Raw genomic sequence first — 55,975 nt, forward strand, 5'->3', positions numbered from 1 at the left:
CACCGGGTTGATAGGCCGGAGGTGTAAGCGCGGCGACGCGTTGAGCTGACCGGTCCTAATCGTCCGAGGTCTTGACCTTTTTCTGCACTCATCGACCAGGACGGTCACCACTTCCTACATCCCACTTCCCAACCACGTCACGCCACCGAACAGATCCACTCGGGAATCAAACGAACAACATCGGATTCCCCCCGTGCCCATAGCGGCGTGGTCCCACCCGTTCCCATACCGAACACGGAAGTGAAACACGCCAGCGCCGATGATACTTGGACCGCAGGGTCCTGGGAAAGTAGGGCGGTGCGGGGGGTTTTTCTTTTGCTTCAACCCAACCCCCCAAACTCAAACCAACCTCCAAAGCAAAACCCGGGACCCAATCCCAACCCGGCCCACGAACCACGAGCCCGTGGGCCGTAGCCTGTAGCTTGTGGCCTGTAGCCTGTGGCCTGTAGCCTGTGGTGTCTCGTCGTAGGGACGGACCCGCGGGCCCGCCCCGTGGTTTCGTGGTGCGTGGTTCGTGGTGATGGTGACGAGACGGGCCCGTACACGTACCTGGCAGCGAACGGCTCTGTGGCGCGCGCCCGCGGCCTGCGGCCTACGCAACAGCGCCGTGACCCGGACGAACAAGTAGGGGAAGGTTTGAAACCTTCCCCTACATCCCAGCGTTCCAGCATCGGTGGCGGCCGAACCCCGGCCTCCCCCGCGGCATGGACCCCGGGTCTCGCCCGCTTCGCGACCTCCCCACCTACCGACGAACAACCCCCCTCCGGCCTGCGGCCACCTCCCCCCAAGGGGAGGCAGAAACTCGCAGCCCCTGCTTGGGGCCCATAACTCATGACCTGCGGAACGAACCTCCCTCTCCATTGGGGAGGGCAGGGGTGGGGGTTTGGAAAGCGGCCTCTGGCCCGTGGCCTGTGGAAACCCTGTGACGTAACGTTTTGCGCGTCCCGGTCGCAACCACCGCTCCCCTGGCTTCCATACCCCACACCCCACCACCTCCTTCACCCCCTCCCTTTCCCGTCATCCCCGACGAGGCGCGAAGTGCCGGGGTCGGGCGTCTTGGTGCGGCTGTGCAAGCCAAACGAACCGACGCCCCTTCGCCGCCGTCCGCATTACGAGCCCCGTCCTCCTAACGGCGCCCCCACTAAGATTCCGGATCTCGCCAACCCTGGGGTTGGCTCGCCCGGAAGGACGGGTGTTCGCGGCGCGCGTTGAGATTCCGGGCTGCCCCGGACTTGACCCGGGATCTCGGAGGCCATGCGGCCCCCTTGCCCGGAAGGACGGGAAACAGCGGTGCGCAGCGCATGATGGGCGGTACATGGCGCGCGGCGGGCGATTGGCGCGAGTTTGAAAGAGAAGGTGTAAGGCGTATTGGGTAGCCTCCGCATGCCGTTAAGGCTTTCATCGCCGCCCCCAGGCCCCGCCGATTGTTGCGCCTTTCGTCATCCACACCCCACCTTCCACGCCCACACCTTCATCGTCACCCAGGCGGAGCGGTGAAGCCGCGTGCCCCCGAAGTTCGCTGGCTGCCGCGGCTTGCTTCCTTTTCGCCCCCGTTCACCCCCGGGCGAACCGGTGAGTGCGGCAGCTTCCGGAATGGCCTGGAGCGGACCAGATGGCGCGAGTGGAACGGCGAAGACGCAGCGCACAGGCGGCAAGGCGTAAATTCGCCGAGGCTGATCCTTGGGTGGAGTGTGCGCGGGGCCGCGCCGGCGCGGCTTACACCTCGCCGCGTTCGAGCAGGCGCAGGAAGGCCTCCACTACCTGGGGGTCGAACTGCCGGCCGGCTTCTTTGCGGAGGTAGCCGATCGCCTTGTCCACGGGCCAGGCCGGGCGGTAGGGGCGGTCGGAGGTGAGCGCGTCGAAGACGTCCGCCACCGCGAAGATGCGGGCGAGGAAGGGAATGGCCTCGCCGGTGAGGCCGTGGGGGTAGCCCGAACCGTTCCAGCGCTCGTGGTGGTAGAGCGGCACCTTGAGCGCCCGCCTCAGGAAGGGGATGTCCCGCAACCACTCGTAGGCGTGCAGCGGGTGCTGCTTCATCGTCTCCCACTCTTCGGGGGAGAGCGGGCCGGGCTTGAGCAGGATGGCGTCGGGGATGGCCAGCTTGCCCACGTCGTGGAGGATCGCGCCGCGGCGGAGGTCTTCCAGCTCGTGCGCCCCCAGACCGAGCTCGCGCCCGAGCTTGAGGGCCAGCTCGGTGACGCGGCGGGTATGGCCGGCCGTTTCCTGGTCGCGCAGCTCGACGGCGCGCGCCCAGCCCCAGAGGGTGAGGTCGTAGGCGTTTTCCAGCTCGGCCTGGGTGCGCTGCAGCGCCTCGAAGCGGCGCAGGTTGTCGATGGCGATCGAGCCCTGCGTCACCAGCGTTTCCAGGAAGTCCTGATCGTCGGAGGAAAGCTCCCAGGCCCCGCCGGTGAAGGCGACGAAGACGGCGAGCAGCTCTCCCTTGGCGAGCATCGGCCAGGCCCGCAGGGCGCGCAGCCGCAGCGGCGCGAACGGGGTGGAGCCCAGATCGTCGAGCGCCACGGGTCGGCGCAGCAGCGCCGCCTGCCCCACCGCCGTTTCGCCCAGGGCGAGCTTGCGCAGCGGCTCGGGAGGGCCCCCGGCGAGACCGCGCGCGGACTGGAAGCGCAGCGCGTGCTCCTCGGGGGCGTACATCCAGAGGGCGACCGCGTCGACGGGCAGGCGCACGGCCTCGTCCAGCAGCGCCTCGATGCTCGCTTCCAGGTCGAGGCTGTGGGCGATGACCTGGTCCAGGGTGCGAAGCGATTCGAGGTTCTGGACGCGGCGCGCCAGCACCTGCCTCAGCGAGGCGCGCTGGATGGCGTTGCCGATGGTTTCGGCTGCGAGCTCGAGCCGCGCGATCTCACGTTCCCTGGGCGGAGGCTTGGGCCAGGCGAGGGCCAGCGCCCCAACGAAGCGGCGGCCCGCCGGCAGGGGCAGGTAGACGCCCGACCAGCCGTGCGGCACCTGTGGCCGCACGGCCTCGCGCAGCCGTGGGTCGGTGGCGATCTCCTCCACCACCAGGGGGCGGCCGTCGCGCAGCACCGCCGCCACCAGGCTCGGGTGTTCGAGCTGGGGAGCGGGGCGCAGCGAGCGCATCCAGCCGATGGCGCTGAAGGCCTCGGTGCGGCTGCCCTCCTCGCCGTAAAGGACGATGGCTCCGGCGGGCGCGTGGAAGAACGAGGCGACCGCTTCCAGGCCCTCGCGCATCATCGTTTCGAGCTCTTCGGAGCGGCGCAGCGCCTGCGCCACCCGGGCGAAGAGTTCGAGGTCGAGCTCCTTTTCCTTGGCCTCGGTGATGTCGAGCCCCACGCCCAGCACCGCGGGCTCGCCGCGGATCTCGATGCGGGCGGCGGAGTAGTCGAGCCAGCGCACCTCGCCCTGCTTGTTGACGATGCGGAAGGCGTAGCGCTCGCTGGGGCGCTTGCCCCGCAGGCGCTCGAGCCCCCGGTGCCTGACCCGGTCGCGGTCTTCGGGGTGCACGAACTCCCAGACGGGCCGGCCCCTCAGCTCCTCGTCGTCGTAGCCGGTGAGCCGCCGGGTGGCCTGGTTGGCGAAGACGAGGCGGTCGCCCTGCCACATGAGGATGACCGCGGGCGCCGTCTCGGCCAGGGTGCGGAAACGGGCTTCCGACTCACCGAGGGCACGACCCCGCTCGACCTCCTCGGTGACGTCTTCGGTGTAGCCGCTGAGCAGCTGGGTGGCGGGGTCGTAGCGAACGGTGTCCGCCAGCCAGATCCAGGTCCCCTTGCGTCCGTGCAGGAAGCGGTAGCGCGCGGTGTGGAAGACCCCGGGCTCGCGCAGGGCCCGGCGCGCCAGTGCGACGGCGTCCGCGCGGTCGTCGGGGTGAACGTAGTCGTAGTAGAGGCCGGGGCGCGCCAGCTCTTCGGCGTCGTAGCCGAGCACCGCGGTGCTGCGCGGCGACTGGTAGAGGGTGGGCGACCGCAGCGGGTCCTGCGTGGGGGCGACCCGGGCCTGCCAGGCCACCCCCGGCAGGGTGGCCACCAGGTTGGCCAGCAGCTCGCTCTCCTCCTGGAGCCGCCGCTCCAGCGCGTCCTCGCGGGTGACGTCGCGCACGTGCAGGACCAGCCCGCCCACCGCGGGTACGTGGCTCAAGTTCTTGCCCCAGACGCGGAAGACGCGGTCGCGGCCACGCGCGTCGCGCCCCCGGAAGCGGAAGGTCAGGGCCTGGCCCGGTTCTCTGGCCAGGGCCTCGAGCGCTTCGCGGGCCTGGCGCTGGTCTTCGGGCTGGAGGAAGCGCAGCAGGTTGATCCGCACCCCCGGGGGCGGGGGGCGGAAGCCCAGGCGGCGGACGCTGGGGCTGACGTAGCGGATCGTACCTTCGGGGTCGATGACGTAGACCACGTCGCGGCCGTTCTCGAGCAGCGTCTTGTAGCGCTCCAGCGTGTGCGCCCGCAGGGTCTCGAGCAGGTCCGGCAGCTCTTCGGCGTGTTCGAAGGCGTAAACGGGCAGGTGGTCGAGGCCGCGGAAGGCCTCGAGGAACCCCCGTTCCACGACGACCCCGTCGAACGGCTCCGCCGCGAGCGCCGCCAGCGCCCGCGCGGGCGAGTCGACCCGGTGCAGCCCTGCGGCGTCCTGGAGGGGGACCTCCCCCCGGGCGACCAAGAGGATTCGGTACACTGCCCTCACTATAGGCCAGGCGTATGAGCTCCGGGGTTCGTTTTCGGCCCCGCCGGGGCCCGCCCCGCCCCCGCCGGCCGTTCCCCACGCGCGCCGCCGCCGTCCGCGCGCTCATCTTCGCGGACGCCCGCCGAGCCGCGGCGCGGCGCTCAGCCGAAGACCCGGCGGGGCTGGGGTTTTTGCGCCGACTCGAGGTGGGGCACCTCGCCGAAGGCGATGCGGTCCTCCCCGGCGTAGTCCAGGCCGTGCATGCCTGCGAAGTAGACGGTGTCGGGGCCGTAGAGGGCGTTGATGCGGTCGAGGGCGTGGGAAAGGCGGTAGCCGCGGCGCGCCTCGGGCCACAGCGGCGGCGAGGTCTCGCGCTCGGGCACCAGGTGCCCCAGCACCAGTCCCACCTTGAAGGGTTGGGGCGGGGGCCCCGCGTCCCAGAGGCGGGCGAGGGCGTTCAGGAGCAGGCGGGTGTCCTGGGTGGTCTCGACCCAGGTCTTGCGCACCCAGGTGGGGGCGTGCAGCTGGGTGGCGTAGACGGTGAGGTGGCGGGTCCAGTAGCCCTTGCGCCGCAGGCGCACCGCCGCCTTGTGCAGGAGGCGCACCAGCGTCTTGCGCGCGCCCTCGGGGTGGCGCAGTTCGGGGGAGAGCACGTGCGAGTGGCCCACGGTGCGCCGCCGCGTGGGTACCGGAGGCAGGTCCTCGCCGCGCAGCGCGCGCCAGAGCCGTTCGCCCACCACCCCGCCCCAGATGCGCCGCATCGCCGGACAGGAGAGCCGGGTGAGCTGACGCACCGTGAAGATGCCGTGGCGGTGCAGCCGCGCCTCCATGCGGCGGCCGATGCCGTGGAGGTCGCGCAGGCTCAGGGGCCAGAGCGCCTCGGGCAGGTCTTCCGGCCGCAGCTCCACCAGGCCGTCGGGCTTTTCCAGCTCGGTGGCCACCTTGGCCAGGTAGCGGTTGGGGGCGAGGCCCGCCGAGGCGCGCAGCCAGGCGCCGACCTCGCGCCGGATCGCGGCCTTGAGCTCGAGCGCCAGCGCGCGGGCGTGGGGGCGCTCGTTCTTCATGAGGGCGAAGCGCATCTCGTCGATCGAAAGCACCTCTTCTACGGGAAGCACCCGCTCCACGGCCTCGAGGATGCGGTGGTGCACCTCCACGTAGACCCGCGGGCGCGCCTGGACCACCGCCAGGTTCGGGGCCATGCGCCGCGCCTCGCGCACCCGGGTACCGGTCTTGACGCGGTAGAAGCGGGCCTCGTAGCTGGCGGCGATGCAGAAGGTGGTCTCGGCCTCGAGGGGCACGACGCAGACCGGCCGCCCCCGCAGCTCGGGGCGCAGCTGTTGCTCCACCGAGGCGAAGTAGGCGTTCATGTCGAGAAAGATATACTTTGCAGGCATACTTGCCTCCCGGAATTACGATATTAACATAATCCAGTACCCCCAGGGTGAGGGGCGGTCGGGTCGCAACGGTTTCGCAACGCCGCGGTGGCTACGCTGCGGCCGGAGGTGAAAAAACGTGCGAACGACGATCGTGTGGTTGGCGTTGCTGATGCTCCTCGCGGCCTGCGGGACGGCAGGAAGCGGTACGGGTGGGTGCCCCACCCCGGCGGAGTTTGACCATGCCGGATGCGGTTACGACGACGCCGGAACGACGTTTGGCCCTTAGACCCCTCGAGGCTTAGTGAAACACCGGATTGCGAAGGAGACCCCCATGATGCAGAAGACCAAGTACGTATTGATCGGCCTGTTCATTTCCGCCCTTGGCCTGTGGGGCCTGGCGGTGACGGTTCCCAACAGCTTTTCCAGCGGCGACGTGGTGAGCGCGTCCAAGATGAACGAAAACTTTCAGGCGCTGAAGAGCGCGGTGGACGCGCTCGAGGCCAAGGTGGCCTTCGCCGCGGTGGGCCGGGCGTTGATACGCTGGAACGACCCCGACGCGACCGTGGATACGGACTGGAGCTTGAACACCTCGGGCGGCGCCATCGAGGTGGAGCGCCTGAGCGCCGGCCGGTACAACGTCACCTTCAAGGACTTGGCCGCCTCCCAGCCCCCCTACGGAACCGCGCTGGCGGGATCCAGGGACTTCTCGGGCGGCCACTGCAACGTGACCGTGGTGAAAGAGGAAAGCACCTACCCCGACGTGGTCTTGGGCGTGCGTTGCTTCGACGAAGCGGGCACCCTGCAAGACGGCGTGTTCCGGGTCGTCTACCTGCGCTAGCCTTCCCGCGATGGAAAACGCCCCCGAACCGGGGGCGTTTCTTGGTGGGCCCTGCAGGACTTGAACCTGCGACCGATCGGTTATGAGCCGACTGCTCTAACCAGCTGAGCTAAGGGCCCGCGTCCGGTTCTTCATGGTAGCAACCCGCCGGCAGGCTGACAACACGGCGGGGGCGTATGCTGGGAGCATGAAGATCGTGACCGTCGTGCTCGACTCCGTGGGGCTCGGTTACCTGCCCGACGCGCCCGCATTCGGCGACGAGGGCGCCGACACCCTCGACCACACCGTCCTCAAGACCGGGATCGAGCTGCCCAACCTGGCCCGGCTGGGCCTGGGCCGCGTACCCGGCGTCCACACCCTGCCGCTCGAGCCCGAACCCCTGGGCGCCTGGGGCCGCATGAAGGAGAAGAACCCCGGCAAGGACAGCTCCACCGGCCACTGGGAGTTCGTGGGCATCCACCTGGACCACCCTTTCCGCACCTTTCCCGAGGGCTTCCCCGAAGAGCTGATGGAAAAGTTCTCCGAGGCCATCGGCGGCCGCGGCTGGCTCCTCAACAAGCCCTACTCGGGCACCGACGCCATCCGCGACTACGGCGAGGAGCACCTGAAGACGGGCAAGCCCATCGTCTACACCTCGGCCGACTCGGTCTTCCAGATCGCCACCCACGTGGATGTGGTGCCGCTCGAGACCCTCTACGAATGGTGCGAGAAGGCCCGGGCGCTGCTCACCGGCGAGTACGCGGTGGCCCGGGTCATCGCCCGCCCCTTCGCCGGCGAGCCGGGCAACTTCTACCGTCTCAACGAAAAACGCCACGACTACGCCCTGGTGCCGCCCGACAACGTCCTCGACGCCCTCAAGGCCGCCGGGCACGAGGTGGTGGGCGTGGGCAAGATCCCCGACCTCTACGCCCACAAAGGCTTCACCCGCGAGGTCGCCTCGGGCAGCAACACCGAGGGGATCGAGAAGACCCTGGCGCTGATGGACGAGGCCATCCACGGCCTGGTCTTCACCAACCTGGTCGACTTCGACGCCAAGTACGGCCACCGCCGCAACCCCCAGGGCTACGCCGAGGCGCTGGTCGAGTTCGACCGGGCGCTGCCCGCGTTCCTCGAGAAGCTGGGGCCCGAGGACTACCTCTTCATCGTCAGCGACCACGGCAACGACCCCACCTACCGCGGCACCGACCACACCCGCGAGTACGCCATGCTCCTGGTTGCGGGGCCGGGGATGGCGGGGCGCGACCTGGGCACCCGGGAAACCTTCGCCGACCTGGGGGCTACCTGGGCCAAGCTGCTGGAAACCCGCTGGGAAGGGCCGGGGGATTCGGTAATCTAGAGCTACGAGCGTTCGCTATTCGCCGCGAAGCATTGCGGGTGCGGAAAGGACGGGATGAACCTCAGCTGGCGGGACGTAATCGACATTTTGGCGGTGGCCACGGTGCTCTACTACACCTACGGCCTCCTCGCCGAAACCCGGGCCATGAACTTGGTCCGGGGTTTAATCGTCTACGTCCTGGTCTGGTTCGCCGCCGAGCAGCTGGGCCTCACCACCCTCTCCTGGCTCCTGGGCAACGCCGCGACGCTGGGGATGTTCGCGCTGATCGTCGTCTTCCAGCCCGAGCTGCGGGGGGTGCTCGAGCGCCTGGGGCGCGGCCGCCTGCGCGAGAACCGGCTCGACGTGGAGGCCGCGCGCGAGCTGCTGCGCGCCGTCGAGCGCATGGCCGCGCGCCGCCTGGGCGCCATCGTGGCCCTGGAGCGGCGCACCCCGCTGGGCGAGTACGCCGTCACCGGCGAGGTGCTCGACGCCCGCGTCTCGGCGCGGCTGCTCGAGACCCTGTTCACCGTCGGCACCCCGCTGCACGACGGCGGCGCGATCATGCGGGGGCGGCGGCTGGTGGCCGCGGGCTGCGTCTTCCCGCTCTCCGAGCGCGACGACCTCAAGTACCTGGGCACCCGCCACCGCGCCGCGGTGGGGCTTTCCGAGGTCTCCGACGCCTTCGTGATCGTGGTCAGCGAGGAGCGGGGGACGATCCGCATCGCCGAGCGCGGCGAGCTCTCCCCCAACCTCACCCCCTCCGAGCTCAAGGACCGGCTGCGGGAGGTGCTCGATGAGGCCCTCTGAGCTGCTGCGGCGCACGCTCCACAACTGGCCCATCAAGCTGGCGGCGGTGCTGACGGCGCTGGTGCTGTGGTACCAGCTGCGCGAGGTGGAGCCGGTCGTCGAGCGCAGCCTGGAGCGGCCGCTCGAGGTGGTGGGCCTGGGCGAGGACCGCGCGGTGGTGGGCCTGCCCAAGAGCGTGACCGTGCGCTTCCGCGGCACCGCCCGCATCGTCGAGAACCTCAACCCGGGCGCGGTAATCGTCTTCGTCGACCTTTCCGGGGTCAACGAGGGGTCCTTCGCCGCGAACGTGCAGGTGCGCGCCCCCAGCGGGGTCCAGATCGCCGAGGTGGTGCCGGCCAAGGTGGAGGCTCGGGTCGAGCGTCTGGGCGCGGGGGTGCTGCCGGTCGAGGTCTACGCCCCCGGCAGCGTCGTGACCTTCGAGCCCGACAGCGTGGAGATGCGCGGCCCGGCCGGTCTGGTGGAGCGGGCGCGGGCGGCCGTGGGGGTGGACCTGACCGCCGAGGGCACGGTGCGCCTCGTCGCCTTCGACGAGGCGGGAACCCCGCTGCCCGAGCTCACCCTCGACCCCGACACCGCCCGCATCACCTTCCGCTCCCCCACCCTGGCGCGCAAGGAGGTGGACCTGGTGCTGCTGCCGGCTCCGCGCGACCTGCACCCGGTGCGGGTCGAGGCCCCGGCGAAGGTCACGCTGGTGGGCCCGCCGGGGGTGCTGGGGCAGATCACCGCGGTCCAGGCCGAGGCCGAGTGGCGCGTCGGCGAGTACACCGCCCCGCTCGAGTTGCTGCTGCCGCCCGACGTGGACGCGATCGGGGTGGTGCTGGCCAAGCTGAAGGTGGAACCCGCCAAGCCGCTGGAGTAACCCGCCCCTTCGCAAAACCGCCGGCAGGTGGCAGAATGTAAGGGATGGCGGAAGTGCTGCCCATTCGGCTCTACGGCGATCCGGTGCTGCGCAGGAAGGCGCGGCCGGTGCAGGATTTCTCGGACCTCGCGGAGCTCGCCGAGAACATGGTGGAGACGATGTTCGAATACGGCGGGGTGGGCCTGGCCGCCCCCCAGGTGGGGCTTTCGCGCCGCCTCTTCGTGGCCGCGGAGTACGCCCTCGAAGAGGAAGAGGCCGAGGCCGACGAGGAGGAGCGCCCGAAGAGCGTCCTCAAGAACCTCTACGTGATGGCGAACCCCCGCATCACCCACCGCGAGGGCACCCAGGTGGGCACCGAGGGCTGCCTCTCGATTCCCGGCGTCTACTCCGACGACGTGCCCCGCGACCTGCAGATCCGCGTCGAGTACCAGGACGTGACCGGCGAGCCGCGCACCCTCGAGGCCGAGGGCTACCTGGCGCGGGTGATCCAGCACGAGCTCGACCACCTGGAAGGGGTGCTCTTCCTCGACCGCATCCCCGCCGAGCTGCGCCGGCCCTTCATGGAGGAGCACCGCGCCGAGCTCGCCGAGATGCAGCGCAAGGCCAAGGCCTTCCTGCGGGAACTCAGGGCCGAGCGGGGGTGAGCGCGGTGCGCCGCCGGCTCGCCTTCTTTGGCTCGCCCGCCTGGGCCGTGCCGGTGCTCGAGGCGCTGGCCCGCGAGCACGACGTGGCCCTGGTGGTCACCCAGCCCGACCGGCCCAAAGGCCGCGGCCTCAAGACCGCCGAAAGCCCCGTGGCCGAGGCCGCCCGCAGGCTGGGGGTCGAGGTGGCCAAGCCGCGGCGGCTGCGCAAGGATCCCGAGATCGCCCGGCGCCTGCGCGCGCTCGACCTGGACGCCGGGGTGGTGGCCGCCTACGGCCAGATCATCCCCGAGGCGCTGCTGGAAATCCCCCGCTACGGCTTCCTCAACATCCACCCCTCGCTCTTGCCCAAGTACCGCGGCGCGGCGCCGGTCAACTGGGCGCTGATCCGCGGCGAGCCCGAGACCGGGGTGAGCATCATGCGCCTCGACGCCGGCATGGACACGGGTCCGGTCTTCGTTCAGGAACGCACCCCCATCGGCGCGGACGAGACCGCGGCGGGGCTTTCCGAGCGGCTGCGCGACCGCGGCGTGGAGCTTCTGCTGGACGTGCTCGCGCACCTGGAGGAACGCCAGCCCGAACCCCAGCGGGGCGAGCCCAGCTACGCCCCGCTGCTCACCAAAGAGGACGGCCGCATCCGCTGGAGCGATCCCGCCCGCAAGATCTACGACCGCCACCGCGGGGTCCAGCCCTGGCCCGGCAGCTGGTTCGAGCACCAGGGCCGGCGGGTCAAGGTGCTCGAGCTGCGCCCGGCCGAGGGCCGCGGCGCGCCCGGCGAGGTGCTGGCCGTGGGGTCCGAAGGGGTGCGCGTGGCCACCGGCGAGGGGGCGGTCCTGCTCGTCACCGTCCAGCCCGAAGGCAAGCGGCCCATGCTCGCCGCGGACTGGGCCCGGGGCCACGGAGTGGCCCCGGGCGTCCGCCTGGGCGGGGGTTAACGCGAATCCGAGCCGGCCGGGGGCGCCGGTTCGGACGGGGGGTTCTACGGCCGGGCGGGGGTGAGCCCGCAGGGAACCGGCACCTTGTCGGGGTCGATCCCCTTGGCGTGGTACTGCAGGTACTTGGTGATCCAGGCGATCTGGGTCTTGTCCAGCGGGGTGCGCGAGGTCATCGACTTGAGCACCTGGGGCCACTGGTTGGCCGTGTACTGGGCCGGGTCGTGCAGGGCGTGGCAGGCGGAGCAGTTCTTCTTGTACAGCGCCTCCGCGGTGGCCCAGGGCTTGCGCAGGTCCTGGGAGAGCGCCTTCGCGGGGACCCAGAAGCCGGCGAGGCGGACCTGGCTCCACGTCTGGCCGGTGTTCTCGTCGGTGACCGTCTGGAGCACCTGCAGCTTCGCCAGGGCGCAGTCCTTTAGGATCGCCTCGCGGATGCGCACTCCCTCGAGGGCGTAGAGCACCGTGGAGCCGGGTTGGCGCCAGCCTTCCAGCACCACCCGCACCCAGCCGTCGCGGGCTTCGGCCGCCTGCAACGGCACGGCCAGCTCGAGCACGCCGCAGCCGTCGCCCGACCCTCCGGGCGCGGGGTAGAGGTGGGTGGTCTCGACGGTGCAGTAACGGTTCGTCTCGGGGTTGCCGCTGGCCGCCAGCAGCGCCAGCGCGGCCAGCGCCAGCACCGCCCCGACGACCGCCCCCCATGCACGCGGTTTGTTCAATCGCCTCACCGCCTTTCGCGCGGGCTCCCCGGGCGGGCCTTGGCCCGCCCGGGGGTTTCGGGTCAGCTCTGGGCCTGCGCCGGGGGTTCGAAGGCCGTGACCCGCGGAACCGGCCCTTCGTACTTCTCGATCTCCACCAGCACCGTGTTGGCCACGTTCCCCTGGGCCAGCTTCGAGGTGCCCTTGTCCATCGTCACGGTGTTGACGTTGCCGTGCTTGCACAGCGCGCCGGGCTTGCCCGGTTCGTCGGGGTCGTACCAGGCACCCTCGTGCACCGCGATCACCCCGCGGCGGACGCGGTCGGTCACGTAGGCGCCGGCCAGCAGCGCGCCGCGGTCGTTGAAGATGCGCACCACGTCGCCGTGCGCGATCCCGCGGGCGCGGGCGTCGTCGGGGTGGATCCAGACGGGCTCGCGCTCGTTCACCTCGTACCAGTCGCGGATCCAGGTGTTGTCGAGCTGGGAGTGCAGCCGGTACTTGGGGTGGGGCGAGACGAGGTGCAGCGGGTAGCGCTTCGCCTTGGCGCCGCCCAGCCACTCGGCGGGCTCGAGCCAGGTGGGGTGCGGCGGGCAGTCGTCGTAGCCGAACTTCTCGATGGTGCGCGAGTAGATCTCGATCTTGCCCGAAGGGGTGCCGAGCGGGTTGAGGTCGGGGTCCTTGCGGAAGTCGCCGTAGCGCACGTACTGCTTGGCGCTCTCGGGCACGGGGAAGGCCACGTAGCCGGTCTCCCAGAAGGTGTCGAAGTCGGGCATCGAGAGCTTCATCGCCTTGGCCTGCTTGCGCGCCTCCTCGTAGAAGGAGCGGATCCAGCCCATCTCGTCCTTGCCCTCGGTGAACTTCCTGCCGAAGCCGAGGCGGTCGGAGAGCTCGGCGAAGATCTCGAAGTCGCTGCGCGCCTCGAAGAGCGGGTCCACCGCCTTGTGCATGGCGAGGATGTACTGGTTGGTGTACTCGCTCATGTTGTCGATGTCGTTGCGCTCGAGCGTCGTCGTCACCGGCAGGACGATGTCGGCGAACTTGGCGCTCGAGGTCCAGAAGATGTCGTGGACGATGGTCACCTCGGGCCGCTGCCAGGCCTGGATCAGCCGGTTCTTGTCCATCTGGTGGCTGAAGGGGTTGCCGCCCGCCCAGTAGACCAGCTTGATGTCGGGGTAGGTCACCTTCTCGCCGTTGTAGTCCACCGTCTTTCCGGGGTTGAGCAGCAGGTCGCTCACGCCGTGGGCGAAGGGGATGGCGGTCTTGACGGGGTTGTCCCCGGCGGAGATGCCGCTGAGCACCGGGGCGTTGGCCGCGGGCGCGCCGCCGCTGGCGTAGTGGTAGCTGAAGCCGAAGCCGCCGCCCGGCAGCCCCACCTGGCCCAGCATCGCCGCCAGGGTGACGAGCATCCAGGGGGCCTGTTCGCCGTGGTCCTGCCGCTGGATCGCCCAGCCGCCCATGAGCATGGTGCGGCCGCGGGCCATGCGGCGGGCGAGGTCGCGGATCGTGGCCGCGGGCACCTCGGTGATCTTCGCGGCCCATTCGGGGGTCTTGGGCTGGCCGTCGCTCTTGCCCAGCAGGTAGTCGAGGAACTTGTCGAAGCCCACGGTGTAGCGCTTCAGGAAGGCCTCGTCGTACAGCTTCTCGGTGTAGAGGGTGTGAGCGATGGCGAGCATCAGCGCCACGTCGGTGTTGGGGCGCAGCGCCACCCAGTCGGCGTCCAGGAAGCGGGCGGTGTCGGTGAGGCGCGGGTCGACCGAGACCACCTCGATGCCGCGCTCCTTCACCGCCTGCAGCGCCGGGTAGGCGTAGTGGTCGGGCGGCGTCCAGCCGATCTGGTTGTTCTTTATCAGGTCGGCGCCGAAGAGCACGATCAGGTCGGTGTTCTCGATGATCGTGGGCCAGGCCGTCTGCTGGTCGTAGACCTCGATGTTGCCGGTCACGTGCGGCAGGATCGTCATCGCCGCCTGCACGCTGAAGTCGCCGGTGTTGTCGGTGTAGCCGCCGAAGAGGCCCAGCATCCGCCGCAGCAGCGTGGGGGCGTTGTGCAGCTTGCCGACGCTGTGCCAGTCGAGGCTGCCGGCGAAGATGCTGGCGTTGCCGTAGCTGGCCTTGACGCGCTCCAGCTCACCGGCGACGAGGTCGAGGGCGTCGTCCCAGCTCACCCGTACGAACCGTTCCGCGCCGCGCTGGCTGCGGTCGCTGCGGGCGCCCTTCTTGAGGAAGCCCTCGCGCACCATGGGGTACTGGATGCGCGAGCGGGCGTAGACGCGTCCCGGCAGCGCCTGCAGCATCGGCACCGGGGCGCGGTCGCCGCCGAACGGCTTGACGCCCACGAGCTTGCCGTCCTCGACCTGGGCCAGGAAGGCGCCCCAGTGCGAGGCGGTGAGGCGGGTGCTGGGGGTGAGCGGCCCCGCCCAGTCCAGCGAGCGCGCGTACCGGGCGGCGGCGTTCGCGGCGGGCGCCGCCTGCGCCGACGCCCGCGAACCCAGCAGCGACGGGGCCATCAGGCTTGCGGCCCCGGCACCCAGCACGCTCTTGAGGAAGGTCCTGCGTTCCATACCCTTGCGATGCTTGCTTCCCATGGCCAACCTCCTAAATTCTGGAACGCGACGCAGTGCTAAACGAGGCGTTTACGTCTTTATTGTGCTCCGGGTTCGCTACGCATGAGACCTAAGAAATACGCTTTTCTTTACTTGGCCATAGCTACTGTTCCAGGCCCCTGCTTCCGGCGTTTGGACAAAAGGCCAAAATGTCTCTCAGGGCACGCTGGCTTCCCTCGCTGCGGGGGTGGAAAGCAAAGCGTCACCGCCGCGGTCGGGTAACCTGAGGCATGGCGGATCCCGATCGCTTGCTCGACGCGCTGCTCGACCTGCCGCAGCTGTTCGGCGCCCGGCTCGAGCCCTCCTCGGGGGCCCTCGCCTGGACCTGGCTGGGGCGCGACCCGGTCCCCCACGTCTGGGCGCGCACCCCGGACGGCGAGGTGCGGCGCCTGAGCGAGGGCGACGAGAAGAGCTACTTCGCGGGCTTCTTGCCGGGAGGGCGCGGCGTGCTCTACGAGACCGACCCCGGCGACGAGCGCACCGCCCTCTGGGCGCGCCCCTGGGAGGGGCCGGCGCGCCGGCTGACCGAGGCGCACCCGCCCTACTACCTGCGCGGCGGCGAGCTGCACCCCCAGCGCCCCTGGCTCGTCTTCGGCGCCAACTACGACTTCGAACGGGGCGAGCCGCTCGAGCCCACCTGGATCTGGCGGCGCGACCTGGAGACCGGCGAGCTGCGGGCGCTGGCGCGGCCCGAGCGACCGGGCACCTGGGCGCCCCAGCTCGACCCCGACGGTCGCTGGGTGCTCTACGACCGCGCCACCCGTCACCCCGGGGGACAGGAACTCTGGGTCGTGGACGTGGAGGGACGGGAGGACCGCCGGCTTTTGAGCGCCGGCGAGGAGCGCAAGGTCCACGGCCTCTGGGCGGGGCCGCGGGTGAACTATGTGGCCGAGGGGGAGGGAGCGCAGGTCTGGGGCTGGCGCGACCTGGAGGGCCGCGGGCGCGTCCTCCTCGAAGACGCCCACCTGGAGCGCCCCCTGCGCCTGCCCGGCGCGCCCTTCCTGGCCGCTTTGGCCGTGCGCGAGGCCCGCAGCTACACCCTGCTGGCGGACCCCCAAGGCGGCGCGGTGCGCGAGGTGCGGCCGCCGCGCGGCAACCTGATCCTGCTGGGGCAGGGCGCCGGCGGCTGGGTGGGGGCCTACGCCTCCAGCACCCGTCCCGCCGACCTGGTGCGGCTGGACCCCGACCGCCCCGACCCCGAGGCCTTCGAGAGCCTCACCGGGCTGGAGGCGCTGCTGCCGCCCGGGCTGCTCGCGGGGCTGGTGCCCGCCGAGGACTTCGAATGGACCTCCAGTGACGGGCTGCGCCTCCACGGCGTCGTCTACCGCACCCCGCACCGCCCCAGAGGCACGATCGTGCTCGTCCACGGCGGCCCCACCGCCCACTACGGCGAGCGCGTCAACCCCGAGGTGCAGCACTACCTGGCGCGGGGGTTCCACGTCTTCCTGCCCAACTACCGCGGCTCGACCGGTTACGGGCTGGCGTTCCGGGAGAAGATCAAGGAGACCGGCTGGGGCGGGCTCGAGCAGGACGACATTCGCACCGGCATCGAAGCCCTGATGGCCGCGGGGCTGGCCGAGCCGGGCCGGGTGGGCGTGACCGGCACCTCCTACGGCGGCTACTCGAGCTGGTGGCAGATCACCCACGCCCCGCCCGAGCTGGTGGCCGCGGCCGCCCCCATCTGCGGCATGACCGACCTGATCGTCGACTACTACAGCACCCGCCCCGACCTGCGCCCCTACTCGGAGGAGATGCTGGGCGGCAGCCCCGAGGAGGTGCCCGAGCGCTACCGCGAGCGCTCGCCGGTGCACTACGTGGAGCGCATCCGCGGGAAGCTCCTCATCGTCCAGGGCGCGCTCGACCCCAACGTCACCCCTGAGAACCTGTCCGCGGTACGCCGCGCCCTCGACGCCGCGGGCGTGCCCTACCAGGTGCTGGTCTTCGAGGACGAGGGGCACGGGATCGAGAAGAAGGCCAACCGGCGGTTGCTCTACCGCCGCCTGGCCGACTTCTTCGAGGCGGCCTTCGCCTAGGGCGGGGCCACCAGAGGGACGGTGCGTAGTGCGTTGTGGGCGGTACGTGGTGAGCCGGGCGAGAAACGGCGGCGGACATCGGGTTCATGCAGCGCCCACAACCCCCCAGCGTTTTCCCAAGGGTAGGGGGCGTTGTTTTGCGGTGACCGGGCCGTGGGCTCATGGCGCGGTACGGGTCCCGGATCAAGCCCGGGACCGATTCGGAGTCTTGAAACACGGGTGAGGAAACACCGGTTCAAAGCGCAGGCGGTGACGACAACGGCGCGACGGTTCGCCTTCGTTTTGAGCGCGCAGCAGCCCCGGCAAGATCCCCGACCCCGGCGCTTTGCGCCTCGTCGGGGATGACGGCAGGAGGGGATGGGTAGCCATCACAAAACCCCGACCGGCGCGAGCTTCGCCCGTTTGATCGGGGACACGTCCGGCTCCTCTTTTTCCTGACCCGCTACTTCCGACGCACGGCTCCCGACGCACCGCCGAGGTCCGGGACCTATGCTGGGAAAACAGCCGAAATTACACTACCGTTGATAAGGCCGCCACACGCCACGAGCCACTCGCCCCTTGCCCCCTTTCCCGTATCACCGGACGAGGCCCACCCGCCTGACCAAGACCAGTGGTTCGTGCAGTGAGTGACGCCGAAGGCAGGGCTACCATCAACAGGCCAACCACAGGCCACAGGCCTGCCTGCCTCTTGGCATAGGCCGGGCGGAGCCGCCCTACGGTGGAGGCGTTTGCAGGCCGGTGTTTTGTCGTCCCAGCCAGGCGAGTACACAGCGCGCGTGCTGGAATTCAGACCGGCGCACTCTCCGGTGGCGCGGCCCTGGAGTCATAGGGGATTGGTGCGCAGGCGCCGCCGACGCAGAGCCCTCGCCACCGCTTTTGAAACGGCCCCGCTCCGGCGTTCGCCGGGCTGGCGAGGGAAGATGCCGGTAGCGGGGTGGCGTGAACAACGTGGTGAGGCCGCACAGCTAGCGCAGGCGGTCCCGCTCACGACAGGAGGCCACCCCAAATGGGGTGGCCTCCTGTCGTGGCCGCATCCTAGAGGATGCCCAGCTCCTTCAGCTTCTCCTCGGGCACCACGCCGTTCTTCCAGCCGCGCAGCTGGTAGTACTCGGCGAGCATCTCGTCCAGCTCGGTGACCTGGCCCTTGGAGCCGCCCGAGTCGGAAGGTTCCTTGAGGAAGCGCTCGGGCAGGTAGTCCGAACCCTCGGCCCAGCCCGCCTGGTTGTTGAAGTAGCGCTCCAGGTTGTAGATGCGCTCGCCGATCTTCATGATGTCGTCGGGGGTGACCTTCATCCCGGTGTAGGCGGTGTACTGGTCGGCGTACTCCTCGGGACCCTCGGCGAACTGGCTGAACTTGCAGAGGTCCATCGAGTCGGTGAAGGCCGAGAGGTCCTGGAAGGTCTTGGTCAGCTCGGCCTTGCCGCGCCACTCGATGGGGTCGGTCTTGAAGGGAACACCCAGCAGCTCGGAGGCCGGGGTGTAGGCGCGCAGGTGGCAGGCGCCGCGGTTGGAGGTGGCGTAGGCGATGCCCATGCCCTTGAGGCCGCGCGGGTCGTATGCGGGGATGGCCTGCCCCTTGACCTCCATGGCCAGCTCGGGGTGGCCGATCGCCTTCATGAACCTGGCCGTGCCCTCGGCGGCCTTGTCGCCCAGGCCCTGGCGGTGGGCGATCATCTCCAGGAACTGGCACTCGCCCTGCACGTCGCCGAACTTGAGGCCTTCCTGCTCGGCGACGTAGCCCTTCTCGGTGGCTTCCATCAGCGAAGCGATCACGTTGCCCGCCTCGATGGTGTCCATCCCGAAGGCGTTGCAGAGGTAGATGGCGTAGCTGACCCAGGTGCGATCGGCCGCGCCCGAGTCGGGACCGAGCGCCCAAGCCGACTCGTACTCGACCGACTCGAAGCGGATCGGCTTGCCGTTGAGGTGGATCTCGACCATCTTCTTGCAGGCCACCGGGCAGGCGTGGCAGGTGTTGTCCTTGACCAGAATGTGCTCGCGGATGGCCTCGCCCGAGACCTCGCCCGCGGGCTCCCAGCTGGTGTGCTGGGCGTTGAAGGTGGGCAGCGCGCCGATGGAGTTGGTGATGTTCATCAGCACGTTGGTGCCGTAAACGCTCAGGCCCCCCTTGCGCGGCGCGGTGACGTTGTTCTCGTCCATGATCGTCGCCAGCGCCCGCTCATCGGCCTCGTGCCAGGCGGCCTTGTCGGCGGGCTGGTAGACGCCCTTGTCGCCCGGGACCATCACGATCGCCTTCAGCTTCTTGGAGCCGGCCACCGCGCCGGTGCCGCCGCGGCCCGAGGCGCGTTCGTCGTTGTTGAGCCAGGCGGCGAACTTGACCAGGTTCTCACCGGCAGGGCCGATGGCCATTACGTCGGCGTCCTCACCGTGGCGCTTGCGCAGGATCTCGTGGGTCTCGTGGGTGGTCTTGCCCCAGAGGTCGGAGGCGTCCTTGATCTCGACCTGGCCGTCCTGCAGCAGCAGGTAGACCGGCTTTTCGGCCGCGCCCTTGATGAGCAGGCCGTCGAAGCCGGCCCACTTCATCTTCGCCGCGGTCCAGCCGCCCATGTGGCTGTCGGTCACCGTGCCCGTGAGCGGGCTCTTGGTTACCACCGCCAGGCGGCCGCTCATCTTGGCCTGGGTGCCGGTGAGCGGACCGGTCATGACCGCGAGCAGGTTCTCGGGGCTGAGCGGGTCCACCCCGGGGCCGTTTTCAAAGACGTACTTGACGCCGAGCCCGCGGCCGCCGATGTACTTTTTCAGGTCCTCTTCCTTGGGGGCCTCGTACTCGACCGTGCCGGTGCTCAGGTCGATCTTGGCCAAGCGATGCGCATACCCTTTGAGCATGGCTCCCTCCTTCCGGCGAAACGCCGTGTTTGTTGTGTCTAACGCTTATGCTACCGCCGGTGGTTTTTGAAAGCAATCCCGTATTGCAACAGCATGCAACACGCAGGGCTCACCGTTCTCGCCTCGGTTCCGAAGTAATCTGGGGGGGTGAGCGCGAAGGTTCCCGAAGTTATCGAGCTCGAGCCCCAGTTCAAGCCCCGCGTCTGGGGTGGGCGACGCTTGGCCGAGCGCTTCGGGCTCGCAACCGACGAGCCCATCGGCGAGGCCTGGATGGTCTTCGACGAGAACCGGGTGGCCTCCGGCCCCTACGCGGGCCGGGTGCTGGCCGAGGTGCTCCCCGAGCTGGGCGAGGCCTTCCTGGGCCGGGCGGTGGTGGAGCGTTACGGCCCCCGGCTGCCGCTCATGGTCAAGTTCCTGGATACCGCCGACTGGCTCAGCGTGCAGGTGCACCCCGACGACGCCTACGCCCGCGCTCACGAGGCGCAGACCGGCTGGCTGGGCAAGGCCGAGGCCTGGGTGGTGCTCGAGGCCGAGCCCGGCGCCCAGGTGATCTACGGGGTGAAGCGGCCGGTGACGCGCGAGGAGCTGCGCGCGGCGGCGCAGGACGGCACGATCCTCAAGCTGCTCAACTTCGTGCCCGTCCAGCAGGGCGACGTGATCTACGTGCCCCCGGGCACGATCCACGCCCTGGGTCCGGGCCTCCTGGTCTACGAGGTCTCCCAGCGCTCCGACCTGACCTACCGGCTCTACGACTACGGCCGGGGGCGGGAGCTGCACCTGGACCGGGCGCTGGACGTGGCGCGGCTCGAGCCACCTACGGCCGAGATGTGCCGGATGCAGGCGGGGCCCCTTCTGGAAACACCTTGGTTCAAGCTCTATGCCGCAGGCCGACACCTTCAGGCCCCGGAGCGCTCATTGCTGGCCGTGGTGCCCCCTTCCATACCGTGCCGTGGGTTGGTGCTGGGTGCTGGACAGCAGCATCACGTCGATGCCCCGGTTCAGCTCGTGGCCCACATATAAGCACAAAAAGGCTTTGCTAGGCTGTATCGTATGAGGCGGAGGGCTGTGTATTGAAAGGTGTTCTTGAAAAGCTCCGAGACCGTTCTGCCCGCGTAGGCGTCGTCGGGCTTGGCTACGTTGGGCTCCCTTTCGCTCTGGAGGCGGCCCAGGTCGGCTACCACGTTACGGGCATCGAGCGCAATCCGGAGCGGGTGGCCAAGATCAACCAGGGTAAGAATTACATCGACGACATCCGTGAAGAGGATCTCGTCCGCGAGGTGGAGGCGGGGCGGTTGCGCGCCCAGGTGAGCTTCGACGGTGTCGAGAAGCTGGACGTCTTGATCATTGCTGTGCCCACGCCGCTCGACAAGAACCTGGTGCCCGACCTCCAGTACGTACGTCACGTTACCGAGGAGCTGGCCCGGCACCTGCGCCCCGGGCAGCTGGTTAGCCTCGAGTCCACCACCTACCCGGGCACCACCGAAGAGGTCATGCGCCCCATCCTGGAGCGCTCGGGCCTCAAGGCCGACCGAGACTTCTTTCTAGCCCACTCCCCCGAGCGGGTGGACCCCGGCAACAAGCGTTGGCAGACCAAGAACACCGCCAAGGTCGTGGGTGGGGTGGGGCCTAGCTCGCTCGAGGTTGCGCTTACCTTCTACGGCAGCGTTCTGGAGAGTGTCGTCCCCATTTCCTCGGCCAAAGCGGCCGAGATGGTCAAGGTCTTCGAGAACACCTTCCGCGCCGTCAACATCGCCCTCGTCAACGAGCTGGCGCTGCTATGCGACCGTATGGGGCTGAACGTGTGGGAGGTGCTCGACGCCGCTTTCACCAAGCCCTTTGGCATCATGCCCTTTTACCCGGGCCCGGGCGTGGGGGGGCATTGCATCCCCCTCGATCCCCACTACCTGGAGTGGAAGGCGCGCGAGTACAACTTCCGCACCCGCTTCATCGCGCTGGCCGGCGAGGTAAACCGGGCCATGCCCGAGTTCGTGCGCACTAAGGCCTTGCGCATCCTCAACGAGCAGGGGCTTGCCCCCTCGCGCTCGCACATCCTGGTGCTGGGGCTCGCCTACAAGAAGGACATCAGCGACTGGCGCGAGTCGCCGGCCATCGAGGTCATCAAGTTGCTGCAGCACGACGGCGCCGAGGTAAGCTATCACGACCCCTACATTCCCGTTTTCAAGCACGAGGGGCTCGATCTGGAGAGCATCGAACTCGGCGACGAGGCCCTGCGTGCGGCCGACCTGGTCATTATCACCACCGACCATTCGAGCCTCGACTACGCCCGCGTGGTGCGCGAGGCCAAGCACGTGCTCGACACCAAGAACGCCACCAAGGCCGTTCCCAACCGTGAAGGGAAGGTGACGCTGCTGTGAAGCACTTCGCCCTCACCGGCGCCGCCGGCTACATCGCTCCCCGCCACATGAAGGCCATCAAGGACACCGGCAACGTGCTGGTGGCTGCGCTCGACCCCTTCGAATCGGTGGGCATCATCGACAGCTACTTCCCCGAAGCCGAGTTCTTCACCGAGCCCGAGGCCTTCGAGGCCTACCTCGAGGAAGCGCGCGCGGCGGAGGGGCTCGACTACGTCAGCATCGCCGCTCCCAACTACCTCCACTACCCCCAGATCCGCATGAGCCTGCGCCTCGGGGCCGACGCCTTGTGCGAAAAACCGCTGGTTCTCGGAGAGGACGAGCTCGACCGCCTCGCGGCGCTCGAGGCCGAGACCGGCCACCGCGTCTGGACCGTGCTGCAACTGCGGGTGCACCCGGCACTGGTCGCGCTCAGGGAAAAGCTCGCGGCCGAGGGCGGCCACAAGAAGGTCGTGCTTACCTACGTCACCGGCCGGGGCAAGTGGTACCTGAAGAGCTGGAAGAGCGACGTGAAAAAGAGCGGCGGCCTCGCCACCAACATCGGCGTCCACTTCTTCGACATGCTGGCCTGGCTCTTCGGCGACGTGCAGCAGCTGGAGGTGCATGCGCGCGAAGAACAGGTGGTGGCGGGCTACATGGAACTCGAACGCGCGGAGGTGAGCTGGTTCTTGGCCATTGACGACCGCTACGTGCCCACCGAGCTCCGCGCCCAGGGGCAGCGCACCTACCGCTCGATCACGGTGGACGGCGAAGAAATCGAGTTTTCCGGTGGCTTCACCGACCTGCACACCGAGGTCTACCGGCGCACGCTTGCGGGCCAGGGCTTCGGCCTTGAGGACACCCGTACGGCCATTCGTACGACCGAGCGCATCCGTACGCTCAAGCCGGGCGGCCGAGCGCCGCGGCACCCCTTCCTGGAGCGACCATGAGCGTATTCGTGCACGAAAGCGCTTACGTCGACGAGGGCGCCCGCATAGGAGCGGGCACCAAGGTCTGGCACTTCTCGCACGTCATGAGCGATGCTCAGATCGGCGAGCGCTGTGTACTGGGCCAGAACGTCTTCGTGGCGGGGGGCGTTCGCATCGGCAACAACGTCAAGATCCAGAACAACGTCTCGGTTTATGAGGGCGTCGAGCTGGAGGACGACGTTTTCTGCGGCCCCAGCATGGTCTTCACCAACGTCAAGAACCCGCGCTCGGCCTTCTCGCGGCGAGGCCAGTACACCAAGACGTTGGTTCGGCGGGGGGCGACGATCGGCGCTAACGCCACCGTGGTCGCCGGCGTGACCCTGGGCGCATGGTGTTTCGTGGCCGCGGGCGCGGTGGTCACCAAGGACGTCCCGGCCTACGCGATGGTGGCCGGGGTGCCCGCCAAGATCGTCGGCTGGGCCTGCGTGTGCGGCGAGCGACTCGACTTCGAGCAAGGCCGGGCCGTCTGTAGCGCATGCAGCAAGACCTACCGCATGACCGGTGAGAATCAGGTGGAGAGAACTTCGTGAGCAAGATCGAGATCCCCATCTACGACCCTCGGCCCGAGATCGCCGCCCTGCGCGACGAGATCGACGCGGCCATCCGGCGCGTCGTCGACTCGGGGCGCTTCATCCTCGGCCCCGAGGTCGAAGCCTTCGAGGAAGAGGTGGCCGACTACCTGGGCGTCAGGCACGCCGTCGGCCTCAACTCGGGTACCGACGCACTCGTCATTGGCCTGCGCGTGCTGGGCGTGGGGCCGGGCGACGAGGTGATCACCACCCCCTTTACCTTCTTCGCCACCGCCGAGGCCATTAGCCTGGTGGGGGCCAAGCCCGTCTTCGTGGACATCGACCCGCGCACCTTCAACATCGACCCCGAGCTCATTCCTGCGGCCCTTACGGAACGCACTCGGGCCATCGTCCCTGTTCATTTGTACGGCCAGGCCGCCGACATGGACCCCATCCTGGCCATCGCCAAAGAGCACGGGCTCAAGGTGCTGGAAGACACCGCCCAGGCCTTTGGTGGGGAGTACAAAGGGCGAAAGCTCGGTACCTTAGGCGACGCCGGGGCTTTTTCGTTCTTCCCGACGAAGAACCTTGGAGGCTTTGGCGACGGCGGCCTGCTGGCTACGAACGACGACGAGGTGGCCGAAATGGCGCGGATGCTGCGGGCGCACGGGGCGAAGAAGAAGTACCAAAACGAAATCCTGGGCTACAACTCGCGCCTGGATGCCCTGCAGGCCGCCGTCTTGCGGGTCAAGCTACGCCACGTCGACGCTTTCAACCAGGCCCGGCGCGAACTCGCCCACGCCTACACCGCGCGGCTGGACGAGCTTGCAGGGGTGACGCCGCCCCACGAGGCTCCCTATGGAGTGCACGTCTACCACCAGTACACGGTCCGCGTCGCGGACGGTAAGCGTGACGTGGTAGCCGCGGGCCTCGCGGAGCGCGGGGTGGGGACAATGGTCTACTACCCCACGCCCCTCCACCAACTTCCCGTTTGCGACTATGCAGAGTGCACCTTCCCGGAGGCCGAGCAGGCGGCCCGGGAAGTACTTTCCCTTCCTATGTCCCCACACATCAGTGTGGGACAGATCGAGCGCGTTGTGAGGAAGGCGGAGGAATTCTTGGTGCGTCTATGAGCCTTCACATAATGATAGAGTCAATACGAAATGATATTGCATTTCTCAAGAAGAGGGCAACCCCAGTAGTTTGGGTTACCGCTGCTACAGCGTTCAACAACCTACTGGCTTTCGTGGTTAATGTGGTGGCCGCCCGAATGCTTGGAGCGGAAGGGTATGGGGTGTTTGCTCTAGCTTTTGCCGTGGCTACCTTAGTTGGCCTTCTCGGTGACCTTGGATTCAACCTTAGCATGGTTCGTCTGTTCAACAAGTATCAATCGGAGCCGGAAAAACAATCCATGCTCCTTGGGGTTGCATTAGGTGTGAAGGGCATGCTGTTTTTGTTGCTTGCGGTGGCATTATGGCCACTAAGCAAACTGCTAGCTCTACGCTTAGTAGCTGATTACACAAGCAACTGGCTTATGGCCACTGCCCTTCTAACGGGAGGGCTCCTATTTTTATGGACATATTTGCAGTCTTATCTCCAAGCCTATCGAGCCTTCAAGTGGTTAACGACGTGCATTATTATATATTCTGGGCTTCGCTTGGTGGGTTTGCCGATCGCATATATATACTTTCCTCGCGATCCGCTGGCATGGCTTGTGACGACTTACACAGCTCCGGTCTTAGTGCTGGCATTATTTGGAGTAGCCCCCAAGGGATACAAAGCTATATCAAGCCTACTCAAGCAGCCCGACGCCAGGTCGGCAATGCTCAAAGAATTGTTAAAATACAGCAAGTGGGTGGCATTGTCGGGTATTGCGTATACGTCCATGCCCTACGTGGTAAGATTCATTCTGGCCACTCGCGCCTCTGTGGAGGATGTTGGAATCTTCTCCGCAGGTATGGCTTTTACGGCGGCTTTCTCCACACTCAACACCGCAGTCCGGGCAGTACTTTTCCCGCAAGTGACAGCTCTTGAGGGGCGCGAAGCCATAGAAAGGTACATTGGTAGACTTGTGCGGATGGCACCGTATTACGCTGGATTTGCAGTGCTGGGGATAGTAGGTCTTGGGGCTCTGCAATGGGCTGTCCTGGGAGAAGAATATCGGCTGGCGTTGCCAGTGTTTTTGGTAACATCTAGTGCCTTTGCTACTGTAGTTTTCCTGAGCTTGGGGACAATGCTTGTTCATACAATGATGCGGCCAGAAGCCGAGGCATATATTGAACTAATTAGACTGTGTTTGGTTACATTGGGTTCTATATTAGTAGCACCGAGTGGTGCAATCGGAGTTGCCGTGGTCCTAGCCCTGTTTATGGTAGGAGGCACACTAGCCAAACTGCTTATGGTAAGAAGGTGGATTAATGAACTACCACGATGAAAAACTTAGTTTTATCGAGCAGTGGAAGCATTTCACTATCGATATGGGCCCGTTAACGCTAACTTTTTATTGGGAAGGTCGTTATACCGAGGTGGGGCACGCCCTGGAAAAATGGCTCGGTATTAAATCGGCAAGCGAAATTAGCGAGGCTGCTAAGGAGAAGAAAAAACCGCATTTGAAGTTTGTGATCAGCGCATCGCTATACAACGACATGCTCATTACGAGCTCATCTCGGGAAAGTATTAGAACATGGGCTTGGGAAGCAACACCCGTTAACTCAGATTCGTTAGAATATATCTATATATGTCGGCCACGTACTACTTATAAAAAAATAATAGCAAAAACAATGCCTCAATATATAGTAAGATTTGCTAACCCGCTATTTAATTCTTATTGGGAACTACAAACTGGCTATTTATTATATCATGTTATTTTAAAAGTGTTATATGATATATTACAAAACTATAATGTTACGTTCGCACACGCCGCAGGGTTATCAAATCCATTTGGCGATGCTATAATAATCGCTGGCGCAGGTGGAATTGGAAAAACTACCACCGCTGCAGCATTAGTTTTTTCAGGGCATTGGAAACTAATAGCAGATGATTTCGTTTTGGTCACTGAAGAGGGGGAGATATACGATTCGCGGCTTCCGGCGCATATTTACAGTTATCATTCCTCCATTGTAAAAAAAATAGGTATATCAAAAATACATTCTAATCAGTTAGATAAAATACATTGGATAATTTATTCACAAATCAAAAAGGAAGGTGCAGTGCGTAGAGTTTCTCTACCAGGAAAAACCCGTCAAGGAAAGCTAAAAACATGCTTTGTTGTTGATGTTATTAATGGTTTGAAAGAGCCTACCGTGAAGAGCATAAGCCACAAGGTAGCCGCCAATTCCATAGCCCGATACACACGCGCCGAATTGAATTTACCAGAGTCACAAAGCCAATTAGAGAGTTCAGCTGCTATGCTTAGCCAGGCTTTAGCTAAAACCAGCTGTTATAGCATATCAATCAACGAAAAAGCCAGGGGGCATGGACTAGCGAGTATTATAGTGGAGATGGTAGGTGGAGGAATAAAATAAATGTTTATAATTATTAAAAACATAAAAAATATAATAGTACGGGAGGTTAGCAAATACTAGTAGCTTTGTTAATAACACTAATAATTATCGCCGGAGTGCCTTTGCTATCCTTGCGTTTAGGAGCAATTCTATACCTAATAAATAGTATATTATTTCCTTCACTATGGTTTGGGAGTTTTGCTATCCGTATTGAATTATTGTATTTAATATGGTTATTGATTGCATTAATAATATATAAGTCAGCTTCCAAATCCGTATTTAAATGGAATAAAATACTTATAAATTATGTAATTATATTAATAATTGTTATGATATCTACAATAATTACCATAATATATTATCAATATAAAATTTCCTTAATGCAACTCGCCATTCCTTTTTATGGCCTTCTTCGTCCGGTACTCGTCATGTTCATATTTCTTAACATTTCGTTTGATGAACCATTTATATGGCGTATGATTAAGTACTATATTTGGACGAGCATTCCAATAGCTATATTAAGCATCGGTCAAACTTTGGGATCAAGCGTTGCTTTACAGATCACCTTGTTGGGGTACACCTCCCCTTCTCGAGCACCTGTCTTCAAGCTTCTGGAAGAGCATGGCTCGATTCTTCGCAGTACAGGCGTATTTGAATCACCAGTTTTCAATGCTGTTTATTTTTTATCAATATTAACAATTGTAGTATTTGCTCTCGTGAGCAAATCAGCAGCATTTGGAAGCAGGCGACTACTATATATAGTATTAGGATTGGCAGCGTTGGCCGGTATTACAACTCTGTCAACTACTTTTCTCCTGGGGACAATCCTCATACTAGCGATGCTAGTTTTCTTTCTCGGCCATAAATATCCCATGCGCTTCCTTTACCTCGCCATAGGTGGCGCATTTATGACAGGTTTTGTTGTTCTTATAAGCTGGCCGTTCCTTGCGCGACAAGCTACCTTCACGGGATCATTTCGTTACCAGGTTGACAAAATTGTCACTGGCGCTATCTTTTCTACTCGCTACGACCTTGAAAGGGGCATATTTCGAGAAACATACGAGGCTATTCAGCAGAGTCCCGTCTTGGGGTGGGGGCTCACTCAGTCCGCGGACGTCTTTTTAGGCGATTCTATATATATAATTATGCTCTACAGAGGAGGAATAATCGGATTAAGCGCCTTCCTATTGCTCATCTATCGCATACTTAAATATGCATGGAAAAATCGGAACCAAAGGGGAATATATGGAATAATGAGCTGGGTTGTACTTATGTGGACTCTTCTCTTGCTAGCCACAGGCTTTGGTAGCCCTAGTTTTTTCATTCTCCGCCTTCAAGAATGGTATTGGGCCGTAGTCGGTGCAACTATGGGTCTATATTTACAGCAATATCGAAATTCATCGAGATGCGAACATAACAACTCGCAAAATACAACATGAGACCTATACGCGTTTTACATATCCTTCCCAACTTCGGCACGGGTGGCGCCGAGAGGTTGGTTGTAGATCTTATGGAGGCAATGGATAAGGGTCTTTTCGAGGTTGCAGCTATCAGCCTTTTCCCGGAAAGTCGATCCATGCTGGAAGAGGAAATCCGGGAGAGGAAGCTGAACGTATTCTTCCTCAACAAACGCCTGGGGCCTGACCCAAGTATAACGATCCCGCTCTATCGGCTGATCCGAGATTATAAACCGCATGTGGTTCACACCCACCGCTATGTACTGCGTTACTCTCTCCTCCCCACCCTATTTAATCGTGTTCCAGGCAGAGTGCATACGATGCATAACGTAGCACAAAAAGAAGTGGATGCAGTTGGTAAGTGGGTGCACAAGCTAGCCTTTACTTTCTGCCAGGTGGTTCCGGTAAGCATTTCGGAGGAGGTCGCGACCACGGTGAAAGCGCTGTACGGGTCGGATCTCTATACCCCTATTGTCTACAACGGGATCACTACGGCGCGCTTTTCCACAGGGGGCCCAGCGAGCAAACGAGGAGAGAGGCTTGTACTAATCCATGTGGGTCGATTTGCGCCTCAAAAAAACCACGACCTTCTCATACAAGGCTTTGCTCTGGCACTTGCGCGACATCCGTACTTAGAGCTTTGGCTCGTAGGGGATGGGCATCTTCGGCCACATATTCAGAGCTTGGTGCAGGAACTAAGCCTGCAAAAACACGTACGGTTCCTGGGTTTGCGAAAGGATATCCCTGAGCTTATGAAGCAGGCGGATGTATTCCTACTTCCCTCCGACTGGGAAGGGGTGCCACTTGTAGTTCTAGAGGCCATGGCTGCCGGGAAACCGGTTGTGGCCACAAGTGTAGGGGGGGTGCCCGAACTGGTAAAAGATGAAAAAACGGGCATCCTGATATCCCCCGGGGACCCTGAAACCCTGGCGGGAGCTATCCTCCGCCTGGCTAGGGATAGCGATCTGAGGAGGCGGATGGGAGAGGCGGCTCATAAGTGGGCCTTGGAGCGCTTTGACGTCCAGAAAACTGCCCAGGCCTATGGGGAACTCTACTTGAAACTTTTAAGGAGAAGGGGAAGAAAATGAGGCACCATGCGAGGAGGTGGGTCCGGCTTGTAGCCCGTTGGAGTCGAATGCTCGTGGGGCGAAGCTATTATCATATGCCTCAAAACCTGGGAAAAGCCTTCGTTCCGGGCTGGCTCGAGGGCTATTTCAACGACCTAACTGCCAAGACCGAGTGGCCAGGTCCTGTGGATAATAAGGGAATCCCAGTCAATGTTGCAGAGGACGGAAAGAGGGTCTATTTCATCACTACCATCGTCCAAAAAGCGCTTGGCCATTGGGATATGTGGCTTATTACAAAACGCCCTGGAGAAAGGGAGCACTTTTTAAAACTCTGTGACTGGCTCGTAGAAAACCAGGACAGGCAGGGGGGGTGGTCACTTTGGCCCCAGCTGGGGCTTGATTTCCCCTCCCCCTACTCTGCCATGAGTCAGGGCGAAGCCGTATCCGCGTTGGTTCGCGCCTGGAGTATAGCCCAGGAGCGCGTCTACCTAGGAGCTGCGAGCCGCGCCTTGAGCGTGATGCTTCGGACCATTCGGGAAGGGGGAACTCTTCGGACCGTGCAGGAGGGTTCCATTCTGGAAGAGGTCCCAGCCCAAACGCCAAATGGTATCCTTAACGGGTGGATATTTGCTCTTTTTGGGCTTTACGACTACCTCCTCGTACAAGATGATTCACAAGTAAGGAGTGCTATGGAGGAAACCCTTGGAACCCTCATTGCTTATTTGCCTCGGTACAGCACCGGATATTGGTCCTATTATGACCTTACTGGTATCTTGGCAAGCCCGTTCTACCACAAACTCCACATTGCCCAGCTTCAAGCCCTCGAACTTGCCTTCCCAATGCAAGAAAGGATCCTTTTCCAGATTCGTGAAGGCTGGACACGCCAGTTACAAAGCCCGGTATGCAAGGCCCGGGCAATAGGGGCCAAGGCATACCAGAAGTTGAAGAACCCGCCCGAGGTGGTCCTCAGGTGAAGTTGCTTTACATCACCTCCACGCTCCCCTTCGGGTCTGGTGAGGCCTTCTTATACCCAGAGGTTCAAGCGCTTCTGCGCCGGGGGGTAGATGTGCGGGTAGCGCCCATGCACCCTAGGGGTCCTATCGTCCACCCGGAGGCTCGGGAGATCCTAAACCGAGTAGTGGCGGCTGAACACCTCTTTTCATGGCGAGTACTAGCAGGCGCTTTGGGGGCATTCCTACGCTCTCCTCTTAGATCTCTTTTTGCGTTACGCCGTGTTTTCACCCCCCATCCCCGTCACCTTTTGAAGAACCTTGCGGTATACCCTAAGGGGCTATGGCTTGGTGGGCTGGCACGCGACTGGGGGGCGGACCACATTCACACCCATTGGGCTTCTACCACGGCCACCATGGCTATGGTGGCTAGTACGGTCTCCGGTGTTCCCTGGAGCCTGACCGCCCATCGTTGGGACATAGTGGAAAATAACCTCTTACAGCGCAAGGCAGATCATGCATGCTTTTTTCGGTGCATCTCGGAGAAGACCCGTGAATTGGCCTTAGAGCGGGGAGTTTCTGTAGGTAAAACCCTAGTCCTTCACCTAGGCGTACGCTTGCCGGAAGTCGCCTTATCTTCAACGGACAATTCTTCCCAGGGGGAGAAATTTGTTGTGCTCTGTCCGGCCGCTTTTGTTAAAAGAAAGGGACACCGCTACCTGGTAGAGGCCCTGAAATTCTTACCGGACCAAGTGGAGCTGTGGTTAGCAGGCGAAGGTGAGTTGAGGGGTGAAATTGAGAAGCAGGTGAAGCAACTTGGACTTAAGAGCCGGGTGCGCATCATGGGGTTCCTGTCGCACGAAAAGCTTTTGGCGCTTTACCGAGAAAGACGTGTAGACCTCGTAGCCCTGCCCAGCATGAACCTGGGAGATGGCCTAAATGAGGGTATCCCCGTTTCTCTTATGGAGGCCATGAGCTACGGCCTGCCTGTGGTTTCTACGAGCACGGGCGGCATTCCCGAGCTCCTACGGGATGGGGCAGGGGTTTTGGTTTCTGACAAAGACCCCATGGCCCTAGCCGAGGCCATCGCCACCCTTTACCGGGAACGAGCGTACGCTAAGGCAGTGGGGGAGAAGGGAAAAAGGCGTGTGGAGAAAGAGTTTTCTGCGGAGGCTGTGGTGGAAGAATTGATAAAACTCTGGCAGGGGTGCGTATGAAGGTGGTGGGCATCGTTGGTGCCCGTCCCCAGTTCGTCAAGGCTGCGGTTGTTTCGCGCGCACTCGCGCGCAATAAAGGCGTTCGGGAGACGATCCTGCACACCGGTCAGCACTTCGATACGGCGCTTAGCGACGTCTTTTTCCAGGAACTGGGCATCCCCGCGCCCACCTACCATCTAGGCATCGGGGGCGGTACCCACGGCCAGAACACCGGCCGGATGATCGAAGGCATCGAGCGGGCCCTCCTGGACGAACGCCCCGACTGGGTGCTCGTCTACGGTGATACCGACAGCACCCTCGCCGGCGCCTTGGCAGCGGTAAAGCTGCACCTGCCGGTGGCTCACGTGGAGGCTGGCCTACGCTCCTTCAACCGCCGCATGCCCGAGGAGATCAACCGCGTGCTCACCGACCACGCCGCTGATCTGCTCCTCGCCCCCACCCCTATGGCGGTGGAAAACCTGCGCAGAGAGGGGTTGCCCGAGGCACGCGTGCGCTGGGTGGGCGATGTCATGTACGACGCTGCCTTACACTTCGGCCAGCTGGCCGACCGCGCCAGCACGGCGCTCGAGCGGATGAGGTTGGAACCCCGTAGCTACGTTCTGGCCACGGTCCACCGTGCTGAGAACACCGACGAGCCCAAGCGGCTGGAGGCCGTCTTCGAGGGGCTTTCCAGGGTGGCCGTGGAGCTCCCGGTAGTGCTGCCCCTGCACCCGCGTACGCGCAAGGCGCTCGAGAGCCTCGGCTGGCTCGAGCGCGCCCGCGAGCGGCTAAAGCTCATCGGCCCCGTGGGTTACCTGGACATGGTGGCGCTTGAGAAGAACGCCCGCCTCATCGCCACCGACTCGGGCGGCGTCCAGAAAGAGGCTTACTTCTTTGGCGTGCCCTGCGTCACGCTGCGCGACGAAACCGAGTGGGTCGAGCTCGTGGATGCGGGCTGGAACCTCCTGGCCCCACCGCATGACGCCGAAACAGTGGCCCGCTCGATCCGCACCCACCTGGACGCTCGCGGCCACCCCGTTGAGGCCTACGGAGACGGGCGCGCGGCGGAGCGGATCGTGTCAGAATTGACGGAGCGATGAACCTCTGGCTCGTCAACCACTACGCTATCCTACCCCAACAGGCAGGAGGAACGCGCCACTACACCCTGGCTCGCGAGCTGGTGGAGCGTGGGCACCAGGTCACCATCATCGCCTCCAGCTTCGACCACACCACCCGGATGGAGCTGCACATTCCGGACGGTGCCCCCTCGCGGCTAGAGGTCGTGGACGGCGTCCGCTTCCTTTGGTTGCGAACGCCCCCCTACGAGGGCAACAGCACACGCCGCCTATGGAACACGGTGGCCTTCGCGCGCAAAGTGCTGAGCCTGCGCGCGCAGGACCTTGGAGGTCGGCCCGACGTGGTGCTGGGCTCGAGTCCCCACCTCTTCGCCGCCTGGGCCGCCGAGCGCCTCGCCCGGCGCCACCGCGTCCCCTTCGTCTTGGAAGTACGCGACCTCTGGCCCCGGTCGCTCGTCGACCTGGGCAACTTCAGCGAAGGCCACCCCTTCATCCGGTGGCTGGAGAACATCGAGCGGGGGCTTTACCGCCGCGCCCGCCACATCATCACCCTTCTCCCCGGCGCTGGCGAGCATATCGCACAAAAGGGCGGTGACCCCGACCGCATCGTCTGGATCCCCAACGGCATCGACGCCGACAGACTCCCACCGCCCGAGCCGCCCACCCCCAAAGACGCGTTCGAGTTGATGTACGCGGGTACGCACGGCCTAGCCAACGGTTTACAGGTAATCCTGGAAGCAGCGGAGAGGTTGCAGAATCGCCCCTTCCGCTTTCGCCTGGTGGGTGACGGCCCCGATAAGCCCCGGCTGGTCGAAATGGCCGCAAGAATGAACCTTACTAACGCCGTTTTCGAGCCGCCAGTTCCCAAGAGCCAGATCCCGGATCTGCTGCGGGAGGCCGGCGCGTTCTTGATGGTGCTGCGCGACTCGCCTGTTTTTCGCTGGGGGGTAAGCCCCAACAAGCTGTTCGATTACATGGCCGCCGCGCGGCCGGTAATTTTTTCAGTGAACACCCCCCTGAATCCCGTGGAGGCCGCGGGAGCGGGTGTCACCGTTCCGGCAGAAGACGCCGACGCGCTGGCCGAGGCCGCGATCCGCCTCTTATCAATGAGTCCCGAGGAGCGCTGGCGGATGGGGCTGAGGGGGCGAAAATACGTGGAAGATAACCACAATCTCAACCGCCTATCAAGTAGACTCGAATCGGTGCTCAAAGATGCGCTCGACAGCCGCTAGAATCGGTCGCTCTCCCATCCTCAAGCGGTTCCTCGATATTCTGCTGGCGTTCGCGGCACTCGTAGTCTTATCACCGCTGATGTTGCTGTTGGCGATCTGGATAAGGGTAACCATGGGGGCGCCCGTGCTGTTTAAGCAAACGCGGCCAGGCTTGCATGGCAAGCCTTTCACCATGTACAAGTTTCGCACCATGACGGACGCGCGGGACCCCCAAGGCAATCTGCTGCCCGATGAACAAAGACTGACGAAGCTTGGGCAGTTTTTACGCAGCACCAGCCTGGACGAGTTGCCAGAATTGATCAACGTTCTAAAGGGTGAGATGAGCCTTGTCGGTCCACGGCCTTTGTTGATGGCGTACCTAGATCGATACAGCCCCGAACAGTTCCGCCGGCACGAGGTGCGCCCGGGTATTACCGGTTGGGCGCAGGTCAACGGTCGCAATGCAATTTCATGGAAAGCAAAATTTAAATTGGATGTATGGTATGTGGACAACTGGAACCTTTGGCTCGATATAAAGATTCTCTTAATGACGCTGGTCAAGGTTTTCCGTCGAGAGGGCATCGGTCATGGTTCCCAGGCGACCATGCCCGAATTCAGGGGGAAGCGTGACACCTAGCGGGGTTTTCGTCATAGGGGCGGGCGGCCACGGCAAAGTGGTGGTTAGCACCCTGCAAGAACGGGGCGTGGAAGTGCTTGGTGTCTTCGATGACGATGCCGCCAAGTGGGGAGGGCGTCTGCTGGGGGTCCCCGTCCTCGGCGGACTCGACCTCGCCCCGGAATACGCAGACAGGGGCCGGTTCATCCTGGCCATCGGCAACAACGACCACCGGGCGAGGCTGGCGGAGCGCTTTGCCCGCTTCGATTGGGCGACGGCGGTCCATCCGGCCGCCTACGTCCACCCGAGCGCTCGACTGAGGGCCGGAGTGGTGGTCTTTGCGGGAGCGGTCGTCCAGCCCGAAACCGTGGTAGGGGCTCATAGCATCGTCAACACTGGCACGACGGTGGACCACGACTGCGAAGTCGGTAGCTACGTTCACCTGGCGCCTGGCGTTCATCTGGCTGGTGGCGTGGCCGTGGGTAGCCGGGCAATGTTGGGTGTGGGAGCTTCGGTTATCCCGGGCGTGCGGATTGGCGAAGGGGCGATCGTGGGAGCTGGCTCGGTGGTTCTTCGCGACGTGTCCCCTGGCGAGACCGTGGTGGGCATGCCAGCGAAGCCGCTACAGAAGGAATAAGGTGAGCGTATGACCCAACGATCGAATGAAAAGCTTGCGGGCATCCCCATGGCGGCCCCGGACATCTCCGAGGCTGACGTGCAGGCGGTGGCGGAAGTCGTGCGCTCGGGCAGGCTGGCGCTGGGACCCAAAACCGTGGCCTTCGAGCAAGATATGGCAGAATATATCGGTGTTAAGCACGCCGTAGCGGTCAGCTCCGGAACCGCAGCCCTTCACCTCCTTGTCCGCGCGTTGAACATGGGGCCCGGCGACGAGGTCTTAGTTCCGTCGTTTACCTTTGCCGCGAGCGTGAATGCTCTTCTATACGAAGGAGCCAAACCTGTTTTTGTGGATGTCGAACCCGAAACTTACAATTTAAATCCGCAAGACCTTGAAGACAAAATTACATATCGCACCAAAGCCATTATGGTTGTCGACGTTTTTGGACATCCCGTGGAGTGGGACTCTATCCTGCCGATAGCCGATAAATACGGGTTGAAGATCATCGACGATTCGTGTGAGGCTTTGGGAGCAGAGTACAAAGGGCGCAAGATCGGCCAGTTTGGAGATGCGGCCACCTTTGCTTTTTACCCGAATAAACAGATGACGACTGGCGAGGGTGGGATCATCGTCACCGATAACGATGAGATTGCCCGCTTAACTCGTTCCATGCGAAACCAGGGCCGGGGCGAGATGGGAGCTTGGCTCGAGCATGAGCGTCTGGGCTACAACTACCGCATGGATGAAATGTCCGCCGCCCTAGGCGTTTCACAACTCCACAGGCTTGAAACCTTCCTCGTTAAGCGAGAGCGGGTTGCGCAGATGTACACGGAGCGGCTCAGGGGCTTCTCCTGGGTTCGCCCACCTGTCGTCAAACCCCACGTACGCATGAGCTGGTTCGTTTATGTGGTCACCCTGGCCGAGGGATTGAACCGTGACCCCGTCATGCGGAAGATGGAAGCCCTAGGGGTGCCTACCCGCGCTTACTTTGCCCCCATTCATTTACAGCCGTATATTCGTGAGCAGCTGGGGACTGGGCGGGGTATGCTTCCCGTCACCGAATCGATTGCGGCGCGTACCATAGCTTTACCTTTCCACAACAATCTTACTAAGGAGCATGTCGAACTGGTGGTAGGCGCCCTGGCAGAGGCCGCTTCGGTCGCATGAGAAATAACCGCCTTTCCCACTTCATCGGGGCTATGCTGGGTTCGAATATGGGCCGCACGGCTTTCAAGTTCATTTCAGACCTGTTGCTCTGGTCTGCTGCAGCCCCCCTCGCCTTCATGCTTCGCCTAGAGGACCCCTGGCCGCGCTACACCCAGGTAGCCCTTGTTTATGCGCTCGCTGGCTTGCCCATCAAGGCAGTGCTTGAGGCTTCCTTTGCATTGCACTTACAGGTGTGGAGACGCATGGGCATACGCGATCTCTACAGCCTTGCGAAAGCCGTATTTTTCGGGACTGTACTTCTTTCTGCCGTCGCCTTTTTTCTTCATCTCGATCAACCCATTCCGCGCAGCGTCCCCCTCATCGAGGGTGGTCTAGCGCTGCTCCTTCTTGGCGGGGTACGCCTCGCCGGGCGTATGCTTTTCGAGCGTGCGCAGCTTGCGCAGTCTCACCTCCGCCATCGAAGCCCAAAACGGGTATTGATCGTAGGCGCGGGAGAGGCTGGCACAATGCTGGCGCGCGAAATGCTGCGCCACCCCGAATCGGGGCTCGTGCCCGTAGGGTTCTTGGACGACGATCCGGGCAAGCAGCGCCAGCGCTTCGTGGGCCTGCCCGTTATTGGGCGCATTGAGGACCTGCCGCGGGTAGCTCCCAAAGCGCGTGCCGACGAGGTACTCATCGCCATCCCCTCGGCTCCGGGCAAGGTTGTGCGCAGGGTCGTTGAACTGGCACGTGGAGCAGGCTTGCGTCACCGTATTGTCCCAGGCATCTACGAGATTCTCTCGGGCAAGGTGGCCATCTCCCAGATCCGCAACGTGGACGTCGAGGACCTCCTGCGCCGCAACCCGGTGCAGCTCGACACCTCGGAGATCTCCGGCTACCTCGAGGGACGGGTAGTGCTGGTGACGGGCGCGGGGGGCTCGATCGGTTCCGAGATTGTCCGCCAGGTGGCGCGCTTCCGCCCCCGCCGCATTCTCTTGCTGGGCCGGGGCGAAAACAGCCTCTACCAGATCGAACGAGAGCTCGAACGCACCTGGCCCGAGCTCGACTGGCGCACCATCGTTGCCGACGTACGTGATCGCGAGAAGATGCGGCACGTCTTTACCGCCTACGCCCCCGAGGTGGTCTTCCACGCGGCCGCCCACAAGCACGTTCCCATGATGGAGGCCAACCCCGACGAGGCGGTATTCAACAATGTCGGGGGAACCAAGAATGTCGTCGGATTGGCGCTCGAGCACGGTGTCGTGCGCTTTGTCAACATCTCCACCGATAAGGCCGTCAACCCCACCTCGGTCATGGGGGCTTCCAAGCGCGTAGCCGAATACCTGGTACAGTGGGCCGCGCAGCGGGCAAAGCCGGGCCAGGCGTTCGTCTCGGTGCGCTTTGGCAACGTGCTGGGCAGTCGGGGTAGCGTGATTCCGCTGTTCAAGGAGCAGATCGCCAGCGGTGGCCCAGTGACCGTGACTCACCCGGAGATGACGCGCTACTTCATGACCATCCCTGAGGCTGCCCAGCTCGTCCTTCAGGCAGGTGGGCTAGGAAACAACGGGTCGGTCTACGTGCTGGATATGGGCGAGCCAGTGAAGATCGTTGATTTGGCGAAAGACCTCATCCGTCTCTCGGGTTTTCAACCCGATGAAGATATCTCGATTGTGTTTACCGGGATGCGGCCGGGTGAAAAGCTGTTTGAGGAGCTGCTGACAGCTGAGGAAGGCACTGAGGCTACGAAGCATGAAAAGATCTTCGTGGCGCGCACTCATGGGATGCCTGAGGAGGCGCTGAGCCACTTGGTAAAAGCGCTCTTTGATGCCGCGGTTGCACGTGATGTCGAGAGAATTCAGGGCGCTTTTCGTGAGCTGATCCCTACCTACGAGCCCAAGGGCTTTGAAGCCTGAGGGGAGAATTGTCTGATCGGGAACTTATCGCCAGGTGGGGGTGGGGATTAATCCTTTGTCCCCCAGAAAGCTGTGAAACCGATTAGGACGACCCGTCCACAACGCGAAAAGCCTTACTTTTCCCAGGCAAGAATGACGGGGGCGGCTGCAGACATGGCTACAGTCTATAGGCAAAGGCGGAGGGGACCGGTGCGCGCGAGTCCGTCTGACCGCTACAGCCGCCACTCTTCTTGACGGGCGGAGACCCGGCCCCGCACTGCAGACCCAAAGCCCACACCGCGTCGGGGTACAATTCACGGCATGAGGGTATTGGTAACCGGAGGCGCGGGGTTCATCGGCAGCCACATCGTGGACGCCTTGCTGGAAAAAGGTGTGGACGTCGCGGTGCTGGATGACTTTTCTTCGGGGCGGCGCGAAAACCTGCCCGAGGGGGTGCCCGTCTACGAGGTGGACGTGCGCGACCCCGAGGCGGTTCGGGCGGCGTTCGCGGAGTTCGCGCCCACCCACGTCAGCCACCAGGCGGCACAGATTTCGGTAGCGGTCTCGGTGAAGCAGCCCCTGCGGGACGCCAGCGTCAACGTTTTGGGCGGGCTCAACGTGCTCGAAGCCGCCCGCGAGGTCGGGGTCCGGCACGTCGTTTTCGCCTCCACCGGCGGCGCCATCTACGGCGAGGTTCCCGAGGGTGAACGGGCGGACGAGTCCTGGCCGCCGCGCCCGGCCAGCCCCTACGCGGCCGCCAAGGCGGCGTTCGAGGGCTACCTCGAGGTCTACCACCGGCAGTTTGGCCTACGTTACACCGCGCTGCGCTACGGCAACGTCTACGGTCCGCGCCAGGATCCGCACGGCGAAGCCGGCGTGGTGGCCATCTTCGCGCGGCACCTGCTGGCGGGAAAACCCGTCACCGTCTACGCGCGCCGTGAGGCAGGGGACGACGGGGGAGTGCGCGACTACGTCTACGTGGGCGACGTGGTGGCGGCCAACCTGATGGCGCTCGGCGGTGATCTGGAGGGTGTGTACAACGTGGGTACCGGCCGCGGCCGTTCGACCCGTGAGGTGCTGCGGACCGTCGCCCGGGCGTTGGGGGTCGAACCCCGGGTCGAGCCGGCCGGCGTGCGGCCCGGGGACCTGGAGCGCAGCGTGCTCGACCCGAGCCGGCTTGAATCCTCGGGCTGGCGGGCCGAGGTGGCGTTCGACGAGGGCATCCGCCGCACCGTGGAGTGGTTCAAGGAAAACCCTTTCTAACCCGGGCCCGTAGTATCTTGGCCTCATGAAAGGCCTCATCCTCGCCGCGGGCCGGGGTACGCGGCTGCGTCCCCTCACCCACACCCGCCCCAAGCCGGTGATCCGGGTCGCGGGGCGGCCCATCATTCACTACGCGCTCGAGAACCTCAAGGGTGCGGGCGTGCGCGAGATTGGCGTCGTGGTGTCGCCCGACACCCACGGCGACGTGCAGGCGGCGCTGAACGGGGTGGCCGGGGTCGAGGTCAGCTACGTTCTGCAGGAGGAGCCCCAGGGGCTCGCCCACGCCGTCGGGGTGGCGCGCACATGGCTGCAGGACGACCCCTTCGTGCTCTATCTGGGTGACAACCTTTTCGAGCGCGGCATCGCCCCCTTCGTCGAGGCCTTCCGGCGGGGCGGTCCCGCCGCCGTGGTGGCGCTGGCGCGCGTGGAGGATCCGCGCCAGTTCGGCGTGGCCCAGGTGGAAGGGTCGCGCATCCTGCGCCTGATCGAAAAGCCCGCCGAGCCCCCTTCGGACCTGGCCGTGGCGGGGGTCTACGTCTTCGACACCCGCATCCACGACCTGATCGAAGGGCTCGAGCCCTCTGCCCGTGGCGAGTACGAGATCACCGACGCCATCCAGCGCCTCATCGACGACGGACACGAAGTCCAGGGCCTGCCCATCGAGGGCTGGTGGAAGGACACGGGTCGCGCCGAGGACCTGCTCGACGCCAACCGGCTGCTGCTCGCCGGCATCGAACCCGGGAACGACGGACACGTGGAGGAGAGCCGCCTGATCGGCCGCGTGGTGATCGAGAAGGGCGCGACGGTGCGGCGCTCGACCGTGATGGGGCCGGCGTTGATCGCCGCCGACAGCCTGGTGGAAGACGCCTTCGTGGGCCCCTTTACCGCCGTAGGCCCGGGGGCCGAGGTGCGCGGTTCCGAGGTGGAGTACTCCATCGTGGCCGACCGCGCCGTGATCGAAGACGTGCCCACGCGCCTGCAGGAGTGCGTGATCGGCGTGGGGGCGCGGGTTACCTCGCGCGCGGGCCTGCCGCGGGCCCACCGGCTGGTGCTGGGCGACGAGTCGCGGGTCGAGATCGGTTAGATTCCGGACGCCTGGGGAAACGGAACGGGTACAATCATGGCATGCGAAGCGCCCTCGTCGGGCTGGCCCTGCTGGTCCTTACCGCGCCGCTCATGGCGGCGCAGGTGACCACCCACGACTTCTTCCGCCTCACCCAGACGGTCTCGCGTTCGGCCAGCACCCCGGGAGCCTGGCGCTACAGCGTATCCCCGCGCACCAAGGAGGCGCGGGCCTACTGGGAGGCGGCGCTGGAGGGCTGGCGCCGGTCGCTGAAGATCGGTCTGCGCGTCAAGCTGGGGGCCTACGAGGTGGTGCCCACCGAAAAGGGGCTGCGGTTGCTTCCGTTTTGCGCCGAGGTCCACCCGGGCTGCTTCTCCCGCCCCGGGCTGCCGCCGGGTCTGCAGGCGTGGAAGCTGGACCTGGTGCTGCTCGACCTGCACAACACCCTGGACCTGGCGCTGGCGGACGCCCGGAAGCACGCCAAGCCCTACCCGGCCACGGTCACGCTCTCCAAGTTCCTGCGCTTCACGGTGCACCCGGACGGCCGCATCGAGGTCGCACCGTACGGCTGGAAGCCCTAGGAGGCGCCGGGTCGGGTCTTTACCCTGACGCGCGGGCGCCGCAGCCGCTCGGGCGTCCGCGGCGACAACCCCCCTCCGGCCTGCGGCCACCTCCCCCGAGAGGGAGGCAAAGAGTAAGCTTGTGGCCTGTGGCTTGTGGTGCGTAGTACCTCGTAGGTGCGGACCCGTGGGCCTGCCCGAGCCGTGCGGAGAAGCGAGCGGGCCTGTGGCCTGTGGAAGTACCTTGATCGACATTCGGTACAGACCGAACGGGTAGGGGACTTCAACCCCCTTGTGTTCCCGTGTCGGCAGCGACCGAGCCCCGGCATCCCTTCCGGCATGGACCCCGGATCTCGGCGGCGGGGCCGCCTCGTCCGGGGAATCGAGAGAAGCGGTGTGTGGCTTGTAGCTCGTGGCCTGTAGTTGGCCCATTGATGGTAACTCTGCCTTCGGAGTAGCCCACGGCATGGACCCAGGATTTCGGCGGCGGGGCCGCCTCGTCCGGTGACTCGGTGGTGCGTTGGGAGGGGTGGGTAGGGAAAGAAGGGCATGGCGTGCCCCGCACTTAGCGACCTGCGCCCCTCTTCGTCATCCCCGGCCGAGGGAGCGCTGGCCGCGCGGCCCGGGGTCTTGTTAGGCGCTGCCCTCATCCTCTTTTCGTCATCCCCGACGAGGCGCGGAGCGCCAGGATCGGGGATCTTGCCGGCGCGGAGTACGCCAAACTAACCGTTGTGCTGTCGTCACCGTTCGCATTGCGAGTCACCGCTCCCGTAACGACGCGCTCTAAGATTCCGGCTCTCGCGGGCCGGGTGGCCCGCTCGTCCGGAATGACGGGTCTTATTGAGGGGTACGTCAATATTCCGAGCCTCCCCGGACCCGATCCGGGCCCGTTCCGGACCGGATCCGGGATCTCGCGGGCCACATGGCCCGCTCGTCCGGAAGGACGGATAGGGGTGGTGCGCAGTTCGTAGTTCGTGGTGCGTAGTAGGTGGCGGAAGGGAGCTCGAAAGAGAAGGAGCGGGCGTAGCGGATGAGAACGGAAGCCCGCCGGCCGTTTCTTCGCGATCCCAAAGCCACGAAGACCCCCCATGCTTCCGCGCCTCTTCATCTCCTGTTCTTGCACCCACCCCCTACGCCCTCCTGCCGTCATCCCCGACGAGGCGCGGAGCCGGGACCGGGGATCTTGCCGGGGCTGCTGCGCGCCCTTCGCCCTTAGCCCTCCCAAACGGACCGGACTGACGTGCTGGGTGGGGGATCCCGTGGTCCGGTATGGTTGCGGGGGCGCTTCGGGCTCCGCCGGTGAGCGGTAGAATGCCCGCATGTCCGGCAGCGCGCGCGTTTTTCTGCTCTTCACCTTCGCCTACTTCCTCTCCTACTTCTTTCGCTCGGCCAACGCCGTGATTGCTCCCGACCTCACGCGCGAGCTGGGCCTTGACGCGGCGACCCTGGGGCTGATGACCAGCCTCTTCTACCTCGCCTTCGCGGCGGTGCAGCTGCCGCTGGGAGGCGCGCTCGACCGCTGGGGCCCGCGCTGGGTCACGCCGGCGCTGATGCTCGCAGGAGCGGCGGGCAGCTGGGTCTTCGCGGCGGCGCACACGGTGGAGGGGTTGATGCTGGGCCGCCTGCTCCTGGGGGTGGGCATGGCAGGCATCCTCATGGGAGCCTACAAGGCCTTCAGCCGCTGGTTCCCCGCCGGGCGCTTTGCCACCGTGGCCGGCTGGCTGGTGGGCATCGGCAGCGCCGGGGCACTGGCCTCGGGCACGCCGCTGGCCTGGCTGGCCGAGGTGCTGGGCTGGCGCAACGTCTTTTTCTGGGGCGGGTGGGTGATCGCGCTGTCGGCGCTGGCCATCACCCTGGGGGTGCGCAACACCCCACAGGGCGACCGCCTCGAGCCCGGACCGCGCACGGGCGGCCTGCTGGCGGTGTTCGCGAGCCCCGTCTTCTGGAGCATGGCGGGGATGAACCTCTTCGTGGTAGGCGCCTTCCTGGGCATCCAGACGCTCTGGGCCGGGCCCTACCTCTACCAGGTGCACGGCATGGACCCGATCACCGTGGGCAACCTGTTGCTGGTCCTCAGCTTCGGCGCCCTCGTGGGCTTCCTCGGCAACGGCTGGATCGCCGACCGCGTGGGCGTACCGCCAACGATCCTGGCGCTGGGCGCCGGCTTCGTGACCCTCGTGGGGGTGCTCGCCTGGGGGGCTGAGGGGCTGGGGCCGCTGGCTCTGGGGGTGCTGCTCTTCGCCCTGGGCTACACCGGGACGGTGGGGGTGATCCTGCTGGCCTACGCGCGGCTCGCCTTTCCGACCTGGCTCACCGGGCGGGCCACGACCGCGGTCAACCTGTTCGGCATCGGGGGCACCTTCCTGGTGCAGTGGGGGATGGGGGCGGTGATCCAGCGCTTCCCGCGCACGGACGGGGCCTACCCGCCCGAGGCCTTCGGCGCCGCCTTCGGAACCGCGGCGGTGCTGGGGGCGCTGGCGTTGGTGGCGTTCGCCCTGGGGCGCCGGTTCGACCGAAAGGAGGAACAAAGATGATCGTACGCATGGGACGCGGTGGGTTCCGCACGAAAAGGCCGCGGCCTACCGCGCCTTCCTGAACGAACGGGCAGTGGCCGACTACCGCGGTACGCCGGGGAACCTGGGGGTGTTCGTCCTCGAGCGCTCCACGGCGGACGCCGTCCACTTCGTCACCCTCACCTACTGGACCGACCTGGAGGCGATTCGCGCCTTCGCGGGGCGAACCCGTCGAGCGGGCCAAGTACTACCCCGAAGACCGCGACTTCCTGCTCGAGTTCGAGCCCGAGGTGGTCCACTACGAGGTGGCGGGCGGCGCCGGGGGCGTGCGGTTGGGATCCTGACCCAACGGAGGGGGGCCGCGCGCGGCGGCCCCGTTTCTGGTGGCGGTGGGCGGACTTGAACCGCCGACTCCACGATTATGAGTCGTGTGCTCTAACCAGCTGAGCTACACCGCCAGGCTGGGCCACACGGCCCATAGGCGAGTTTAGCTCAGGGCCGGAAGGGGGTCAAGGTGAGGCTTTTGCGCCGCTCGCCAGCCAACCCGCGAAAGCGTTGACCGCGTCCTGCTCCAGCAGCCATTGCGGCTGTTCGAGCGCCGCTTCCAGGAAGCGCCGCACCAGCTCGGCGTCGGCGGTGGCCATCAGCTGGGCCACGCTCTTGCCCTGAAAGGGGCCGGCGGGCAGCGGTTTGGCGAAGCGCTCGATGCGCCCGGCGCTCGGGGCGGCCGCGCGCACGGCCCCGAGCAGGGCCGCGATTAGGCGCTCCGTGCCGTCCGGGGCGGCCAGCTCCTCGGGGGTGAGCAGGGGCGTACCCCCAAGCCCCAGGGGGACGACCTCCTGCCCCAAGAGCCGCCGCGCCAGGTGGCCTTGCTCCACCCGCAGCTCGGCCTCGGCGCTCTGGCCGGCGTAGCGGACGGTGACGCGGTAACGGCCCGGCTCGGCGAGCGTCACCGGGGCGAGCTCGCGGGTCCAGTCGGAGGTGAGCGGGGGCAGGGTCACCTCGTTGCGCGCGTGGGCGACCACGCCCGCGTCCGAACGCACCTCGACCTCCACCGGGCCGCTCGGCAGGTAGCCGCTGGTTTCGGCGCGCAGCCGCGGCCGCACCGCCTCGCCAGCGCCGACCTCGAAGCCGACGTTCAGCGGCCCCAGGTGGAAGCCCAGCAGCTCGAGCCGGGTCTCGACGCGCTCCAGCGCCGCCAGGGCCTCGCGCGCCAGCGGGGCCAGCGAGTGGTCGGGGTGCTCGGCCAAAAAGCCCGCGTAGGCCTGCCGGGCCTCCCCGGCGCGGCCGGTGCGCTCGAGCAGGAAGCCCTGCCAGTAGAGCAGGTCGGTGCGGTGGGTCTTGGCCAGGTCCTCGAGCGCCATCGAGGCGACCCCTTCGTCGTCGAGGCGCAGCGCCTGCAGGTAATGCGCGAAGGCGCGGTCGTGGTCGCGCGCCAGCGCGTAGAAGAGGCCCAGGTTGTAGGCGGCCGTGGGGCCTGGGGCGATCCGCATGGCCCGCAGCGAGGCGGCGATGGCGCCGGGCAGGTCGCCCTGCAGGTAGCGCGCCCAGCCAAGGTTGGTCCAGTAGAGGTCGTTTTCGGGGTCGAGCTCCAGGGCGCGCTCGAGCGCCCGGACGGCCCCGTCCGCGTCGTCCGCGTCGAAGGCGGCGAAGCTGAGTTCCTCCCAGCCCAGGGGCAGCTCCGGGGCTGCGGCGGTGAGGCGCTGCGCCGCCTGGACCCAGGCCGGGTCGTCGAGCGCCCGCAAGAGCAGCAGCGCCCCCGCCAGGTCGAGGGCGCGGTCGGAGCCAAGGAGCGCCAGGGCGCGCTCGCGCGCGGCGGGGCGGTCGTCCTGGGTGATGGGGAAGAAGGCCTTCCACACGGGCCCCATCCCGGCGTCGCTCATGGCCTCGGGGTCCTTGCGGTGGGCCCAGTAGTCCACGACGCCCGGCGGCAGCCCCAGCGCGGCCAGATCCGCTCCGTGGGCGAACAGGCCCTTGACCGCGGCGATCTCGGCCTCGAGCCGGGCCCGCGGGCGCGGCTCGAGCTCCGCGAGCCCCCGCGCCGCAGCCTCCACGTCCCCGTCGAGCAGCCGGGTGAGCGCGCCGTCGAGCTGCGGCGTCAGAACCAGCGGACGCCGGGGCGCCTCCACCTTGAGCGCCAGCCAGTCGGCGAGCAGCTCGGGCTCGCTGAAGCGGGCGCGCTCGGGTCCGGCGGGGCCGTAGAGGTGGGCGTCGAGCCAGCCGTCCGCGGTCACCCGCCCCACCAGCACCCAGTCGGCCCCGGTGGCCTCGTAGACCAGCCGCGCTCCGCCGGGTCCGTACAGCGTCCCCACCAGGTAGCCCCAGCCCTGCGGCCAGGGGGTTTCGGGAAGGGTGAGTTCGGCCAGCACCGGCGAGGGGGCTTCCACGCGGTCGGCCAGGGCGAGCGCCAGGGCGCCGCCCCCCGGTCCGTCGAAGGGAAGCACCAGGCCCGCGGCCAGGCCGAGGCCGAAAAACGCCCCGAGGGCGATGAGCAGTCTTCGCATAGCCCCAAGTCTACCGGCTGGGGGTTAAGGGGGCATGGGAGTTGAGGGGTTAACCCGGGAATGCGATACTGGTTAACGATGCGACCCGACGCGTTGTTGCTCGAGCTCGACGAGGCCTTCACCAGCGGCGAGGCGCTGGCCCGCCGCCTGGGCGTGAGCCGGGTGGCCGTGCACAAGCGGGTGCAGCGGTTGCAGCAAGCGGGGTACCCGGTGGAGTCGGGGCCGCGCGGCTACCGGCTCAGGCCGGGCGCACCGGCGCCGCGGCCGCTTTTGCGGCGCTACGCGGGGCCGCTTCTGGACGAGGTCGTCTACCTGGCCGAGACGACCTCCACCCAGGACGCCGCGCGCGAGCTCGCCGAGGCGGGCGCCGCGGAGGGCGCGCTGGCCGTGGCCGAGCGCCAGACCGCGGGCCGCGGCCGCCGCGGCCGCACCTGGCTGAGCCCCACGGGCGGCCTCTACTTCTCGCTGGTCCTGCGCCCCGAGCTGCCCCTGGTCGCGTTGCCGCTCGTCTCGCTGGCCGCGGGGGTGGCGCTGGCCGAGGCCGCCGGCGTGGGCGGCCTCAAGTGGCCCAACGACCTGCTCGCCCCCGACGGGCGCAAGCTCGCGGGGGTGCTCGTCGAGGCCGACCTGCGCGGCGAGGAGGTGCGCTACCTGGTGCTGGGGGTGGGGGTGAACCTCGAGCCCCCGGGCCTCGAGGGTGCGGCCGGGCTCGCCGAGTTCGGCGCCGCGGCGCGCGCCGACGTGCTGGCGCGCTTCCTGGCGGCGCTCGAGCCGTTGTACCTGGCCCTGCCCGACCCCGAGCCGGTGCGCACGGCCTGGCGGGCGCGCTCGGTCACCCTCGGGCGGTCGGTGCGGGTGCACACCCCGGCCGGCCCCAAGGAGGGCACGGCCGTGGACCTGGAAGAGGACGGTTCCCTGGTGCTCAAGACGCCGCGGGGCAAGCGGACCCGCGTGAGCGCGGGCGACGTGGAATGGATAGGAGGCTTCGTATGAACGCAACGACGGCTTTGGTTCCTTCGGTCTTTGATCTGAACACGACTTCGCGGCGGGCGCTGGCGGTGGCGCTGGGTGCGGGCTTCGTGGCCCTGCTGGCGCAGGTGGCCCTGCCGCTGCCCTTCACCCCGGTGCCCGTCACCCTGCAGACGCTGGGCGTGCTGCTCGCCGGCGCGGCGCTGGGGAGCCGCCTGGGGGCGCAGGCCCTGCTGCTCTACCTGGCCGCGGGCGCGGCGGGGCTGCCCGTCTTCGCCGGCGGGGGCGCGGGGGTGGGCTGGCTCGCCGGCCCCACGGGCGGCTACCTGCTGGGCTTCGTCGCCGCGGCCTGGCTTGCGGGCGCCCTCGTCGAGCGCTTCGCCGCCGACCGCCGGCCGCTGCCGGCCTTTCTGGCCATGCTGGCGGCCGGCGCGGCGATCTACGCCTTCGGCCTCGCGGGCCTCGCCGGCTGGATGGCGCTCGCGGGGAAGACGGTCAGCCTGCCGGGATTGCTGGCGCTGGGGTTCTGGCCCTTCGCGCTCGGCGACCTGCTCAAGGCGGGGCTGGCGGCGGTGCTGCTGCCCGCGGCCTGGAAGGGGCTGGGCCGCTCGGGCAGAATCTAGGGTGAGGAGGTGAACGCGCCATGACCGTGGACGTTCCCGAGGTTCCCCGCGAAGAAGAGGTGAGGCTGCCGGCCGCGGAGACGGCGCTCATCGTGGTGGACATGCAGAACGACTTCGCCCACCCCGACGGGGCGCTCTTCGTGCCCGACGCCGAAGCGTCGATCCCGCGGATCCGCGCGCTGCTAGACAAAGCGCGCGCGGCGGGGGCGCGCGTCGTCTTCACCCAGGACTGGCACGCCGAGGACGACCCCGAGTTCCGGATCTGGCCGCGGCACGCGGTGGCCGGGACCTGGGGGGCCGAGATCGTGCGCGAGCTCACCCCCCTTCCCGACGAGACCCGCATCCAGAAGCTGCGCTACGACGCCTTCTACGGCACCCCGCTCGAGCACCTGCTGCGTCTCTGGGGGGTGAAGCACGTGGTGGTGGTGGGCACCGTGGCCAACATCTGCGTGCTCCACACCGCCGGCTCGGCGGCGCTGCGCTGGTTCGAGGTGGTGCTGCCCGAAGACGGCACCAGCGCGCTCGCGCCCTTCGACCTGGCCGCGGCGCTGCGGCAGGTGAGCTTCCTCTACCAGGGCAAGGTGACGACGGTGGAGGGGGTGAAGTTCGCGTAGTCGGGTTGTGGGATGTAGGGGGTGGGAGGTAGGAATCAATAACCCACGTCCTACCTCCCACACCCCACTTCCGGCTCAGCCATGCACCTCTCCGAACGCACCGCCCACCCCGAGGCGCTGGCGCAGCTGGCCCGGGATCCGGTGATGGCCCGGCTGATCGAGCGCCACGGCCCCTACCGCTGGGGGCTGCACCCGGTCTTTCCCGCGCTGGTGCGGGCCGTCGTGGGGCAGCAGCTCTCCAACGCGGTGGCGCGGACGATGTTCCGGCGGGTGCAGCAGGCGACGGGGCTCGAGCCCGAACGGCTGCTCGCGTTGGGCGAGGAAGGGCTGCGGGCGCTGGGCCTGGCCCGCGCCAAGGGGCGCGCCCTCGAGGAGCTGGCGCGGGCGCAGCTGGAGGGGTACTTCGCGGGGCTGCACACCCTGTCCGACGAAGAGGCGGCGGCCCGGCTGGTGCGGCTGCGCGGCGTCGGCCCCTGGACGGCGCAGATGGTGTTGATCTTCAGCCTCGGGCGTATGGACGTCTGGCCCACCGGCGACCTGGGGATGGTGCGCCAGGCCGAGCGGCTCTACGGCCTCGCGAGCCGCGCCGAGGTCGAGGCGCTGGGCGAGCGCTTCCGCCCCTGGCGTTCGGCGGCCGCCCACTACCTCTGGGCCGAGACCGACGCCTGAGCCGCCCAAGTGTCCCCGTGGGCACACAAGCGGCCGTGGGCGGCGCGCTGGAGCCTGGACGCGGTGATGGAGCGCGGGCCCGGGGCTTGGCCCGAGCCCGCGCCAGTGGTGGTGAGCCGTGTCGATGATTGAAGCCGCCTGGTCAGAGCGACCGCGAACTTGATGCGTAGGGGGTGCTAACGCACGTAGAGGAGGCGGAACGTGGCGTCGGTAAGGGTACCGGAAGCATTCCGGCATTCCACTAGGATACGCACGTCTGGCTTCCAGGCCCCCTCATTCTTAAGGCTCCAGCTCTCGCAACGCACCCCGGTGTCGTCCCTCGTGCTGGCCACGACGGTTCCATACGGCAGGTTGCCGTCGGTGAGGTTCTCGAACACGACCGTGTACTGACCCGTTCCGTCGCGGGTCGCCGAGATGTTGCCGCCCGAGGAGCTGAAGGACCAGTCCATGTCCACCGAAAGGGTGCTACCGTTCCAGCGCACGAGCGCCCTCCCCATCGCTCCGGCTTGGCTTGCCAGGGCCTTTTGACCGGGTCCCACCGCTGAAAGTTTTTCTTCGTGCGCGGCCACCTTGCTTTCCAACTGGTCCACCGCCGCCTTGAGGGCCTGGAAGTTCTCGTTCATCTTCGCGGCGCTCAGCACCTCGCCACTGGAAAAGCTGTTGGGGATCGTCACCGCCAGGCCCCACAGGCCCAGGGCGGCGAGGAAGATACCCAAAAGGGTGTACTTGGTCTTTTGCAGCATGATGCGCTCCAATACTTAAAAAAAATCGAGAAGGTCGAAAGGCCTAGGGTCCGAACAGGGTACCGGCATCGTCGAAGGTACAGCCGGAGTGGTCGAACTCGGCTGGGCTGGGGCAGGCGCTCCCGCCTCCGCCGCCATTTCCGCCGCTACCGCTTCCGCCGCAGGCCGCCAGCGCCAAAAGCAGCAGCACCAGCGCGAACGACGCCGCAAATTTCCGCTTCATGCTTCGCCTCCCGGACCCAGGCTAGCCAAGGGGGCGTTACCGAAGCGTTTCAAGTGCGGCAACGCCCCGGCCGATCGTTCAGCGCCGTTGGCCTCCCACGACCGGCGGTGCAAGCTGCTAGGCTGGAGCCATGGCCGAATCCCTCGACGTGCTGGCCCTGGGCGACTTCGCCTGGGACGTGCTCATTCACACCGACGCGCCGCTTGCCCCCGGGGGCGACACCTTCGGTCAGGTGGAGCTGCAGCCCGGCGGCAGCGCCGCCAACGTGGCCGTCTGGGCGCGGCGTTGCGGCGCCCGAGCGGGTTTCGTGGGCAAGATCGGGCGCGACCGGTTCGGGGAGCTGGCCCGCGAGAATCTGGCCGAGGAGGGGGTGGAAGCCCGGCTCAGCGAGACCTCGAGCCGGCCCACCGGGGTGGTGGCCGTCTGGGTGGACCACACCGGACAGCGTTCGATGGTCTCGGGGCAGGGAGCCGACTTTCTGCTCACCGAAGCCGACCTGCCCACCGATCTGGAGAGCGCGAACCACCTGCACCTCACCGGCTGGTCGCTCTTTACCGATCCGCCGCGTAAGGCGGCCCTGAGCGCGGCGAGGCGCGCCAAGGCCGCCGGGCGCACGCTCTCGCTCGACCCCGCCTCGTTCCAGCTCATCGAGGAGGCGGGCCCCTCCGCCTTCGTGCGCATGACGGCCGCCCTCGACCTTGACGTGGTCTTTCCCAACTACGACGAAGGCCGCATCCTCACCGGCGAACGCGACCCCGAGGCCATGGCGCGCCGCCTCGCCGAGCTCTATCCCAGCGCCGTCGTCGCCCTGAAGCTCGACGCCAAGGGCGCGCTCGTGGGCAAAGACGGGCGCTTCACCCACCTGCCCCCCACCCCCGACCGGGCCACCGACGCCACCGGCGCGGGCGACGCCTTCGCCGGCGCCTTCCTGGCGCGCTGGGCTCGGGGGCAGGGGCCGGAGGAGGCGGCCCGCTTCGCCGTGGTGGTCTCCGGCTGGGTGGTGGCGCGGCGCGGGGCCCGGCCGCCGCTGGACGCGCGCATGAAGGAGCACTGCGGTGTTTCGTGACGAAGACCTGAACCTCAAACCGCTGGTTCCCCTGGCCGAAAGCCGCGAAGGGGGCGAGGTGGCCCGCCTGCGCGCGCGGCTTGCGGCGGGGGAGGACCGGCCCGAGGCCTGGGTGGTGCCCGCCTGGGTGGAGGAGGAGTTCTACCGCCTGAACAACCTGCAATTCCAGATCGAGCGGCTCTTCGCCGGGGTCTGGGGGGTGCGGGTGGACGAGGAACGGCTGGCGCGCGCGGCCGCGGAGGCGGCGCGGCTGGTGCGCACGTCCTACCTGGTTTCCGAGCGGGGCGAGGCGTTCGTGGCGGCCTTGCCGCCGGGGCGCTTCCGGCTCTACCGGCCCGGAGAGGTCCCCCAGGAAACCGCCGCCTCCCCCCAGGAAGCGCTGTGGGCGCTCAAGCGGCTGTGGGCGGCGCGCTGGAGCCTGGACGCGGTGATGGAGCGCGGGCCCGGGGGTTGGCCCGAGCCCGCACCGGTGGTGGTGGAAGCGCCGTGTTGGGGGCGGCCCATCCAGCCGCCCTAGCGTATGGCGACCAGGTAGAGCTCTTCCCAGCTCAGATCGACCCGCGGGTCGCCCGTTCCGGTCACGTCCCGAACGGTCACGCATTCGACCCCGACCGTGCTGTCGCTTCCGTCGAACAACACGTGGTCCACCCGGCAAGTCAGGCCCTGGTCGGCGAGGCCGAGCCCACCGGGGGTGACCAGAATTGCCGCGTCGCTGAGGTCGAGGCCCGAGAAGGTAAATGTTGCGTACTTGTTGCTGGCGTCGAATTCCAGGGTAACGTTGCCGGCAGGGTTGAAGCTTTGCACCAAGGCGCCCTGGTCTTGCCTGGCGTAGGCCAGCACCCCCGCTGCCGAGGTGAGCGCTTTCTGGCCCGCCTGCACTTCGCTGAGTTTCGCCTCCAACGCGTCCACCGCCGCCTTGAGGGCCTGGAAGTTTTCGTTCATCTTGCTGGCACTCACCACCTCGCCGCTCGAAAAGCTGTTGGGAATCGTCACCGCCAGGCCCCACAGGCCCAAGGCGGAGAGAAAAGCCCCTAAGAGAACGTATTTGGTCTTCTGCAGCACGGTTGCCTCCTCGAGATGCCCAGGGCCGCACCGCCCTTGGTGCGGGTGCCGGGCGCATGCAGCTACTTACGGTCCACTTACTTGACGACGAGCACGGTAAACGCCGCGTCGACCGGGTTGCCCGTCGCGACGTCGTAGCACTCGACGCTGACCTGCGTCTGGTTCCAGAAGCCGATGGTGCAGCGTGACATGGGGTCGCCGTCCGTGATCATGACGGTCCCGCGCATGAGATCAAGCCCCGGGAACGTGACGAAATACAACCCCGTTGCGCTTTTGCTGGAAGTGACCGCCGATCCCGAAGAGTCGAAGTTGGCGTCGGGCCACAGCGTTCCGTCGGCGTTGACCAGAGCGTAGCCGAACTGGCCCGTCTTGGAAGCCACGGCCTTCATGCCTGCCTGTACGGTGCTCAGCTTGTCCTTCAGGTCGGCGTTGTCGGCCTCCAGCGCCGCCACCTTGCTCTCCAGCGTGTCCACCGCCGCCTTGAGGGCCTGGAAGTTCTGGTTCATCTTGCTGGCGCTCACCACCTCGCCGCCCGAAAAGCTGTTCGGGATCGTCACCGCCAGGCCCCACAGGCCCAAAGCGGCGAGGAAGATGCCGAAAAGGATGTACTTGGTCTTTTGCAGCATGGTCGCCTCCTTACTCAAAGGCATCGGGAAACTCGGGGCCTAGGGGCCGAACGTGGTGCCGGCGTCGTCGAAGGTGCAGCCAGCGTGGTCGAACTCGGCCGGGCTGGGGCAGGCGTTCCCGCCGGACGGGGCGCCCGGGCCGCTGCAGGCGGCCAGCACCAACAACAGCAGCGCCAGCGCGAACGACGCCGTAAGGTTTCGCTTCATGCCTCACCTCCCGGACGGAAGGTAGCAAAGCGGGCGTTACGGCAGCGTTACAGGCTGGGTGGGTCAGGGGCGTTCCAGCTCGCGCAGCAGTTCTGCCGCACGGTCGTGGTGCAGGCGGTCGGGGACGCTTTTCACCGGCAGCGCGAGCGCCGCTTCGAGCTGCTTGCGGGCGGCCTCGGGCCGGCCCAGCTGCATCAGCGCGAAGCCGTAGTTCTTGCGGATCTCGACGCTGTCGGGCTCAAGGGTCACGGCCCACTCGAAGAGCGGCACCACCTCGCCCAGCGAAGCGCCGTAGAGCCAGCCGAAGCCGCGCTTGGCGAGCTGCAGGTGCCAGAGCGCCAGGCCCATCACCGCGCGGGCGTGGCCCGCGTCGAGCTCGAGCGCGCGCTCGAGGTTGCGCTTGATCTCGCTGGCGAGGCCGAGTTTGGCGAGCACGCCCACGAAGCGGATCACCTCGGCCTGGGCGTGGGCCAGCTGGTAGTAGCCCTCGGCGGCGTCGGGGAAGAGCCGGATGGCGCGGCGCGCGGTTTCCTGGGCGCGCTCGAGCCACGCCCGCCGCTCTGCGTCGCTCTTTGCGCGGTACTGGGCGATCAGGTTGGCCGCTTCGGCGGCGGCGGCGAGGTCGCCCAGCCGCTCCGCGCCCCGACCCTGGGTCCAGGCGGCCTCGAACTCGCCGAGCTGGAGCAGCACCCGCGGAGCGGGCGCCTGGGCCAGGACCGGGGCGAAGAGCAGGAGCAGCAGCGCGAGCGGACGGATACGCATCGGGGGTATTCTAGCAAGTCCGCGGCCGCGGCGGTCGGTTCCCGGGCTCGTGGCTTCGCGCCAGGCCGCGGCCCGCACGGCGTTACGGTCGTGCGGCGGGCCGGCCCGTAGACTGGGGCGGGAGGGAAACCATGTTCGTTACCATCAACCGGATTCCGGTCAACCCCGAGTTCGCCGCGGCCTTCGAGGCCCGCTTCCAGGACCGCGCCCGCGCCGTGGACGAAGCCCCCGGCTTCGTGCGCAACCTGGTGCTCAGGCCCGCCGACCCCGCCACCCAGCCCTACCTGGTGCAGACCTTCTGGGAGAGCCGCGAGGCCTTCGAGGCCTGGGTGCAGAGCCCGGCCTTCCGGGAGGGGCACGCCCGCGCCGGTTCGCTGCCGCGCGAGGCGTTCCGCGGCGCGAACGAGCTCGAGACCTTCGAGGTGCTTTCCGACAGCGTCCGGCCCTGAGGGGCGGTACCATGCGGATACCGTGAAGCGCCGACTCGTCGCCGGACTGTTCCTGATCGCGCTGCTGCTCGCGGCCGTCGTCAACGCCCCCTCCTGGTTGCAGTACGCCTACGCCTGGTGGGGCCGGGCGCACGTCGAGGGGCTGCCGCAGGCCGCCGCGCCCGGTTCCGGCGAGCGGGTGCTGGTGCTGGCCCCCCACCCCGACGACGAGGTGCTCTGCTGCGGCGGCCTGCTGCGGCGCGCGCAGCAGGCCGGTGCGGAGGTGTACATCGTCTGGATGACGAGCGGCGACGGCTTCGAGATGGACGAGCTGGTGCTCGACCACGGACGGCGGCCGCGCCCGGAGGGCCTGCGCGCCCTCGGCGAACGGCGCATGCAGGAGGCGCGCGCCGCGGCGGCGCAGCTGGGGGTGCCGCAGCAGAACCTCTTCTTCCTGGGCTACCCCGACCGCGGCCTGCGCCACCTCTTCCTCGAGAACTTCTACGTGCCCTACCGCTCGCCCTACACCCGCCTCGACGCGGTCGCGTACCCGGGGACCCTGAACCCGGGAACCCCCTACACCGGGGAGGCGCTCGAGCGCGACCTCGCCGCCGTCTTTGCCCGGGTCGACCCCACCCGCGTCTACCTGCCCTCGCCCCGTGACGCCCACCCCGACCACCAGGCCACCTCGTACTTCGCCCAGCGGGTGGCGGGGCGCAGCGGGAGGATCGGGCGGCTGCGCTACTGGATCGTCCACGGGGGTCTGGAGTGGCCGTTGCCCAAGGGCTACCATCCGGGGCTGGCGCTCGAGCCCGCGCCGCGCGGCAGGGGGCTGGCCTGGCGCCGCTTCCCGCTCACCGCCGCCGAGGTGCAGACCAAGCACGCGGCCACGCTGGCCCACAAGAGCCAGCTCGACGTGCTCTCGCGCTTCATGCTCGCCTTCGTACGCACCAACGAGCTCTTCTCCCCCACGCCCTTCCCCGAACCCGGCCGCTACCCCGTCCCCTGAGGCGCCGTCGCCGCCAACCCCCCCCAAGGGGGCGTAGCCAAGCGGGCGCGGCTGCGGTATCCTACCCAGGGTTTCGGGCGCGGCCGCCCTTTCCCAAATTCCGGTCCGGATGCGTTAGGGTAGTAGAAACAGCGATGACCGAGAAGAACCCCCCCACCTGGCTGCAGCGCCTGGGGCGCTGGCTGCTCCGTGTTACCCGCTGGAAGCCGGTGATGAACCTCCCCGACGCGCCCAAGTTCGTGGCCGTGGGGTACCCGCACACCTCGAACTGGGACTTCTTCCCCGCCCTCTTCTGGGGCTGGGCCTCGGGCCTGCCCTTCAAGTGGATCGGTAAGAAGGAGCTGTTTCCGCCCCTCGTTGGCCGCCTGATGCTGGCCCTGGGGGGCATTCCCGTGGACCGCAAGAACACCCGCGGCTTCGTGGGGCAGATGGCCGACTACCTGAAGGCGCCGGGGGCGGGCGTGGTCGTGATCGCGCCCGACGGCACCCGCAAGCGTGCGCCCTACTGGCGCACCGGGTTCTACTACATGGCCCTCGAGGCCGGCGTTCCCATCGCCCTCGGCTACATCAACTACGAGCGGCGCGAGGTGGGCGTCGGCGGCTGGATCGAGCCGACGGGCGACCTCGAGGTCGACTTTGCGAAGATGCGTGCCTTTTACGAAGAGCACGGCCGCGGCCTCTACCCCGAGGCCCACACCCCGATCGTGCCGCGTCCGCGCGAAGAGCCGCGGCCGCGCGAGGAAGCGGAGGTGAGCGCATGAACCCCGACGCCCGCGAAGACCTGCTGGGGCTCACCGGCCGGGTGGTGATGATCACCGGGGCCGGCCGCGGCTACGGCCGCGCCATCGCCCACGCCTACGGGCGTAACCGGGCGACCGTCGTCGCCGTCGACCCCGATGTGGAGCTGGCCACCGCGGTGGCCTCGG

The 55,975-nt window shown here is 66.2% G+C and carries 51 protein-coding genes, 2 tRNA genes and 2 rRNA genes (1 of these 55 cut by a window edge); 41 read left to right on the forward strand and 14 right to left on the reverse strand.

Annotation, left to right across the window (positions count from 1 at the left end):
* Together HNQ05_RS09085 and rrf are read left to right on the forward strand one after the other, a co-directional pair.
* A 23S ribosomal RNA gene (locus HNQ05_RS09085) occupies positions 1 to 79 on the forward strand; the annotation flags it as partial.
* A 110-nt stretch (positions 80 to 189) separates the two neighbouring features.
* Positions 190 to 306: ribosomal RNA gene (gene rrf / locus HNQ05_RS09090) — 5S ribosomal RNA — on the forward strand.
* A 1,410-nt stretch (positions 307 to 1,716) separates the two neighbouring features.
* On the opposite strand, the gene HNQ05_RS09095 is transcribed toward rrf, so the two are convergent.
* Positions 1,717 to 4,638, reverse strand: a complete 2,922-nt coding sequence (locus tag HNQ05_RS09095) for a PAS domain S-box protein (RefSeq protein WP_246104136.1) — start codon at positions 4,636 to 4,638, stop codon at positions 1,717 to 1,719.
* Positions 4,639 to 4,787: 149 nt separating this feature from the next.
* Complete coding sequence (locus HNQ05_RS09100; RefSeq protein WP_147148832.1) at positions 4,788 to 6,020, reverse strand: Y-family DNA polymerase; 1,233 nt, start codon at positions 6,018 to 6,020, stop codon at positions 4,788 to 4,790.
* Positions 6,021 to 6,333: 313 nt separating this feature from the next.
* Between HNQ05_RS09100 and HNQ05_RS09105 the strand changes: the two genes are divergently transcribed.
* Positions 6,334 to 6,840, forward strand: coding sequence for a hypothetical protein (locus HNQ05_RS09105; RefSeq protein ID WP_147148830.1), 507 nt, complete (start codon positions 6,334 to 6,336; stop codon positions 6,838 to 6,840).
* 42 nt (positions 6,841 to 6,882) lie between these two features.
* Here HNQ05_RS09105 and HNQ05_RS09110 read toward each other — a convergent pair.
* A tRNA-Ile gene (locus tag HNQ05_RS09110) sits at positions 6,883 to 6,959 on the reverse strand.
* Between the two features lie 68 nt (positions 6,960 to 7,027).
* Here HNQ05_RS09110 and HNQ05_RS09115 point away from each other — a divergent pair.
* From HNQ05_RS09115 to fmt, 5 genes are read left to right on the forward strand one after another with little or no spacing between them, the layout of a single operon-like run.
* Positions 7,028 to 8,176 carry a phosphopentomutase gene (locus HNQ05_RS09115; RefSeq protein ID WP_147148828.1) on the forward strand — a complete coding sequence of 383 codons (1,149 nt, stop codon included), beginning with the start codon at positions 7,028 to 7,030 and terminating at the stop codon, positions 8,174 to 8,176.
* Between the two features lie 54 nt (positions 8,177 to 8,230).
* Complete coding sequence (cdaA, locus tag HNQ05_RS09120; RefSeq protein ID WP_013458797.1) at positions 8,231 to 8,962, forward strand: diadenylate cyclase CdaA; 732 nt, start codon at positions 8,231 to 8,233, stop codon at positions 8,960 to 8,962.
* A complete protein-coding gene (locus tag HNQ05_RS09125) occupies positions 8,949 to 9,821 on the forward strand; it encodes a CdaR family protein (protein WP_147148826.1) in 873 nt (290 codons plus the stop codon). The genes cdaA and HNQ05_RS09125 overlap by 14 nt, the downstream gene beginning before the upstream one ends.
* A gap of 44 nt (positions 9,822 to 9,865) precedes the next feature.
* Entirely contained in the window at positions 9,866 to 10,465 is a 600-nt protein-coding gene (gene def, locus HNQ05_RS09130) for a peptide deformylase (RefSeq protein WP_147148824.1), read from the forward strand.
* A 5-nt stretch (positions 10,466 to 10,470) separates the two neighbouring features.
* Positions 10,471 to 11,397 carry a methionyl-tRNA formyltransferase gene (gene fmt, locus HNQ05_RS09135; protein WP_147148822.1) on the forward strand — a complete coding sequence of 309 codons (927 nt, stop codon included), beginning with the start codon at positions 10,471 to 10,473 and terminating at the stop codon, positions 11,395 to 11,397.
* A 44-nt stretch (positions 11,398 to 11,441) separates the two neighbouring features.
* Here the strand turns inward: fmt and HNQ05_RS09140 are convergent, their stop codons facing one another.
* Together HNQ05_RS09140 and torA are read right to left on the reverse strand one after the other, a co-directional pair.
* Positions 11,442 to 12,110 (reverse strand): hypothetical protein, encoded by a 669-nt coding sequence (locus HNQ05_RS09140; RefSeq protein ID WP_147148820.1) that lies wholly within the window; start codon positions 12,108 to 12,110, stop codon positions 11,442 to 11,444.
* 62 nt (positions 12,111 to 12,172) lie between these two features.
* Positions 12,173 to 14,671 (reverse strand): trimethylamine-N-oxide reductase TorA, encoded by a 2,499-nt coding sequence (gene torA, locus HNQ05_RS09145; RefSeq protein WP_147148818.1) that lies wholly within the window; start codon positions 14,669 to 14,671, stop codon positions 12,173 to 12,175.
* 248 nt (positions 14,672 to 14,919) lie between these two features.
* Between torA and HNQ05_RS09150 the strand changes: the two genes are divergently transcribed.
* Positions 14,920 to 16,722 (forward strand): S9 family peptidase, encoded by a 1,803-nt coding sequence (locus tag HNQ05_RS09150; RefSeq protein ID WP_147148817.1) that lies wholly within the window; start codon positions 14,920 to 14,922, stop codon positions 16,720 to 16,722.
* Positions 16,723 to 17,757: 1,035 nt separating this feature from the next.
* Here HNQ05_RS09150 and HNQ05_RS09155 read toward each other — a convergent pair.
* Complete coding sequence (locus HNQ05_RS09155) at positions 17,758 to 19,566, reverse strand: aldehyde ferredoxin oxidoreductase family protein (RefSeq protein WP_147148815.1); 1,809 nt, start codon at positions 19,564 to 19,566, stop codon at positions 17,758 to 17,760.
* A 147-nt stretch (positions 19,567 to 19,713) separates the two neighbouring features.
* Here HNQ05_RS09155 and HNQ05_RS09160 point away from each other — a divergent pair, with 147 nt between their 5' ends.
* From HNQ05_RS09160 to HNQ05_RS12400, 22 genes are all read left to right on the forward strand, one after another.
* The gene (locus HNQ05_RS09160; protein ID WP_147148813.1) at positions 19,714 to 20,586 is read left to right on the forward strand and encodes a type I phosphomannose isomerase catalytic subunit; all 873 of its coding nucleotides are present in this window, start codon (positions 19,714 to 19,716) and stop codon (positions 20,584 to 20,586) included.
* Between the two features lie 50 nt (positions 20,587 to 20,636).
* Positions 20,637 to 21,941, forward strand: coding sequence for a nucleotide sugar dehydrogenase (locus tag HNQ05_RS09165; RefSeq protein ID WP_147148811.1), 1,305 nt, complete (start codon positions 20,637 to 20,639; stop codon positions 21,939 to 21,941).
* Positions 21,938 to 22,867: a Gfo/Idh/MocA family oxidoreductase gene (locus tag HNQ05_RS12355; RefSeq protein WP_147148809.1), complete on the forward strand. Its 930-nt coding sequence runs from the start codon at positions 21,938 to 21,940 to the stop codon at positions 22,865 to 22,867. The genes HNQ05_RS09165 and HNQ05_RS12355 overlap by 4 nt, the downstream gene beginning before the upstream one ends.
* Complete coding sequence (locus HNQ05_RS09175; protein WP_147148807.1) at positions 22,864 to 23,436, forward strand: acyltransferase; 573 nt, start codon at positions 22,864 to 22,866, stop codon at positions 23,434 to 23,436. Before HNQ05_RS12355 ends, HNQ05_RS09175 begins: the two co-directional genes overlap by 4 nt.
* Positions 23,433 to 24,548: a DegT/DnrJ/EryC1/StrS family aminotransferase gene (locus HNQ05_RS09180; protein ID WP_147148804.1), complete on the forward strand. Its 1,116-nt coding sequence runs from the start codon at positions 23,433 to 23,435 to the stop codon at positions 24,546 to 24,548. The genes HNQ05_RS09175 and HNQ05_RS09180 overlap by 4 nt, the downstream gene beginning before the upstream one ends.
* The gene (locus HNQ05_RS09185; RefSeq protein ID WP_147148802.1) at positions 24,545 to 25,849 is read left to right on the forward strand and encodes a lipopolysaccharide biosynthesis protein; all 1,305 of its coding nucleotides are present in this window, start codon (positions 24,545 to 24,547) and stop codon (positions 25,847 to 25,849) included. The genes HNQ05_RS09180 and HNQ05_RS09185 overlap by 4 nt, the downstream gene beginning before the upstream one ends.
* Positions 25,833 to 26,939, forward strand: a complete 1,107-nt coding sequence (locus HNQ05_RS09190; RefSeq protein ID WP_147148800.1) for a hypothetical protein — start codon at positions 25,833 to 25,835, stop codon at positions 26,937 to 26,939. Before HNQ05_RS09185 ends, HNQ05_RS09190 begins: the two co-directional genes overlap by 17 nt.
* Before the next feature lie 359 nt (positions 26,940 to 27,298).
* Positions 27,299 to 28,357, forward strand: a complete 1,059-nt coding sequence (locus HNQ05_RS09195; protein WP_147148798.1) for an O-antigen ligase family protein — start codon at positions 27,299 to 27,301, stop codon at positions 28,355 to 28,357.
* Complete coding sequence (locus HNQ05_RS09200) at positions 28,354 to 29,463, forward strand: glycosyltransferase (RefSeq protein ID WP_147148796.1); 1,110 nt, start codon at positions 28,354 to 28,356, stop codon at positions 29,461 to 29,463. Before HNQ05_RS09195 ends, HNQ05_RS09200 begins: the two co-directional genes overlap by 4 nt.
* 74 nt (positions 29,464 to 29,537) lie before the next feature.
* Entirely contained in the window at positions 29,538 to 30,416 is an 879-nt protein-coding gene (locus HNQ05_RS09205) for a D-glucuronyl C5-epimerase family protein (RefSeq protein ID WP_183677761.1), read from the forward strand.
* A gap of 392 nt (positions 30,417 to 30,808) precedes the next feature.
* A complete protein-coding gene (locus HNQ05_RS09210; protein WP_221266913.1) occupies positions 30,809 to 31,609 on the forward strand; it encodes a glycosyltransferase family 4 protein in 801 nt (266 codons plus the stop codon).
* Positions 31,606 to 32,688 (forward strand): non-hydrolyzing UDP-N-acetylglucosamine 2-epimerase, encoded by a 1,083-nt coding sequence (gene wecB / locus HNQ05_RS09215; RefSeq protein WP_147148836.1) that lies wholly within the window; start codon positions 31,606 to 31,608, stop codon positions 32,686 to 32,688. Before HNQ05_RS09210 ends, wecB begins: the two co-directional genes overlap by 4 nt.
* Positions 32,685 to 33,896, forward strand: a complete 1,212-nt coding sequence (locus HNQ05_RS09220; protein ID WP_147148789.1) for a glycosyltransferase family 4 protein — start codon at positions 32,685 to 32,687, stop codon at positions 33,894 to 33,896. The genes wecB and HNQ05_RS09220 overlap by 4 nt, the downstream gene beginning before the upstream one ends.
* Complete coding sequence (locus HNQ05_RS09225; protein ID WP_147148787.1) at positions 33,877 to 34,512, forward strand: sugar transferase; 636 nt, start codon at positions 33,877 to 33,879, stop codon at positions 34,510 to 34,512. Before HNQ05_RS09220 ends, HNQ05_RS09225 begins: the two co-directional genes overlap by 20 nt.
* On the forward strand, positions 34,463 to 35,128 hold the full coding sequence (locus HNQ05_RS09230) for an acetyltransferase (protein WP_147148786.1): 666 nt from the start codon (positions 34,463 to 34,465) through the stop codon (positions 35,126 to 35,128). The genes HNQ05_RS09225 and HNQ05_RS09230 overlap by 50 nt, the downstream gene beginning before the upstream one ends.
* A gap of 9 nt (positions 35,129 to 35,137) precedes the next feature.
* Entirely contained in the window at positions 35,138 to 36,274 is a 1,137-nt protein-coding gene (locus HNQ05_RS09235; protein ID WP_221266914.1) for a DegT/DnrJ/EryC1/StrS family aminotransferase, read from the forward strand.
* A 47-nt stretch (positions 36,275 to 36,321) separates the two neighbouring features.
* Positions 36,322 to 38,166: a polysaccharide biosynthesis protein gene (locus HNQ05_RS09240; RefSeq protein ID WP_147147576.1), complete on the forward strand. Its 1,845-nt coding sequence runs from the start codon at positions 36,322 to 36,324 to the stop codon at positions 38,164 to 38,166.
* 300 nt (positions 38,167 to 38,466) lie between these two features.
* Positions 38,467 to 39,408, forward strand: a complete 942-nt coding sequence (locus HNQ05_RS09245; protein WP_147147574.1) for an NAD-dependent epimerase/dehydratase family protein — start codon at positions 38,467 to 38,469, stop codon at positions 39,406 to 39,408.
* A gap of 25 nt (positions 39,409 to 39,433) precedes the next feature.
* The gene (locus tag HNQ05_RS09250) at positions 39,434 to 40,492 is read left to right on the forward strand and encodes a glucose-1-phosphate thymidylyltransferase (protein ID WP_147147572.1); all 1,059 of its coding nucleotides are present in this window, start codon (positions 39,434 to 39,436) and stop codon (positions 40,490 to 40,492) included.
* A gap of 41 nt (positions 40,493 to 40,533) precedes the next feature.
* Positions 40,534 to 41,052: a hypothetical protein gene (locus tag HNQ05_RS09255; protein WP_147147570.1), complete on the forward strand. Its 519-nt coding sequence runs from the start codon at positions 40,534 to 40,536 to the stop codon at positions 41,050 to 41,052.
* A 1,298-nt stretch (positions 41,053 to 42,350) separates the two neighbouring features.
* Positions 42,351 to 43,565, forward strand: coding sequence for an MFS transporter (locus tag HNQ05_RS09260; RefSeq protein ID WP_147147568.1), 1,215 nt, complete (start codon positions 42,351 to 42,353; stop codon positions 43,563 to 43,565).
* 73 nt (positions 43,566 to 43,638) lie between these two features.
* Entirely contained in the window at positions 43,639 to 43,947 is a 309-nt protein-coding gene (locus tag HNQ05_RS12400) for an ABM domain-containing protein (RefSeq protein WP_371862333.1), read from the forward strand.
* On the opposite strand, the gene HNQ05_RS09265 is transcribed toward HNQ05_RS12400, so the two are convergent.
* Both HNQ05_RS09265 and HNQ05_RS09270 read right to left on the reverse strand, forming a co-directional pair.
* Positions 43,926 to 44,002, reverse strand: a tRNA-Met gene (locus HNQ05_RS09265). The genes HNQ05_RS12400 and HNQ05_RS09265 overlap by 22 nt on opposite strands.
* A gap of 51 nt (positions 44,003 to 44,053) precedes the next feature.
* On the reverse strand, positions 44,054 to 46,048 hold the full coding sequence (locus tag HNQ05_RS09270) for a tetratricopeptide repeat protein (protein ID WP_147147566.1): 1,995 nt from the start codon (positions 46,046 to 46,048) through the stop codon (positions 44,054 to 44,056).
* A gap of 78 nt (positions 46,049 to 46,126) precedes the next feature.
* Here HNQ05_RS09270 and HNQ05_RS09275 point away from each other — a divergent pair, with 78 nt between their 5' ends.
* The 4 genes from HNQ05_RS09275 (at position 46,127) to HNQ05_RS09290 (ending at position 48,923) form a co-directional block, all read left to right on the forward strand.
* On the forward strand, positions 46,127 to 47,041 hold the full coding sequence (locus HNQ05_RS09275; RefSeq protein ID WP_183677767.1) for a biotin--[acetyl-CoA-carboxylase] ligase: 915 nt from the start codon (positions 46,127 to 46,129) through the stop codon (positions 47,039 to 47,041).
* Positions 47,038 to 47,640, forward strand: a complete 603-nt coding sequence (locus HNQ05_RS09280; RefSeq protein WP_147147562.1) for a biotin transporter BioY — start codon at positions 47,038 to 47,040, stop codon at positions 47,638 to 47,640. Before HNQ05_RS09275 ends, HNQ05_RS09280 begins: the two co-directional genes overlap by 4 nt.
* A gap of 20 nt (positions 47,641 to 47,660) precedes the next feature.
* Complete coding sequence (locus HNQ05_RS09285) at positions 47,661 to 48,254, forward strand: cysteine hydrolase family protein (protein WP_147147560.1); 594 nt, start codon at positions 47,661 to 47,663, stop codon at positions 48,252 to 48,254.
* 81 nt (positions 48,255 to 48,335) lie between these two features.
* Positions 48,336 to 48,923: a DNA-3-methyladenine glycosylase family protein gene (locus HNQ05_RS09290; RefSeq protein WP_147147558.1), complete on the forward strand. Its 588-nt coding sequence runs from the start codon at positions 48,336 to 48,338 to the stop codon at positions 48,921 to 48,923.
* 176 nt (positions 48,924 to 49,099) lie between these two features.
* On the opposite strand, the gene HNQ05_RS09295 is transcribed toward HNQ05_RS09290, so the two are convergent.
* Positions 49,100 to 49,666: a hypothetical protein gene (locus HNQ05_RS09295; RefSeq protein ID WP_147147555.1), complete on the reverse strand. Its 567-nt coding sequence runs from the start codon at positions 49,664 to 49,666 to the stop codon at positions 49,100 to 49,102.
* Positions 49,667 to 49,709: 43 nt separating this feature from the next.
* A complete protein-coding gene (locus HNQ05_RS09300; RefSeq protein WP_147147553.1) occupies positions 49,710 to 49,889 on the reverse strand; it encodes a branched-chain amino acid ABC transporter substrate-binding protein in 180 nt (59 codons plus the stop codon).
* A 130-nt stretch (positions 49,890 to 50,019) separates the two neighbouring features.
* Here HNQ05_RS09300 and HNQ05_RS09305 point away from each other — a divergent pair, with 130 nt between their 5' ends.
* Positions 50,020 to 50,955, forward strand: coding sequence for a carbohydrate kinase family protein (locus HNQ05_RS09305; protein ID WP_147147551.1), 936 nt, complete (start codon positions 50,020 to 50,022; stop codon positions 50,953 to 50,955).
* Complete coding sequence (locus HNQ05_RS09310) at positions 50,945 to 51,472, forward strand: hypothetical protein (RefSeq protein ID WP_147147549.1); 528 nt, start codon at positions 50,945 to 50,947, stop codon at positions 51,470 to 51,472. The genes HNQ05_RS09305 and HNQ05_RS09310 overlap by 11 nt, the downstream gene beginning before the upstream one ends.
* Here HNQ05_RS09310 and HNQ05_RS09315 read toward each other — a convergent pair.
* The 4 genes from HNQ05_RS09315 to HNQ05_RS09330 all read right to left on the reverse strand — a co-directional run bounded on the left by HNQ05_RS09315 (position 51,469) and on the right by HNQ05_RS09330 (position 53,612).
* Entirely contained in the window at positions 51,469 to 52,017 is a 549-nt protein-coding gene (locus HNQ05_RS09315; RefSeq protein WP_147147547.1) for a hypothetical protein, read from the reverse strand. The genes HNQ05_RS09310 and HNQ05_RS09315 overlap by 4 nt on opposite strands.
* 77 nt (positions 52,018 to 52,094) lie before the next feature.
* Complete coding sequence (locus HNQ05_RS09320) at positions 52,095 to 52,643, reverse strand: coiled-coil domain-containing protein (protein ID WP_147147545.1); 549 nt, start codon at positions 52,641 to 52,643, stop codon at positions 52,095 to 52,097.
* 39 nt (positions 52,644 to 52,682) lie between these two features.
* Positions 52,683 to 52,850 carry a branched-chain amino acid ABC transporter substrate-binding protein gene (locus HNQ05_RS09325; protein ID WP_147147544.1) on the reverse strand — a complete coding sequence of 56 codons (168 nt, stop codon included), beginning with the start codon at positions 52,848 to 52,850 and terminating at the stop codon, positions 52,683 to 52,685.
* A 63-nt stretch (positions 52,851 to 52,913) separates the two neighbouring features.
* Positions 52,914 to 53,612 (reverse strand): tetratricopeptide repeat protein, encoded by a 699-nt coding sequence (locus HNQ05_RS09330; RefSeq protein WP_147147541.1) that lies wholly within the window; start codon positions 53,610 to 53,612, stop codon positions 52,914 to 52,916.
* Positions 53,613 to 53,743: 131 nt separating this feature from the next.
* On the opposite strand from HNQ05_RS09330, the gene HNQ05_RS09335 reads away from it, so the two are divergent.
* The 4 genes from HNQ05_RS09335 to HNQ05_RS09350 form a co-directional block, all read left to right on the forward strand.
* A complete protein-coding gene (locus tag HNQ05_RS09335; RefSeq protein WP_147147539.1) occupies positions 53,744 to 54,061 on the forward strand; it encodes an antibiotic biosynthesis monooxygenase family protein in 318 nt (105 codons plus the stop codon).
* Between the two features lie 22 nt (positions 54,062 to 54,083).
* The gene (locus tag HNQ05_RS09340) at positions 54,084 to 55,049 is read left to right on the forward strand and encodes a PIG-L deacetylase family protein (RefSeq protein ID WP_147147537.1); all 966 of its coding nucleotides are present in this window, start codon (positions 54,084 to 54,086) and stop codon (positions 55,047 to 55,049) included.
* 134 nt (positions 55,050 to 55,183) lie between these two features.
* Entirely contained in the window at positions 55,184 to 55,810 is a 627-nt protein-coding gene (locus tag HNQ05_RS09345) for a 1-acyl-sn-glycerol-3-phosphate acyltransferase (RefSeq protein ID WP_147147535.1), read from the forward strand.
* Positions 55,807 to 55,975: the 5' portion of an SDR family NAD(P)-dependent oxidoreductase gene (locus tag HNQ05_RS09350; protein WP_147147533.1), read on the forward strand. It continues 554 nt past the right edge of the window; only the first 169 of its 723 coding nucleotides appear in the window; it begins with the start codon at positions 55,807 to 55,809; the stop codon falls past the right edge of the window. The genes HNQ05_RS09345 and HNQ05_RS09350 overlap by 4 nt, the downstream gene beginning before the upstream one ends.

It is taken from the genome of Oceanithermus desulfurans (assembly GCF_014201675.1).
Lineage (GTDB): Bacteria > Deinococcota > Deinococci > Deinococcales > Marinithermaceae > Oceanithermus > Oceanithermus desulfurans.

Excerpts from the sequence above, each read along its gene's own strand:
- HNQ05_RS09100 (WP_147148832.1), bottom strand. The coding sequence starts at position 6,020 with ATGCCTGCAAAGTATATCTTTCTCGACATGAACGCCTACTTCGCCTCG.
- HNQ05_RS09105 (WP_147148830.1), top strand. The coding sequence starts at position 6,334 with ATGATGCAGAAGACCAAGTACGTATTGATCGGCCTGTTCATTTCCGCC.
- HNQ05_RS09115 (WP_147148828.1), top strand. The coding sequence starts at position 7,028 with ATGAAGATCGTGACCGTCGTGCTCGACTCCGTGGGGCTCGGTTACCTG.
- cdaA (WP_013458797.1), top strand. The coding sequence starts at position 8,231 with ATGAACCTCAGCTGGCGGGACGTAATCGACATTTTGGCGGTGGCCACG.
- HNQ05_RS09125 (WP_147148826.1), top strand. The coding sequence starts at position 8,949 with ATGAGGCCCTCTGAGCTGCTGCGGCGCACGCTCCACAACTGGCCCATC.
- def (WP_147148824.1), top strand. The coding sequence starts at position 9,866 with ATGGCGGAAGTGCTGCCCATTCGGCTCTACGGCGATCCGGTGCTGCGC.
- torA (WP_147148818.1), bottom strand. The coding sequence starts at position 14,671 with ATGGGAAGCAAGCATCGCAAGGGTATGGAACGCAGGACCTTCCTCAAG.
- HNQ05_RS09150 (WP_147148817.1), top strand. The coding sequence starts at position 14,920 with ATGGCGGATCCCGATCGCTTGCTCGACGCGCTGCTCGACCTGCCGCAG.
- HNQ05_RS09155 (WP_147148815.1), bottom strand. The coding sequence starts at position 19,566 with ATGCTCAAAGGGTATGCGCATCGCTTGGCCAAGATCGACCTGAGCACC.
- HNQ05_RS09175 (WP_147148807.1), top strand. The coding sequence starts at position 22,864 with ATGAGCGTATTCGTGCACGAAAGCGCTTACGTCGACGAGGGCGCCCGC.
- HNQ05_RS09185 (WP_147148802.1), top strand. The coding sequence starts at position 24,545 with ATGAGCCTTCACATAATGATAGAGTCAATACGAAATGATATTGCATTT.
- HNQ05_RS09190 (WP_147148800.1), top strand. The coding sequence starts at position 25,833 with ATGAACTACCACGATGAAAAACTTAGTTTTATCGAGCAGTGGAAGCAT.
- HNQ05_RS09195 (WP_147148798.1), top strand. The coding sequence starts at position 27,299 with ATGCAACTCGCCATTCCTTTTTATGGCCTTCTTCGTCCGGTACTCGTC.
- HNQ05_RS09200 (WP_147148796.1), top strand. The coding sequence starts at position 28,354 with ATGAGACCTATACGCGTTTTACATATCCTTCCCAACTTCGGCACGGGT.
- HNQ05_RS09205 (WP_183677761.1), top strand. The coding sequence starts at position 29,538 with ATGCCTCAAAACCTGGGAAAAGCCTTCGTTCCGGGCTGGCTCGAGGGC.
- HNQ05_RS09210 (WP_221266913.1), top strand. The coding sequence starts at position 30,809 with ATGGCTATGGTGGCTAGTACGGTCTCCGGTGTTCCCTGGAGCCTGACC.
- wecB (WP_147148836.1), top strand. The coding sequence starts at position 31,606 with ATGAAGGTGGTGGGCATCGTTGGTGCCCGTCCCCAGTTCGTCAAGGCT.
- HNQ05_RS09220 (WP_147148789.1), top strand. The coding sequence starts at position 32,685 with ATGAACCTCTGGCTCGTCAACCACTACGCTATCCTACCCCAACAGGCA.
- HNQ05_RS09225 (WP_147148787.1), top strand. The coding sequence starts at position 33,877 with ATGCGCTCGACAGCCGCTAGAATCGGTCGCTCTCCCATCCTCAAGCGG.
- HNQ05_RS09230 (WP_147148786.1), top strand. The coding sequence starts at position 34,463 with ATGGTTCCCAGGCGACCATGCCCGAATTCAGGGGGAAGCGTGACACCT.
- HNQ05_RS09235 (WP_221266914.1), top strand. The coding sequence starts at position 35,138 with ATGACCCAACGATCGAATGAAAAGCTTGCGGGCATCCCCATGGCGGCC.
- HNQ05_RS09240 (WP_147147576.1), top strand. The coding sequence starts at position 36,322 with ATGGGCCGCACGGCTTTCAAGTTCATTTCAGACCTGTTGCTCTGGTCT.
- HNQ05_RS09245 (WP_147147574.1), top strand. The coding sequence starts at position 38,467 with ATGAGGGTATTGGTAACCGGAGGCGCGGGGTTCATCGGCAGCCACATC.
- HNQ05_RS09250 (WP_147147572.1), top strand. The coding sequence starts at position 39,434 with ATGAAAGGCCTCATCCTCGCCGCGGGCCGGGGTACGCGGCTGCGTCCC.
- HNQ05_RS09255 (WP_147147570.1), top strand. The coding sequence starts at position 40,534 with ATGCGAAGCGCCCTCGTCGGGCTGGCCCTGCTGGTCCTTACCGCGCCG.
- HNQ05_RS09260 (WP_147147568.1), top strand. The coding sequence starts at position 42,351 with ATGTCCGGCAGCGCGCGCGTTTTTCTGCTCTTCACCTTCGCCTACTTC.
- HNQ05_RS09270 (WP_147147566.1), bottom strand. The coding sequence starts at position 46,048 with ATGCGAAGACTGCTCATCGCCCTCGGGGCGTTTTTCGGCCTCGGCCTG.
- HNQ05_RS09275 (WP_183677767.1), top strand. The coding sequence starts at position 46,127 with ATGCGACCCGACGCGTTGTTGCTCGAGCTCGACGAGGCCTTCACCAGC.
- HNQ05_RS09280 (WP_147147562.1), top strand. The coding sequence starts at position 47,038 with ATGAACGCAACGACGGCTTTGGTTCCTTCGGTCTTTGATCTGAACACG.
- HNQ05_RS09285 (WP_147147560.1), top strand. The coding sequence starts at position 47,661 with ATGACCGTGGACGTTCCCGAGGTTCCCCGCGAAGAAGAGGTGAGGCTG.
- HNQ05_RS09290 (WP_147147558.1), top strand. The coding sequence starts at position 48,336 with ATGCACCTCTCCGAACGCACCGCCCACCCCGAGGCGCTGGCGCAGCTG.
- HNQ05_RS09295 (WP_147147555.1), bottom strand. The coding sequence starts at position 49,666 with ATGCTGCAAAAGACCAAGTACACCCTTTTGGGTATCTTCCTCGCCGCC.
- HNQ05_RS09300 (WP_147147553.1), bottom strand. The coding sequence starts at position 49,889 with ATGAAGCGGAAATTTGCGGCGTCGTTCGCGCTGGTGCTGCTGCTTTTG.
- HNQ05_RS09305 (WP_147147551.1), top strand. The coding sequence starts at position 50,020 with ATGGCCGAATCCCTCGACGTGCTGGCCCTGGGCGACTTCGCCTGGGAC.
- HNQ05_RS09320 (WP_147147545.1), bottom strand. The coding sequence starts at position 52,643 with ATGCTGCAAAAGACCAAGTACATCCTTTTCGGCATCTTCCTCGCCGCT.
- HNQ05_RS09325 (WP_147147544.1), bottom strand. The coding sequence starts at position 52,850 with ATGAAGCGAAACCTTACGGCGTCGTTCGCGCTGGCGCTGCTGTTGTTG.
- HNQ05_RS09330 (WP_147147541.1), bottom strand. The coding sequence starts at position 53,612 with ATGCGTATCCGTCCGCTCGCGCTGCTGCTCCTGCTCTTCGCCCCGGTC.
- HNQ05_RS09335 (WP_147147539.1), top strand. The coding sequence starts at position 53,744 with ATGTTCGTTACCATCAACCGGATTCCGGTCAACCCCGAGTTCGCCGCG.
- HNQ05_RS09345 (WP_147147535.1), top strand. The coding sequence starts at position 55,184 with ATGACCGAGAAGAACCCCCCCACCTGGCTGCAGCGCCTGGGGCGCTGG.